This window comes from Burkholderia sp. E168m22 (assembly GCF_001319805.1).
Taxonomy (GTDB): domain Bacteria; phylum Pseudomonadota; class Gammaproteobacteria; order Burkholderiales; family Burkholderiaceae; genus Burkholderia; species Burkholderia orbicola.
The window spans coordinates 1-57,671 of record NZ_BBSK01000009.1 but is presented as its reverse complement, the minus strand read 5'-3'; the positions used below and the strand labels follow the sequence as shown (position 1 = coordinate 57,671).

The 57,671-nt window shown below is 68.0% G+C and carries 48 protein-coding genes and 1 pseudogene (1 of these 49 running past the window's edge); 27 read left to right on the top strand and 22 right to left on the bottom strand.

The genetic code is table 11. The annotated features are described in order from the left end of the window. Nucleotides 1-30, top strand: the 3' end of a protein-coding gene (gene panB, locus AP428_RS01070; protein ID WP_006476834.1) for a 3-methyl-2-oxobutanoate hydroxymethyltransferase. 786 nt of this gene lie to the left of the window's left edge; only the last 30 of its 816 coding nucleotides appear in the window; the start codon falls outside the window, past its left edge; it ends in the stop codon at nucleotides 28-30. A 122-nt stretch (nucleotides 31-152) separates the two neighbouring features. On the opposite strand, the gene AP428_RS01065 is transcribed toward panB, so the two are convergent. The 5 genes from AP428_RS01065 to grpE all read right to left on the bottom strand — a co-directional run bounded on the left by AP428_RS01065 (nucleotide 153) and on the right by grpE (nucleotide 6,562). Continuing rightward, a complete protein-coding gene (locus tag AP428_RS01065; protein ID WP_054927384.1) occupies nucleotides 153-2,066 on the bottom strand; it encodes a chorismate-binding protein in 1,914 nt (637 codons plus the stop codon). A 4-nt stretch (nucleotides 2,067-2,070) separates the two neighbouring features. Further along, nucleotides 2,071-3,207, bottom strand: a complete 1,137-nt coding sequence (gene dnaJ, locus AP428_RS01060) for a molecular chaperone DnaJ (protein ID WP_053524347.1) — start codon at nucleotides 3,205-3,207, stop codon at nucleotides 2,071-2,073. A gap of 254 nt (nucleotides 3,208-3,461) precedes the next feature. Further along, nucleotides 3,462-5,414, bottom strand: a complete 1,953-nt coding sequence (dnaK, locus tag AP428_RS01055) for a molecular chaperone DnaK (protein ID WP_006476838.1) — start codon at nucleotides 5,412-5,414, stop codon at nucleotides 3,462-3,464. A 148-nt stretch (nucleotides 5,415-5,562) separates the two neighbouring features. Then, a complete protein-coding gene (locus AP428_RS01050; RefSeq protein WP_054927383.1) occupies nucleotides 5,563-6,006 on the bottom strand; it encodes a thioredoxin family protein in 444 nt (147 codons plus the stop codon). Nucleotides 6,007-6,016: 10 nt separating this feature from the next. Continuing rightward, nucleotides 6,017-6,562 (bottom strand): nucleotide exchange factor GrpE, encoded by a 546-nt coding sequence (gene grpE / locus AP428_RS01045; RefSeq protein WP_054927382.1) that lies wholly within the window; start codon nucleotides 6,560-6,562, stop codon nucleotides 6,017-6,019. A 352-nt stretch (nucleotides 6,563-6,914) separates the two neighbouring features. On the opposite strand from grpE, the gene AP428_RS37075 reads away from it, so the two are divergent. Further along, nucleotides 6,915-7,076: a hypothetical protein gene (locus AP428_RS37075; protein ID WP_006476841.1), complete on the top strand. Its 162-nt coding sequence runs from the start codon at nucleotides 6,915-6,917 to the stop codon at nucleotides 7,074-7,076. On the opposite strand, the gene AP428_RS01040 is transcribed toward AP428_RS37075, so the two are convergent. The 3 genes from AP428_RS01040 to hrcA all read right to left on the bottom strand — a co-directional run bounded on the left by AP428_RS01040 (nucleotide 7,048) and on the right by hrcA (nucleotide 9,783). Continuing rightward, on the bottom strand, nucleotides 7,048-7,455 hold the full coding sequence (locus AP428_RS01040) for an RNA-binding S4 domain-containing protein (RefSeq protein WP_027807182.1): 408 nt from the start codon (nucleotides 7,453-7,455) through the stop codon (nucleotides 7,048-7,050). The genes AP428_RS37075 and AP428_RS01040 overlap by 29 nt on opposite strands. Nucleotides 7,456-7,539: 84 nt before the next feature. Beyond that, nucleotides 7,540-8,604 (bottom strand): ferrochelatase, encoded by a 1,065-nt coding sequence (gene hemH / locus AP428_RS01035; protein ID WP_027810726.1) that lies wholly within the window; start codon nucleotides 8,602-8,604, stop codon nucleotides 7,540-7,542. 156 nt (nucleotides 8,605-8,760) lie between these two features. Continuing rightward, nucleotides 8,761-9,783 (bottom strand): heat-inducible transcriptional repressor HrcA, encoded by a 1,023-nt coding sequence (hrcA, locus tag AP428_RS01030; protein WP_011544637.1) that lies wholly within the window; start codon nucleotides 9,781-9,783, stop codon nucleotides 8,761-8,763. A gap of 131 nt (nucleotides 9,784-9,914) precedes the next feature. Here hrcA and AP428_RS01025 point away from each other — a divergent pair, with 131 nt between their 5' ends. Together AP428_RS01025 and recN are read left to right on the top strand one after the other, a co-directional pair. Beyond that, the gene (locus AP428_RS01025; RefSeq protein ID WP_011544636.1) at nucleotides 9,915-10,817 is read left to right on the top strand and encodes an NAD kinase; all 903 of its coding nucleotides are present in this window, start codon (nucleotides 9,915-9,917) and stop codon (nucleotides 10,815-10,817) included. Between the two features lie 19 nt (nucleotides 10,818-10,836). Beyond that, nucleotides 10,837-12,486, top strand: a complete 1,650-nt coding sequence (gene recN / locus AP428_RS01020; protein WP_006476847.1) for a DNA repair protein RecN — start codon at nucleotides 10,837-10,839, stop codon at nucleotides 12,484-12,486. Nucleotides 12,487-12,630: 144 nt separating this feature from the next. On the opposite strand, the gene glnE is transcribed toward recN, so the two are convergent. After that, on the bottom strand, nucleotides 12,631-15,438 hold the full coding sequence (glnE, locus tag AP428_RS01015; protein WP_054927381.1) for a bifunctional [glutamate--ammonia ligase]-adenylyl-L-tyrosine phosphorylase/[glutamate--ammonia-ligase] adenylyltransferase: 2,808 nt from the start codon (nucleotides 15,436-15,438) through the stop codon (nucleotides 12,631-12,633). A gap of 233 nt (nucleotides 15,439-15,671) precedes the next feature. Between glnE and AP428_RS01010 the strand changes: the two are divergent. The 6 genes and pseudogenes from AP428_RS01010 to AP428_RS00985 all read left to right on the top strand — a co-directional run bounded on the left by AP428_RS01010 (nucleotide 15,672) and on the right by AP428_RS00985 (nucleotide 24,562). Further along, a pseudogene (locus AP428_RS01010) lies at nucleotides 15,672-19,870 on the top strand (YhdP family protein). 62 nt (nucleotides 19,871-19,932) lie between these two features. Further along, nucleotides 19,933-20,760: a carbon-nitrogen hydrolase family protein gene (locus AP428_RS01005; protein ID WP_012327936.1), complete on the top strand. Its 828-nt coding sequence runs from the start codon at nucleotides 19,933-19,935 to the stop codon at nucleotides 20,758-20,760. Between the two features lie 84 nt (nucleotides 20,761-20,844). Beyond that, the gene (gene tldD, locus AP428_RS01000) at nucleotides 20,845-22,311 is read left to right on the top strand and encodes a metalloprotease TldD (RefSeq protein ID WP_054927380.1); all 1,467 of its coding nucleotides are present in this window, start codon (nucleotides 20,845-20,847) and stop codon (nucleotides 22,309-22,311) included. A gap of 398 nt (nucleotides 22,312-22,709) precedes the next feature. Next, the gene (gene aroG, locus AP428_RS00995) at nucleotides 22,710-23,783 is read left to right on the top strand and encodes a 3-deoxy-7-phosphoheptulonate synthase AroG (protein ID WP_006476851.1); all 1,074 of its coding nucleotides are present in this window, start codon (nucleotides 22,710-22,712) and stop codon (nucleotides 23,781-23,783) included. 123 nt (nucleotides 23,784-23,906) lie between these two features. Beyond that, nucleotides 23,907-24,176, top strand: a complete 270-nt coding sequence (locus tag AP428_RS00990; RefSeq protein WP_012327935.1) for a type II toxin-antitoxin system Phd/YefM family antitoxin — start codon at nucleotides 23,907-23,909, stop codon at nucleotides 24,174-24,176. After that, nucleotides 24,173-24,562, top strand: a complete 390-nt coding sequence (locus AP428_RS00985) for a type II toxin-antitoxin system VapC family toxin (protein ID WP_006476852.1) — start codon at nucleotides 24,173-24,175, stop codon at nucleotides 24,560-24,562. The genes AP428_RS00990 and AP428_RS00985 overlap by 4 nt, the downstream gene beginning before the upstream one ends. A 92-nt stretch (nucleotides 24,563-24,654) precedes the next feature. Here the strand turns inward: AP428_RS00985 and hmpA are convergent, their stop codons facing one another. Continuing rightward, a complete protein-coding gene (gene hmpA / locus AP428_RS00980) occupies nucleotides 24,655-25,863 on the bottom strand; it encodes an NO-inducible flavohemoprotein (protein ID WP_054927379.1) in 1,209 nt (402 codons plus the stop codon). A 94-nt stretch (nucleotides 25,864-25,957) separates the two neighbouring features. After that, nucleotides 25,958-26,509, bottom strand: coding sequence for a cob(I)yrinic acid a,c-diamide adenosyltransferase (locus AP428_RS00975; protein ID WP_054927378.1), 552 nt, complete (start codon nucleotides 26,507-26,509; stop codon nucleotides 25,958-25,960). A gap of 136 nt (nucleotides 26,510-26,645) precedes the next feature. On the opposite strand from AP428_RS00975, the gene AP428_RS00970 reads away from it, so the two are divergent. The 6 genes from AP428_RS00970 to proC all read left to right on the top strand — a co-directional run bounded on the left by AP428_RS00970 (nucleotide 26,646) and on the right by proC (nucleotide 33,797). Further along, entirely contained in the window at nucleotides 26,646-28,055 is a 1,410-nt protein-coding gene (locus AP428_RS00970; protein WP_012327933.1) for an FAD-binding oxidoreductase, read from the top strand. 38 nt (nucleotides 28,056-28,093) lie between these two features. Next, nucleotides 28,094-29,587, top strand: coding sequence for an FAD-linked oxidase C-terminal domain-containing protein (locus tag AP428_RS00965; RefSeq protein ID WP_006497501.1), 1,494 nt, complete (start codon nucleotides 28,094-28,096; stop codon nucleotides 29,585-29,587). 183 nt (nucleotides 29,588-29,770) lie between these two features. Then, nucleotides 29,771-30,859 carry a glycolate oxidase subunit GlcE gene (gene glcE, locus AP428_RS00960; RefSeq protein WP_006476858.1) on the top strand — a complete coding sequence of 363 codons (1,089 nt, stop codon included), beginning with the start codon at nucleotides 29,771-29,773 and terminating at the stop codon, nucleotides 30,857-30,859. A gap of 7 nt (nucleotides 30,860-30,866) precedes the next feature. Then, on the top strand, nucleotides 30,867-32,093 hold the full coding sequence (gene glcF / locus AP428_RS00955; RefSeq protein WP_006476859.1) for a glycolate oxidase subunit GlcF: 1,227 nt from the start codon (nucleotides 30,867-30,869) through the stop codon (nucleotides 32,091-32,093). A gap of 139 nt (nucleotides 32,094-32,232) precedes the next feature. Continuing rightward, the gene (locus AP428_RS00950) at nucleotides 32,233-32,931 is read left to right on the top strand and encodes a YggS family pyridoxal phosphate-dependent enzyme (RefSeq protein WP_054927377.1); all 699 of its coding nucleotides are present in this window, start codon (nucleotides 32,233-32,235) and stop codon (nucleotides 32,929-32,931) included. A 53-nt stretch (nucleotides 32,932-32,984) separates the two neighbouring features. Next, nucleotides 32,985-33,797: a pyrroline-5-carboxylate reductase gene (gene proC, locus AP428_RS00945; protein ID WP_054927376.1), complete on the top strand. Its 813-nt coding sequence runs from the start codon at nucleotides 32,985-32,987 to the stop codon at nucleotides 33,795-33,797. Nucleotides 33,798-33,895: 98 nt separating this feature from the next. Here proC and ubiA read toward each other — a convergent pair whose 3' ends face one another. From ubiA to recG, 7 genes are all read right to left on the bottom strand, one after another. Further along, nucleotides 33,896-34,759, bottom strand: a complete 864-nt coding sequence (gene ubiA / locus AP428_RS00940) for a 4-hydroxybenzoate octaprenyltransferase (RefSeq protein WP_027812716.1) — start codon at nucleotides 34,757-34,759, stop codon at nucleotides 33,896-33,898. Between the two features lie 206 nt (nucleotides 34,760-34,965). Continuing rightward, complete coding sequence (gene dpsA, locus AP428_RS00935) at nucleotides 34,966-35,454, bottom strand: non-specific DNA-binding protein DpsA (protein WP_006476862.1); 489 nt, start codon at nucleotides 35,452-35,454, stop codon at nucleotides 34,966-34,968. Between the two features lie 119 nt (nucleotides 35,455-35,573). Next, nucleotides 35,574-35,720: a hypothetical protein gene (locus tag AP428_RS37070; protein ID WP_164728307.1), complete on the bottom strand. Its 147-nt coding sequence runs from the start codon at nucleotides 35,718-35,720 to the stop codon at nucleotides 35,574-35,576. Between the two features lie 102 nt (nucleotides 35,721-35,822). Beyond that, nucleotides 35,823-38,009, bottom strand: a complete 2,187-nt coding sequence (gene katG, locus AP428_RS00930) for a catalase/peroxidase HPI (protein WP_054927375.1) — start codon at nucleotides 38,007-38,009, stop codon at nucleotides 35,823-35,825. Nucleotides 38,010-38,109: 100 nt separating this feature from the next. Beyond that, nucleotides 38,110-38,235, bottom strand: coding sequence for a hypothetical protein (locus AP428_RS37640; RefSeq protein WP_256333940.1), 126 nt, complete (start codon nucleotides 38,233-38,235; stop codon nucleotides 38,110-38,112). Between the two features lie 405 nt (nucleotides 38,236-38,640). Beyond that, nucleotides 38,641-39,600, bottom strand: a complete 960-nt coding sequence (locus tag AP428_RS00925) for a LysR substrate-binding domain-containing protein (protein WP_006476864.1) — start codon at nucleotides 39,598-39,600, stop codon at nucleotides 38,641-38,643. Between the two features lie 147 nt (nucleotides 39,601-39,747). Further along, on the bottom strand, nucleotides 39,748-42,069 hold the full coding sequence (gene recG, locus AP428_RS00920; RefSeq protein ID WP_054927374.1) for an ATP-dependent DNA helicase RecG: 2,322 nt from the start codon (nucleotides 42,067-42,069) through the stop codon (nucleotides 39,748-39,750). Nucleotides 42,070-42,236: 167 nt separating this feature from the next. Here recG and queA point away from each other — a divergent pair, with 167 nt between their 5' ends. The 7 genes from queA to AP428_RS00885 all read left to right on the top strand — a co-directional run bounded on the left by queA (nucleotide 42,237) and on the right by AP428_RS00885 (nucleotide 50,671). Continuing rightward, entirely contained in the window at nucleotides 42,237-43,304 is a 1,068-nt protein-coding gene (gene queA / locus AP428_RS00915) for a tRNA preQ1(34) S-adenosylmethionine ribosyltransferase-isomerase QueA (protein WP_054927373.1), read from the top strand. Nucleotides 43,305-43,484: 180 nt separating this feature from the next. Further along, nucleotides 43,485-44,672: a tRNA guanosine(34) transglycosylase Tgt gene (tgt, locus tag AP428_RS00910; protein ID WP_011694154.1), complete on the top strand. Its 1,188-nt coding sequence runs from the start codon at nucleotides 43,485-43,487 to the stop codon at nucleotides 44,670-44,672. 237 nt (nucleotides 44,673-44,909) lie between these two features. Continuing rightward, nucleotides 44,910-45,233 carry a preprotein translocase subunit YajC gene (gene yajC, locus AP428_RS00905; RefSeq protein ID WP_006476868.1) on the top strand — a complete coding sequence of 108 codons (324 nt, stop codon included), beginning with the start codon at nucleotides 44,910-44,912 and terminating at the stop codon, nucleotides 45,231-45,233. Between the two features lie 106 nt (nucleotides 45,234-45,339). After that, nucleotides 45,340-47,361: a protein translocase subunit SecD gene (gene secD, locus AP428_RS00900; RefSeq protein ID WP_006476869.1), complete on the top strand. Its 2,022-nt coding sequence runs from the start codon at nucleotides 45,340-45,342 to the stop codon at nucleotides 47,359-47,361. An 18-nt stretch (nucleotides 47,362-47,379) separates the two neighbouring features. Further along, complete coding sequence (gene secF, locus AP428_RS00895) at nucleotides 47,380-48,330, top strand: protein translocase subunit SecF (protein WP_006476870.1); 951 nt, start codon at nucleotides 47,380-47,382, stop codon at nucleotides 48,328-48,330. 216 nt (nucleotides 48,331-48,546) lie between these two features. After that, nucleotides 48,547-50,091: a S41 family peptidase gene (locus tag AP428_RS00890; protein WP_231691670.1), complete on the top strand. Its 1,545-nt coding sequence runs from the start codon at nucleotides 48,547-48,549 to the stop codon at nucleotides 50,089-50,091. A gap of 124 nt (nucleotides 50,092-50,215) precedes the next feature. Next, the gene (locus AP428_RS00885; protein ID WP_156349287.1) at nucleotides 50,216-50,671 is read left to right on the top strand and encodes a hypothetical protein; all 456 of its coding nucleotides are present in this window, start codon (nucleotides 50,216-50,218) and stop codon (nucleotides 50,669-50,671) included. A gap of 26 nt (nucleotides 50,672-50,697) precedes the next feature. On the opposite strand, the gene AP428_RS00880 is transcribed toward AP428_RS00885, so the two are convergent. The 4 genes from AP428_RS00880 to AP428_RS00865 form a co-directional block, all read right to left on the bottom strand. Further along, entirely contained in the window at nucleotides 50,698-51,975 is a 1,278-nt protein-coding gene (locus AP428_RS00880; RefSeq protein ID WP_011544618.1) for an MFS transporter, read from the bottom strand. Between the two features lie 192 nt (nucleotides 51,976-52,167). Next, nucleotides 52,168-52,749, bottom strand: coding sequence for a YceI family protein (locus AP428_RS00875; RefSeq protein ID WP_006476873.1), 582 nt, complete (start codon nucleotides 52,747-52,749; stop codon nucleotides 52,168-52,170). Between the two features lie 65 nt (nucleotides 52,750-52,814). Further along, the gene (locus tag AP428_RS00870; protein WP_054927432.1) at nucleotides 52,815-53,375 is read right to left on the bottom strand and encodes a YceI family protein; all 561 of its coding nucleotides are present in this window, start codon (nucleotides 53,373-53,375) and stop codon (nucleotides 52,815-52,817) included. An 8-nt stretch (nucleotides 53,376-53,383) separates the two neighbouring features. Then, complete coding sequence (locus tag AP428_RS00865; protein ID WP_054927371.1) at nucleotides 53,384-53,944, bottom strand: cytochrome b; 561 nt, start codon at nucleotides 53,942-53,944, stop codon at nucleotides 53,384-53,386. A 259-nt stretch (nucleotides 53,945-54,203) separates the two neighbouring features. Between AP428_RS00865 and AP428_RS00860 the strand changes: the two genes are divergently transcribed. The 4 genes from AP428_RS00860 to AP428_RS00845 all read left to right on the top strand — a co-directional run. Next, nucleotides 54,204-54,869: a paraquat-inducible protein A gene (locus tag AP428_RS00860; RefSeq protein ID WP_011544616.1), complete on the top strand. Its 666-nt coding sequence runs from the start codon at nucleotides 54,204-54,206 to the stop codon at nucleotides 54,867-54,869. Continuing rightward, the gene (locus tag AP428_RS00855; protein WP_054927370.1) at nucleotides 54,866-55,501 is read left to right on the top strand and encodes a paraquat-inducible protein A; all 636 of its coding nucleotides are present in this window, start codon (nucleotides 54,866-54,868) and stop codon (nucleotides 55,499-55,501) included. Before AP428_RS00860 ends, AP428_RS00855 begins: the two co-directional genes overlap by 4 nt. Next, nucleotides 55,494-57,113 carry an intermembrane transport protein PqiB gene (locus tag AP428_RS00850; RefSeq protein WP_006476877.1) on the top strand — a complete coding sequence of 540 codons (1,620 nt, stop codon included), beginning with the start codon at nucleotides 55,494-55,496 and terminating at the stop codon, nucleotides 57,111-57,113. The genes AP428_RS00855 and AP428_RS00850 overlap by 8 nt, the downstream gene beginning before the upstream one ends. Then, a partial coding sequence (locus AP428_RS00845; protein WP_054927369.1) for a membrane integrity-associated transporter subunit PqiC occupies nucleotides 57,110-57,671 on the top strand: 562 nt, incomplete at its 3' end. The genes AP428_RS00850 and AP428_RS00845, both read left to right, overlap by 4 nt.

Genomic DNA, 57,671 nt, shown 5'->3' with positions numbered 1-57,671 from the left:
TCGTTCCCCGGCCCCGAACACTCGTTCTGACGTGGAAGACCGGATGTAAAAAAGCGCGGCGCCCTTTGCAGGGCGCCGCGCTTTTTCGTTTGTGCGCCGCGTGGATGAACGAGGCACCGGAGCAAGCATACGGCGCCCGCTCCGTCACCTCGTCACTTCAGCACCGCGTCGAGCGCACCGCGCAGTGCATTGGTCAGCAACAGCCCCTGCGCGCGTGCGAGATCGTCGCGCGTCACGACGCGCTCCACCGCTCCGAATGCGCGATCGTCGAGCAGCACCCCGCGCATCACGCCCGGCAGCACGCCGGACGCCAGCGGCGGCGTCACCCACTGGCCGTCGAGCTTCACGAACAAGTTCGAGCGGCCGCCTTCCGTCACCTCGCCGCGCTCGTTGACGAACAGCATGTCGAACCCGCCGAGCGCCTCCGCCGCCTGCCACGCGCGGTCGTATTCGGCCCGGCGCGTGGTCTTGTGCAGCAGCAGTGCATCGCTCGCGCGGGTCGGCGCGAAGCCGTGCGCCGACGCAAGCAGCACACCGACCGGCCCCGCCGGCAGCGGCTTGAGCGGCGCCGCGACGATCTCGATCGTGCCGTCTTTCGCCAGCGTGAGCTTCATCCGGTACGCGCCGTCGCCGTCGAGCGCCGCGCAGCGTGCATCGATCTCGCGACGCAATGCGTCGGCGTCGAAGCGAAAGCCGAATACATCGGCGCTGCGCTGCAGCCGCGCGAGATGACGACTGAGATGGCGGATGCCGTCCGCCCGCGTGGCGGCCGTCGTTTCGAACAACTGGAAGCCGGGGTCGGCGTCCGTCAGGAATCGCGCTTTCAATTCGCACTCCGCATATTCGTCGGCCGCGACGCTGTCGAGCACGATGCCCGCTCCGACGCCCATCGTGCCGCGCCGCCGGCCGACGGTGGCGGTGCCCGTGCCGTCCGTGTCGTTGCTGTCGACGTCGACCGCATCGAGCGTCAGCGTCCGGATCGCGACCGACAGGCAGAAATCACCGCAACCGGCCACGCCGCCGGACGCTGCAGCGCCTGCCTGCCCGGCCTCGTCCTTCGGCGCATCGAGCCAGCCGATCGCACCCGTATAGAGCCCGCGCGGCGTCGACTCGATCGCGTCGATCAATTCCATCGTCTTGTACTTCGGCGCACCGGTGATCGATCCGCACGGAAACAGCGCGCGCAGCATCTGCGCGAACGTCGTGCCGTCGCGCCAGCCGGCTTCGACCGTCGACGTCATCTGCCACACCGACGCATACGGCTCGACGGAGAACAGCGCCGGCACCTTGACGGTGCCCGTGCGCGCGATCCGCGACACGTCGTTGCGCAGCAGGTCGACGATCATCACGTTCTCCGCGCGATTCTTCGGATCGCTCGCGAGGAACGCAGCGGCCGCCGCGTCTTCACCCGGGTCGGCCGAACGCGGCGCGGTGCCCTTCATCGGCCGCGCGCGCAGCACGTCGCCCTGCTTCTCGACGAACAGCTCGGGCGAGCACGATACGACCCACGCGCCGCCGGGCTGCGCGATCAGCGCACCGTACCGCACCGGCTGCCGCTCGCGCAGCCGCCGGTACAGCGCGAGCGGCGTGCCGAACACGTCGAAATTCAGCCGGTACGTGTAGTTGACCTGATACGAATCGCCCGCGCGCAGCGCGTCGTGCACCGCGCCGATCGCCGCGTCGAACGCATCGCGCGACACGCTCTTCGCGACATGCGCGACACCCGCGATCGACGGCGTGCCGCCGCCGTCCTGCTGCGCGAGCCACGCGTCGACTTCGTCGCGCGACAGCCGCTCGCAGCGCGCATACAGCAAAAAGCGCAGCGGGGCATGGCCCGGCTGCGCCCGTTGCAGGTTGCGTCCGAATGCGTAATCGCCGACGACGACCGCATGCAGCCCGTCGCGCAGATCCTGCGCGAGCGCCGCATCGATGGCGTCGAGCTGCGCCGGGTCCGTGCACACGCGTTCGCGCACGAAGCCCGAATACAAACGACTCGACCGCGCGGACGCGGTCGAGTCGCAATCGTCCAAGAGCGCGAACGACGCGCTCTCGTTGCCTTCTGTCATGCCGTTACTCGAAGAAGCTCTTCACACGGTCGAACCAGCTCTTGCTCTGCGGGCTGTGACGCGCACCGCCTTCGGCCAGCGACTTCTCGAACTGCTTGAGCAGGTCGCGCTGCTGGTCGGTCAGCTTCACGGGCGTCTCGACCTGCACGTGCACGTACAGATCGCCCGCGATGCTCGAGCGCAGCCCCTTGATGCCCTTGCCGCGCAGACGGAACGTCTTGCCCGACTGCGTGCCTTCCGGCACCGGGAACGACGCACGGCCGGCCAGCGTCGGCACCTCGATCTCGCCGCCGAGTGCGGCGGTCGTGAACGGGATCGGCATCTGGCAGTGGAGATCGTCGCCGTCGCGCTCGAACACCGAGTGCGGCTTGATGTGGATCTCGACGTACAGGTCGCCCGGCGGCCCGCCGTTGATGCCCGGCTCGCCGTTGCCGGCCGAGCGAATGCGCATCCCGTCGTCGATCCCGGCCGGGATCTTCACTTCGAGCGTCTTGGTTTCCTTCACCTTGCCCGACCCGTGGCAATGCGCGCACGGCTCGGGGATATAGGTGCCCGTGCCGTGACACTTCGGGCAGGTCTGCTGGATGCTGAAGAAGCCCTGCGACATGCGCACCGTGCCCTGGCCATGACAGGTCGGGCAGGTTTCCGGCTTCGTGCCGGGCTTCGCGCCCGACCCGTGGCAGACTTCGCACGACACCCAGCTCGGAACGCGGATCTGCGTGTCGTAGCCGTGCGCGGCCTGCTCGAGCGTGATTTCCATGCTGTAGCGCAGGTCGGCGCCGCGGTACACCTGCGGGCCGCCGCGGCCGCCGCGCGCGGCGCCGCCCGCGGCCTGGCCGAAGATGTCGCCGAAAATGTCGCCGAATGCATCCGCGAAGCCGCCGAAACCCTGTGCGCCCGCACCGCCCATGTTCGGATCGACGCCCGCGTGGCCGTACTGGTCGTACGCGGCCCGCTTCTGACCATCCGAGAGCATTTCATAGGCTTCCTTCACCTCCTTGAAATGCTCTTCCGCATCCTTGCTGTCCGGATTGCGGTCAGGGTGATACTTCATCGCAAGCTTGCGATATGCCTTCTTGATTTCGTCGTCGCTCGCATTCTTCGCGACGCCCAGAACCTCGTAGTAATCCCGTTTCGCCATATCGATTCACTGTGCCGCCACGCATCGCGCACGCGGCGGCTCCTTTCGCCCGCAGTAAAGTCTCTCGACTCGTCTGGCGCTGCACCGTCCGCGGACGGCTCGCGCAGCACCCGCCAAAAAACAAATGTGCCCGGAGGGCCGCAAGGCCCGCCAGGCGTGGAGTCGATCCGGCCATCCGGAAGGAAAGACAGACCGCTTGTCAGCCGCGCCGCGCGCGTTTTCGCGCGCGGCGTACGGTGTCGTTGCAACCCGGCTTAGTCCTTCTTCACTTCCTTGAACTCGGCGTCGACGACGTCGTCGGCAGCCTGTTGCGCACCGCCCGCGTGGGCCGCGCCTTCCGCTGCACCGGCCGCGCCGGCAGCACCCGCCTGCTGGGCCTGCATGTCGGCGTACATCTTCTCGCCGAGCTTCTGCGAGACCTTGCCGAGCTCCTCGACCTTCGCGTCGATCGCCGCCTTGTCGGCCGACGTGTCCTTCAGCACTTCTTCAAGCGACTTCAGCGACGCTTCGATGGCTTCCTTCTCGCCCGCGTCCAGCTTGTCGCCGTACTCGGTCAGCGCCTTCTTCGTGCTGTGCACCAGCGCGTCGCCCTGGTTGCGCGAATCGGCCAGCTCGCGCAGCTTGTGGTCTTCCGCTGCGTTCGCTTCCGCGTCCTTGATCATCTGGTCGATTTCAGCCTCGGACAGGCCCGAGTTCGCCTTGATCGTGATCTTGTTTTCCTTGCCGGTCGCCTTGTCCTTCGCGCCGACGTGCAGGATGCCGTTCGCGTCGATGTCGAAGGTCACTTCGATCTGCGGCACGCCGCGCGGTGCCGGCGGGATGCCTTCGAGGTTGAACTCGCCGAGCAGCTTGTTGCCCGCTGCCATTTCGCGTTCGCCCTGGAACACCTTGATCGTCACGGCGCCCTGGTTGTCGTCCGCCGTCGAGTACACCTGGGCGTGCTTCGTCGGGATCGTCGTGTTCTTGTTGATCATCTTCGTCATCACGCCGCCGAGCGTCTCGATACCGAGCGACAGCGGGGTCACGTCGAGCAGCAGCACGTCCTTGCGGTCGCCCGACAGCACCTGGCCCTGGATCGCCGCACCGACCGCGACGGCTTCGTCCGGGTTCACGTCACGGCGCGGATCCTTGCCGAAGAACTCCTTCACCTTCTCCATGACCTTCGGCATGCGCGTCTGGCCGCCGACCAGGATCACGTCGTCGATGTCCGACACCTTGACGCCTGCGTCCTTGATCGCGATGCGGCACGGTTCGATCGTGCGCTCGACGAGGTCTTCCACCAGCGCTTCCAGCTTCGCGCGGGTGATCTTCAGGTTCAAGTGCTTCGGGCCCGACGCGTCCGCCGTGATGTACGGCAGGTTGATTTCGGTCTGCTGGCCCGACGACAGCTCGATCTTCGCCTTTTCAGCGGCTTCCTTCAGGCGCTGCAGCGCGAGCACGTCCTTCGACAGGTCGACGCCCTGCTCCTTCTTGAACTCGCCGATGATGTAATCGATGATGCGCTGGTCGAAGTCTTCGCCGCCGAGGAACGTGTCGCCGTTGGTCGACAGCACTTCGAACTGCATTTCGCCGTCGACGTCCGCGATCTCGATGATCGACACGTCGAACGTGCCGCCGCCGAGGTCATACACGGCGATCTTGCGGTCGCCCTTCTCGACCTTGTCGAGGCCGAACGCGAGCGCGGCTGCGGTCGGCTCGTTGATGATCCGCTTGACTTCGAGGCCCGCGATGCGGCCGGCGTCCTTGGTCGCCTGGCGCTGGCTGTCGTTGAAGTACGCCGGCACCGTGATCACGGCTTCCGTGACCGGCTCGCCGAGGTAGTCTTCGGCCGTCTTCTTCATCTTGCGCAGCACTTCAGCCGACACCTGCGGCGGCGCGAGCTTTTCGCCGTGCGCTTCGACCCATGCATCGCCGTTGTCGGCCTTGATGATCGAGTACGGCATCAGGCCGATGTCCTTCTGGACTTCCTTCTCTTCGAAACGGCGGCCGATCAGGCGCTTCACGGCGAACAGCGTGTTCTTCGGGTTGGTCACCGACTGGCGCTTGGCCGGCGCGCCGACGAGCACTTCGTTGTCGTCCATGTACGCGATGATCGACGGCGTGGTGCGCGTGCCTTCCGAGTTCTCGATGACCTTGACCTGGTTGCCTTCCATGATGGCGACGCACGAGTTCGTGGTGCCGAGGTCAATACCGATGATCTTTCCCATTTTTTCCTAATCTCCAGAAATGCTTGTTTGCTGCACGAAACGCCGCGTTTTTGGGCGGTTTCGCACGCCAGAATTCAACTCTGTTCCCGAAATGCGTCCGCCCGATCCGTTTTCAAGACCCGACGAGCGATGCGGATATTAAATTTTTTCAATCGCCGCCGGCTAGCGGATCGTGCGGGCCGCCGGTGCGTTCGCCGGCCGGTGCGGCGGCCGCCGCGGCGATCTTCCCGCGCGCCGCCGCGACGGCCGCCTGGAACTGCGCGAGGCCGTGCCAGCCGGTCGCGCGCCCCAGCCGCTTGCCGCGGTGGAAGAAGAACCACGTCGGCACGCCGTGCAGCCCGAAGCGGCGCCCCAGTTCATGGTGTTCGTACACGTTGCAATGGAACCACCTCAGGCCCAGCGCGCGGATGGCATCGGGCTGGGCGAGCATCGCCTTTTTCGCGATCTCGCAGTTGAAGCAGTCGACGCCCCAGAAGAACACCACGGCCAGCGCATCGCCCGCGCCGTCGATGGCCGCGTCGAACGTGCCGGCGTCGAGCGCCTGCATGTCGAACGCGTCGAACGCGGCCGGATCGACGCCGGCGGGCACCATGTCGGCCGCCTTACTTCGGCTGGGCGACGGTGACGAGCGCCGGGCGCAGCACGCGGTCGGCGATCGTATAGCCCTTTTGCAGCACCGAGACGACGGTGTTCGGCTCCTGCTCGGCCGGCACCATCGAAATGGCCTGGTGCTGGTGCGGATCGAACTTCTCGCCGATCGGGTTGATCGCGACGACGCGGCCCTTCTCGAGCGCGCTCGTCAGCTGGCGCAGCGTCAGCTCGACGCCTTCGCGCACCTTCGCGATATCGCCGGAGGTATCGTTGACGGCCGCTTCCAGGCTGTCCAGCACGGGCAGCAGGTGCTCCGCGAAGCTTTCGATCGCGAACTTGTGCGCCTTCGACACGTCGTCCTGCGCGCGGCGGCGCACGTTCTCGGTCTCGGCCTTCGCCCGCAAGAAGCTTTCCTGGAGCTCGGCGACCTTGGCTTGAGCCTCCGCGAGCGCCGCGTCGGCAGCTTCGGCAGCGGGTGCGGCGCCTTGCGCCGCCTGCTTCTCGCTGCCGACGTCTTCGGCCGATGGGGTAGTCGGGTTCTCTTGCGTGTTTTCCATGTCGCTGAAAGTCGATTAGAGGTTGAAGCCAAATCGGCAACCATCGGACGTATACCCGACGGCACCGCACATTACTGGTGCAAATAAGGGCGAAAACTGCAATTTCAAGAGGGTCTTTCGCCGGCATTCGCCAATGCCGTGAAACAACCGCGCACTTTCCGGTGCAGGCGTCGCATAGTCCGCCGGATCGGGCGAAACGGCCTGTAACAACGCTTACCGGGCAAGTACTAGCTCCGCACAGGCCGGCTGCACTACACTCCATTCAAGCGTCGGAAAGCGTGTTTACCCTGAGCTGACCGTCGCCTGACATCCACCTGGCGCCGTTTTCACCCTTGTTATCGAGGGGAGTACCGTGAAACTGACCTTTGCGATATCGGTGGTCGCGCTGGTACTCATTGCCGGCACCACCACCATCTGCCTGTCCGGAGCCGTCACCGACCGCACGACCGAATACGGAAGCGCGCGGGCGACGTTCGACCAGATGTTCAGCTCCCACCAGAAAATCTGTCGATGATGCGCCGGTCGCGCTTCGTCGGCCGGCCGTGCAGTTCGGCCGCCGGCTCGCGATACGTGCGGCGACGCTCCAGTTCGGCGAGCCGCGCGGCCCGCCCCGCTTCCGTTTCAGCGTAGAGCGTCTGCGCGACGCTCGCGGGCCCGCGCACGTCGCACACGCCCAGCACGGCAATGTGCCAGACGATGCCGTCGATCGCAATCTCCACCTCGTCGCCGACCCGCACGTCCTTCGACGGCTTGACCGCCGCGCCGCCGATCTTCACGTGCCCCTTGTCGACCGCATCGGTCGCGAGCGAGCGCGTCTTGAAGAACCGGGCCGCCCACAGCCATTTGTCGATGCGCAGCTTCGCGCCCGGCTCCGTGGAAATCTTGTAGTTCATGTCAGTCTCCGCCGGGCCGCCCTGCAAAGGCCGGCCGCGCCTTCGGGCGGCAGCGAGTGCAGTGGACGCGGCAGTCGTTTCATCTCAGTTGACCGGTTCGGGCTGCGCAGCCTTGACGGGCCAGCCCTGCAGATTCTCCGCGACGATCTCGCCGAGCGCGCCGATCCACGCGGACGCGCCGTTCAGGCACGGAATCCGGTGAAAAGTCTTGCCGCCGCCGGCGAGGAACTCGTCGCGCACCTCCATGCCGATTTCCTCGATCGTCTCCAGGCAATCGGCCGTGAAGCCGGGACAGAACACGTCGGCGCGCCGCACGCCGGCCTCGCCGAATTCGCGCAGCGTCGGCGCGGTGTACGGCTGAAGCCATTCGGCCTTGCCGAAGCGTGACTGGAACGTGACGCGGCATTCGGTGGTCGACAGCCCGAGCGCGGCCATCAGCAACGCGCCCGTCTGCTGACACTGGTCGTGATACGGGTCGCCGAGATCGAGCGTGCGCTTGGGCACGCCATGGAAACTCAGCACCAGCTTGTCGCCGGCCGCGAAATCGGGCCGGCCGTGCTGCGCCCAGTACTGGCGCACCTGCTCGGCCAGCGCATGGATATAGGCCGGATGGTCGGCGTAGTGCCGCACCGTGCGCACTTCCGGCTGATTGCGCATGCGCGCCAGCGCGTCGAACGCGGCATCGAAGGCGGTGGCCGTGGTCGACGCCGAGTATTGCGGATACATCGGCATCAGCAGCACGCGCTCGACGCCGGCACGCTTGAACTGCGCGAGCGCATGCGAAATGTTCGGGCTGCCGTAGCGCATCGCGTAGTCCACCATCACGTGATAGCCGTTCGACGTGAGCAGATGGCGCACGCTGTCGGTCTGGCGCTCGGTGTACACGCGCAGCGGCGAACCCTCGGGCATCCAGACGGCCGCGTATTTCTTCGCGGACGCGCGGCCGCGCAGCGGCAGGATCAGCGTGCGCAGCAGCACCTGCCAGACGGCCTGCGGGATTTCGACGACCCGCGGGTCCGACAGGAATTCGGCCAGGTAGCGCCGTACGGCGCGCGGCGTGGGCGCGTCGGGTGTGCCGAGATTGATCAGCAGCACACCGATGCGATGGGCGGCCGCGACGCTCGAAGGCGGCTCAAGATCGAAACGCATGGGCAAGAACGTGCTCGAGGCACGGGACCGGACGGTCCTCGATTATAGCGGGCCGCCCCGTGCCGTTCGGCCGACTGTCGCCGCGAGCGGCGGCGCGGCACGATAGCGGGGCGGGATCGGGCAGGCGATTGTCCGCCACCGCCGGCGGGTCACCGGTTATTGCTGGCTCAGCGTGAGCGACAGCAGGCGCGCGGTGATGTCGACGATCGGGATCACGCGGTTGTACGCCATCCGGGTCGGGCCGATCACGCCGAGCGTGCCGACGATCTGCCCGTTCACCTCGTACGGCGCGGTGACGACGCTCATTTCCTCGATCGGCACGAGCGTCGATTCGCCGCCGATGAAGATCTGCACGCCCTGGGCGTGGCTCGACACGTCGAGCAGTTGCAGGAGGCCCGTCTTTTGGTCGAATACGTCGAACAGCTTGCGCAGCCGCGCCATGTCGGAAGAAAGATCCGCCACTTCGAGCAGGTTGCGCTCGCCGGAAATCAGCACGGTGTCCTCGGTGTCGGGCACCTCGGTGCTGGCCGTCACGGCCGCGTGCATCAGCGTCGTCATGTCGCCGCGCAACTGGTCGATCTCGTCGCGCAGGCGGCGGCGCACCTCGTCGAACGACAGGCCGGCGAAATGCGCATTGATGTAGTTGGACGCCTCGGTCAGCTGCGACGGCGAATAGTCGCGCGGCGTCGCGAGCATGCGGTTCTGCACGTCGCCCTCGGGCGTGACGATGATCAGCAGGATGCGCTTGTCGGACAGGCGCATGAACTCGATCTGCTTGAACACGTGGCTGCGGCGCGGCGTCAGCACGACGCCCGCGAACTGCGACAGGTTCGACAGCACGCTCGCGGCGGCCGCGACCACCCGCTGCTGCGGCTCGCCGGCCTGCAGCGTGTTCTGCACCTGGCGCGCGACGGCCTCGGCGTCGATCGGCGCCTCGACCGTCAGCATCGTATCGACGAACAGCCGGTACCCGCGCGGCGTCGGCACGCGGCCGGCCGACGTGTGCGGGCTCGACACGAGGCCGAGCTCCTCCAGGTCGGACATCACGTTGCGGATCGTCGCCGGGCTCAGCTCGAGCCCGGAGTAACGGGACAACGTGCGCGAGCCGACCGGCTGACCGTCGGCGATATACCGTTCGATCAGGGTTTTCAGGAGGGTTCGTGCGCGAGGATCTAGCATGGTGGAAAATTTTAGCGCAACCGCGCGACTGCGGCGAGTACCGTCGGCCACCGTTGCGCGGGGCGGCCCGATCCGGCCCCGTCGGCGCACAGCCGGTTCTTTTCGTCAACGAGCTATGGTGTAATGCCGGCATGAAAACCGGTAATCAGTTCAAGACTGTCGCGCTCGTCGGCCGGAGCAACACGCCCGGCATCGCCGAACCGCTCGCCACGCTGGCGGACAGCATCGCCACGCTCGGCTTCGAGGTCGTCTTCGAAGGCGATACCGCGCGGGAAATCGGCATCGCCGGCTATCCGGCGCTCACCCCGGCCGAAATCGGGGCACGAGCGGACGTGGCGATCGTGCTCGGCGGCGACGGCACGATGCTCGGCATCGGCCGCCAGCTCGCGCCGTACCGGACCCCGCTGATCGGCATCAACCACGGGCGGCTCGGCTTCATCACCGACATCGCGGCGTCCGACATGCAGGCGCTCGTGCCGGTGATGCTGGCCGGCAAGTTCGAGCGCGAGGAGCGCTCGCTGCTCGAGGCGCGGATCGTGCGCGACGGCGAACCGATCTACCACGCGCTCGCGTTCAACGACGTCGTCGTGAACCGCAGCGGCTTCTCCGGGATGGTCGAGCTGCGCGCGTCGGTCGACGGCCGCTACATGTACAACCAGCGCTCGGACGGCCTGATCGTCGCGACGCCCACCGGCTCGACCGCGTACGCGCTGTCGTCGGCCGGCCCGATCCTCCATCCGCAGCTGGCGGGCGTCGTGCTCGTGCCGATCGCGCCGCACGCGCTGTCGAACCGGCCGATCGTGCTGCCCGACGATTCGAAGATCGCGATCCAGATCGTCGGCGGCCGCGACGTCAACGTGAACTTCGACATGCAGTCGTTCACGTCGCTCGAACTGAACGATACGATCGAGGTGCGCCGCTCGAAGCACACGGTGCCGTTCCTGCACCCGATCGGCTACAGCTACTACACGACGCTGCGCAAGAAGCTGCACTGGAACGAACACGCATCGAACGAAGACGACAAGGCGTCCTGACGCCGCCGCCCCCGACACCATGCTCCGCCACCTCTCGATCCGCGACTTCGTCATCGTCGCCGCGCTCGATCTCGAATTCGACAGCGGCTTTTCCGTCTTTTCCGGCGAAACCGGCGCCGGCAAATCGATCCTGATCGACGCCCTGGCCCTCGCGCTCGGCGAACGCGCCGACGCAAGCGTCGTGCGCACCGGCTGCGGTCGCGCCGACATCACGGCCGAATTCACGCCGCACGACCGCGTCGCGCGCTGGCTCGACGAACACGCGTTCGACGCCGAGGACAGCGTGATGCTGCGCCGCGTGATCGACGCGAACGGCCGCTCGCGCGCATTCATCAACGGCACCAGCGCGACGCTCGCGCAACTGCGCGAACTCGGCGAAATGCTCGTCGACATCCACGGCCAGCACGCGCACCAGTTGCTGATGCGGCCCGACGCGCAGCGCGAGCTGTTCGACACGCATGCGGGGCTCGTCGCCGATGCCGCGAACGTCGCGCGCGCGTGGCGCGTATGGCGCGACGCGACGCAGGCGATCGACGCCGCGAAGGCGCACGAGCGCGAACTGCAGCTCGAGCGCGAAAAGCTCGCGTGGCAGCTCGCCGAACTCGACAAGCTCGCGCCGCAAGCCGGCGAATGGGACGAAGTCAGCAACGAACACAAGCGCCTGTCGCATTCGGCGAACCTGATCGAAGGCGTGCGCGGCGCGCTCAACGCGCTGTCCGAGTCCGACGACGCGATGCTCGCGCAGCTCGGCGCGATCGTGTCGAAGCTGCGCAGCCTGGCCGACTACGACACCGCGCTCGGCGATGCGCTCGCGTCGCTGGAGCCGGCCGAGATCCAGTTGCAGGAAGCCGTCTACTCGCTGTCGCACTACGCGCAGCGCGTCGACCTCGACCCGGAGCGGCTCGCGCAGGTCGAAGCGCGTCTCGACGCGCTGCACTCGACCGCCCGCAAGTTCCGGCTGCCGCCCGACACGCTGCACGAAGAGCATGCGGCGCGCCGCGCGCAACTCGCCGCGCTCGACGCGGCCGCCGATCTCGGCGCGCTCGAAGCGGCGCAGGCCAAGGCGCGGGAAGCCTATCTCGCCGACGCCAAACGCCTGTCGAAAGCGCGCGCGCAGGCGGCCAAGGCGCTCGGCACGGCCGTCACGGCCGGCATGCAGGAATTGTCGATGGCGGGCGGGAGCTTCGAAGTCGCGCTCGTGCCGCTCGCCGACGGCGGCCCGCACGGGCTCGAACAGGTCGAGTTCCGCGTGGCCGGGCACCCGGGCGTGCCGCTGCGGCCGCTCGCGAAGGTCGCGTCGGGCGGCGAGCTCGCGCGGATCAGCCTCGCGCTCGCGGTGATCGCCAGCGCGGCGAGCCCGACGCCGACGCTGATCTTCGACGAAGTCGACACGGGGATCGGCGGCGGCGTCGCCGAAGTGGTCGGCCGCCTGCTGCACCAGCTCGGGCGCGACCGCCAGGTGTTGTGCGTGACGCACCTGCCGCAGGTCGCCGCGCGCGGCGACCATCATTTCCAGGTGGCGAAAGGCGCCGACGAGCGTGGCGGCACGGTGTCGTCGGTCGTCGCACTCGACAAGGCGAGCCGCGTCGAGGAAGTCGCGCGGATGCTCGGCGGGCTGGAAATCACGGCCACCACACGTAAGCACGCGAAGGAAATGCTGGCGGCCTGACGCTGGCACCGCATTGGCCGAATGCAGGAAGACCGGCGCATGCGCCGGTCTTTTTTCACGGACGGACGATCGGCTGCTCGATCGCATCCGCCTTGCGCCGCCGAATCGTCCGTGGAATTCGAACGCGCGCCTCAAACGCCCGTTTCAGCCGCCCTGAACATCAACGGCCCCGAACACGCGCTCCCACAGCGCCGTCACGGCCGCCCGCTCGTCCGCCACCACCGCCGGGTCGACGCGCGCCTTCTCCATCCCGTCGAGCCGCAGCTTGTGCTGGAGTTTCCGGTACTTGCGGTACGCCGCGCCGACGCGCTCGGCCTCGTCCTCGCCCATCAGCCCGAAACGCGCGACCTCGCGCAGCAGCGCGATGTTGCCGGTATTGCGGATCAGCTCCGCGTCGCTCGACGCATGCAGCAACACCCAGTACTGGACGATGAACTCGATGTCGACCATCCCGCCGCGATCGTGCTTCAGGTCGAACAGCTCGGTGTGGTTCGGATGGCCGGCGAACACCTTGCCGCGCATGTCGACGATCTCCTTGGCGAGCACGCCGCCATCGCGCGGCGTCGTCAGCACCTGCTGGCGGATCGCCTCGAAAGCCGCGCCGATCTGCGCGTCGCCCGCGCTGTAGCGGGCGCGCGTCAGCGCCTGGTGCTCCCACACCCACGCGGTGTTCGCCGCATCGCCCTCGCGCAACTGGTAGCGGCGGAACGCGTCGAGATCGGTGACGAGCAGCCCGGCCTCGCCGTTCGGCCGCAGCCGCAGGTCGATGTCGAACAGCGCGCCCGCGCCGGTCGCGGTCGTGAGCCACGTGATCAGGCGCCGCGTGAAGGTCGTGTAGACGTCCGCCGAGCGCTCGTCCGGGTCGTCGTACAGGAAGATCAGGTCGAGATCCGACGCGTAGCCGAGCTCCTTGCCGCCCAGCTTGCCGTACGCGATCACCGCGAACTTCGGCACGTCGCGGTGGCGCTTCGCGAGCTGCGACCAGACGACTTCGATCGTCACGTCGAGCACCGCGTCGGCCAGCTCGGACAGCCGGTCGCTCACATGCTCGACCGACAGTTGCCCGGCCAGGTCGATCAGCAGGATCCGGAACACCTCCGCGTGCTGCGCGTGGCGCAGCAGGTCCATCTGCTGCTCGGGGCCGTCCGCCGCCGCGAGCCGCGCGCGCAGCGCATCCTTGAACGCGGGCCAGTCGAACGGGCTCGCGATCGCCTCGTCGTCGAGCAATTCGTCGAGCAGCTGCGGGTGGCGGATCAGGTAGCCGCCGCCCCAGCGCGTCGCGCCGAGCACCGACAGCACACGGTCGAGCGCGGCCGGATATTCGGTCAGCAGCGCGAGATAGACGCCGCGCCGGCTCACCGTCTCGAGCAGATCGAACAGGCGCACGATCGTGTCGTCGCGGCGCGCGGCGTCGATCGTCGGCGCGGCGTCGAGCGCGCGCTGCGCGACGCTGTCGAAGCGCTGCCGGCTCTTTTCCGGCAGCCCCGTATAACGCGACGATTGCCAGATCGCGCGCAGCCGCGCGAGCACGGCGGCCGGATCGGCGAACCCGAGGCCGTCGAGGCGCGCGACCAGCGCGTCGTCCTCGCCGTCGTCGGCCAGCGCGCCGCTCCAGATCCACGCGGCCGCCGTATCGTCACCCGCCGTGCAAGGGCCGCCGCCCTTCACCTTGTCCGCGAAGATCTGGTCGAACTGCGCCTCGACGAAGTTCCGGTGTTCGTCCAGCACCGTCATCAGCGCCGCATAGTCGGCAAAACCGAGCGACGCGGCCAGCGCCGCGCGCTCGTCGGGCTCGACCGGCATCGCGTGCGTCTGCGCGTCGTTGCGGTACTGCAGCCGGTGCTCGAGCGTGCGCAGGAAATTGTAGGCGTCGGTCAGGCGCGCGCACACGTCGTCGCCGATCAGCCCGCGCGCCTGCGCATGCCGCAGCACCGCGAGCGTCGGCCGCACGCGGAATTCCGCATCCTGGCCGCCGCGGATCAGCTGGAACACCTGCGCGCTGAACTCGATCTCGCGGATCCCGCCGCGCCCGAGCTTGATGTCGTCGGCCTTGTCGGGCCGCATCGACGCGCGCCGCGCGGCTTCGTGCCGGATCTGCTGGTGCAGCGAACGGATCGCGCCGATCACGCCGAAATCGAGATAGCGACGGTAGACGAACGGCTTGACGATCGATTCCAGCTGCGCCGCCAGCCGCTGCGCCGCGTCGCTGTCGCCTTCCGACACGAGCCGCCCCTTGATCCACGCATAGCGCTCCCACTCGCGCCCCTGCACGTAGAAATATTCCTCGAGCATGCCGATGCTGCAGACGAGCGGCCCCGAATCGCCGTTCGGGCGCAGCCGCATATCGACGCGAAACACGTAGCCGTCGGCCGTGACCTCGGACAGCACGCCGATCAGGCGCCGGCCGAGCCGCGTGAAGTATTCCTGCGTGGACAGCGGCGACCGCGTGCCGCCGGTGGTTTCGCCGTCGTCCTCGTAGACGAAGATCAGGTCGATGTCCGACGACACGTTCAACTCGCGGCCGCCGAGCTTGCCCATCCCGACCACGCCGAGCACGACGCGCTGGCCGTCGGCGCCGCGCGGCTCGCCGTACAGCGCCTCGAGTTCGGCCGACAGCAGCGCGAGCGAGCGCTGCACGGCCACTTCGGCGAGATCGGTCATCGCGCCGGTGACCTCGGCGACGTCCGCCAGCCCGCGCAGGTCGCGTTCCGCGACCGCGCCGAACGCCTCGGCGCGCAACTGCCGCAGCGCGCGCTTCAGTTGCTCCTCGCCCGGCGCGGCCGTGCCGGCGGGCGTCGCGAGCAACTCGGTGAGGCGCGCGTCGAGCTGCGCGCGGCCGAGCGGCGCGGCCGCCCACGCGGCAATCTGTTCGGCCAGCGCGGGCCGCGCGGCAGCCGCGCGGGCAAGGTATCGGGAATAGGACGTGCTGATCAGGGCGGATGCGTCGGTCATCGAGAAGCGGGCCTGGCGGAAAAGGCCGGCCGGCTGCGGGCCGGCGCGTGCGCGCCCCGCGGCCGGCCAGCCCCATGGACTCGGCGCGGCCCCGCCGGACGCGCGTGCGCCCGTCGCGACACCGCGCGCCGGAAAGCCCGTGCCGTGCAGCCCCCAACGGCCGCCGGCACGAACCCCTGTGATACATTTCAACGTCAGTCTGCAAAACTACCATATCGCCGCCCGTCCGCCGCATGTCCGACCGTCAGGAATCCGCCGTAGCTGCGCCCGAAGCGGGACCTCCGAAGCACGATCATCCGGTCCTGCGTCGCGTGTTCAGGGTGACGCTGGCAGTCGGCATCGGCACCTACTTCATCGCGTCCGGCGCCTTCCTCGGGCTGCGCTACGTGGTGCTGCCCCGCATCGACGAATTCCGCCCGCGCATCGAGCGCGCCGTGTCCGACAAGCTCCACGCCCAGCTTTCGATCGGCAAGCTTTCCCCGAACTGGTCCGGCATGCAGCCGGGCGTCGAACTCACGAACCTGACGATCCGCGGCCGTGACGGCAAGGTCGCGCTGTCGGTGCCGCACGCGACGGCCGCGCTGTCGTGGATGTCGCTGCTGCGGCTGTCGCCCGCGCTGTCGAGCCTGATCGTCGACCAGCCCGATCTCGTGGTCGCGCGGGCGGCCGACGGCTCGCTGAGCGTCGCGGGCGTCGGCGTCGCCACCACCCACGGCGGCAACGACACGTTCGGCACCTGGCTGCTCAAACAGGAGGCGATCGTGCTGCGCGGCGGCACGCTGCGCTGGCGCGATGCGCAGCACGCCGCGCCGGAGCTCGTGCTGTCCGGCATCCGGATCGCGGTGCTCAACGACGGCCGCGTGCACAAGGCGGCGCTGCAGGCGCCGGCCAACGGCACGCTGCTGCTCGGCCCGCTCGATTTCCGCGCGCGCTTCAAGCACAAGCCGCTCGCGCCGATCGGCAAGCCCGCGAACTGGACCGGCGACGCGTACCTGTCGACCGGCCCCGTCGACCTGCAGACGCTCACGCGCTATCTCGACGTGCCGCTCACGATCCATGCGGGCCGGATCGACAACGCGATCTGGGCGACCTTCGGCGACGGCCACCTGCGCTCGGCGGGCGGCGACCTGCAAGGCGCCGACGTCGCGCTGCGCGTGCGCCCGACGCAGCCGCGGCTCGACGTGCCGACGGTCGGCTTCGGCTGGGACATGGTGCTCGATGCGGGCCACGACTACACGCTGCACCTGACCCGCTTCAATGCGGAGCTCGGCCAGCCGCCGCTGCCGGACGGCACGCCGCTCGCCCGCTCGCTCGCGCTGTCGACGCTGACGGCGCGCTACCGCGTGCCGACCGCGAACCAGGGGCAACTGCTCAGCGTGGTCGGCGACCGCGTCGATCTCGGCATCCTCAGCGAATTCATCCGCGGGCTGCCGCTGCCGGCGCGCCTGCGCAACGAGCTGATCAAGATCGACCCGCGCGGGATGGTGTCGAACTATCACATCGAGGTCGAGCGCGCGAAACCCGCGCATGCCGATCTCGCCGACGAGGAGCGGCGCATGGGCGCCGCGCCGATCGTCCGCTACCGCTTCCTCGGCGATCTGCAAGGCATCAGCTTCGCCGCGCAGGAGCCGCCGCCCGGGCTCTCGCCGCGCGGCCACCCGCGCGCCGGCTGGCCGGGGGTCGAGAACCTGTGGGGCCGCGTCGATGCCAACGAGACGGGCGGCTCCGCGCATATCGACACCGTCAAAGCGGCCGTCACCGTGCCCGGCGAATTCGACGAGCCGCGCCTGACGTTCGACCGGTTGCGCGGCAACGCCAAATGGACGATCACGCCCGCGCCCGGCGACAAGCATGCGCGCGTCGACGTGTCGCTGCCCGACCTGCTCGTGTCGAATCCCGATGCCGAAATCGCGGTGTCGGGCTCGTACACGAACCCGGGCCACGGCCGCGGCACGCTCGACCTGCGCGCCGATTTCGCCCGCGCGTCGGTCGCGCGCATTCCGCGCTACCTGCCGACCGGGATGTCCGAGCACCTGCGCGACTATCTCGGCCACGCATTGCAGGACGGCACCGTGAGCAAGGGCGCGTCGATCGTCGCGCGCGGCCCGCTCGAGAAATTCCCGTTCGAACACGAGCCGGACGCCGGCGTGTTCCATATCGTCGCGCCGTTCACCGGCGGCCGCTTCGAGCCGACGCCATACCCGCCGCGCAAGCTCGCGAACGGCACGCCGAGCGTCTGGCCGGCGCTCGACGGGATCGACGGCGTGTTCGAGCTCGCGCAGAACAAGCTGCGTTTCGACATCCAGCGCGCGCACTACAAGCGCGTCGCGCTGACGAAGGTCGCGGGCCGCATCGACGACCTCGGCAATCCGTCGCACTCGCCGCTGATCATCGACGGCCATGCGCAGGGCCCGCTCACCGACCTGATCGACTACGCGGACAACAGCTCGCTCGGCACGATGAGCAACCATATCGGCCAGCGGATCGACGCGCAGGGCCCCGCGTCGCTCGCGCTGAAGATCACGATTCCGCAACACGTCCCCCATCCGCACACGCACGTCGAAGGCGCGCTCGCGTTCAGCGGCAACACACTGTCGACGAGCGGCGTGCCGCCGCTGTCGGCCCTGCGCGGCAGCGTGCGCTTCACCGAGGCCGGCGCGTCGCTGCACGACCTGTCGGGGCGCTTCCTCGGCGGCCCGGTGCGCGCGAACGGCAGCTTCCGGTCGCACGGCCCGTACGCGGTGGACGTCGACGGCCGGCTCGCGCTCGACGCCGCCCGCGGCCTGAACCTGCACGGCGCGGCCGCCGCGCTGCTCGAGCACGTGGTCGGCGACGCACCGTACAAGGTCGCGGTGCGCGGCGCGCCGGGCCGCCTGCCGACGTGAGCGCGCAATCCGACCTGACGGGCGTCGCGCTGAACTTCCCGGCGCCGTTCGCGAAACCGGCCGGCACGCCGATGCCGTTTCGCTTCACGCTGCAGCCGGCGCCGCAGGTGGACGGCAAGCGCCTCGAACATGCCGACCTGACGCTCGGCCCGGTGACCGCGACCTACCTGCTCGACGCGACGCGCGGCCAGCCGCTGCGCGCGGTACGCGGCGCGATGGGCATCCACCGGATGCCCGACATGCCGCAGGACGGCGTGAGCGCGGCCGTCGACGTCGCCGAGCTGGACGCCGACGCGTGGCTCGCCCTCGCCCACACGCTGAAGCCCGACACGCCGCGCGCGCCGGAACCGCAGGCCGCACCGCGCGTCGATTTCGCGAGCTTCGCGCCGAAGCGCTTCGCGTTCCATTTCGGCACGCTGAAGCTGCTCAAGCGCAACTGGGAGAACGTGATCGTCGGCGCGTCGCACGTCGACGACCTCTGGCAGGCGAACATCGCGTCGAACCAGGTCTCGGGCTACCTGTCGTGGGCACCGGGCGGCGGTCACAACGGCGCGGGCGTGCTGAACGCGCGGCTCGCGAAGCTGGTCGTGCCGCAGAGTTCGCAGCACGACCTCGTCGGCCGCGCGATGAACCTGCCGACGCCGACCGACCGCCCGATGCCGTCGATCGACCTGATCGTCGACCAGGTCGTCGCGCGCGATCACGACATCGGCCGGCTCGTCGTCAACGCGCGCAACATCGACGAAGACGGCACGCCCGTGTGGCAACTCGACAAGCTGGAACTGGCGAACCCGGCCGCGAAGCTCACGGCGACCGGCAACTGGCGCACCTCGCGCCGCGCGCTGGCCCGCGGCGCCGACGAAAACGACGCGCCGCGCCGCACCGTGTTCGACTTCAAGCTCGACATCGACAACGCGGGCGCGCTGCTCGACCGCGTCGGCCTGCCGCGCACGCTCGCGGACGGTCACGGCTCGGTCACGGGCAAGGTCGGCTGGCGCGGCGGCCCGACCGCGGTCGACTTCCCGTCGCTCGGCGGCCAGGTCGCGCTCGATCTCGAACACGGGAAGATCCTGAAGGTCGACCCGGGCGCGGCGAAACTGCTCGGCGTGCTGAGCCTGCAGAGCCTCGCGCGCTTCCTGACGCTGAATTTCCGCGACGTGGTCGGCAAGGGGCTGCCGTTCGACAAGATCACCGGTACCGGCCGGATTTCGAACGGGATCGCGCGCACCGACGACTTCTCGATGATGACGGGCCCCGCGAACGTCACCGTGCGCGGGGCGGTCGATCTCGGCACCGAAACGCAGGACCTGCATGCGCACGTCGCGCCGAAGATCAGCGCGGGCGCCGCGGCGATCGGGGCGGCCATCATCAATCCGCTGCTCGGCGTCGGCGTGCTGGCCGCGAACTACGCGCTGTCCCAGACGCTGTCGCGCGCATTCGCGCTCGACTACGCGATCACCGGCTCGTGGGCGCACCCGCACATCGAGCGGGTGGGAAGCGATCAGGGTAAGATGAATCACGGTCCGGCCGATGCCTCGAGCCATTGAGCACGCATCGACCCACGCAGCGCGCCGGGCCGCACCCCATTTATGACGCAACCGATTCCGCGATGACCGACCCCGCCCGTTCCGCCACGCCCTTCCAGGTCGCCGCGCTGCAGATGGTGAGCACGCCGGACGTCACCCGCAATCTCGCCGAAGCGCGCCGCCTGATCGCGGAAGCCGCCGGTGAAGGCGCGCAGCTCGTGCTGCTGCCCGAGTATTTCTGCTTCATGGGCCACCGCGACACCGACAAGCTCGCGCTCGCCGAACCGTACCGGGACGGCCCGATCCAGCAGTTCCTCGCCGACGCCGCGCGCCGCCACGGCATCTGGGTGATCGGCGGCACGCTGCCGCTGAAGGCGCCGGAACCCGATCGCGTGCTGAACACGACGCTCGTGTTCGATCCGTCCGGCAACGAGGCCGCACGCTACGACAAGATCCACCTGTTCAACTTCGAGAAAGGCGACGAATCGTTCGACGAGGCGCGCACGATCCGCGCGGGCGATACGGTCGTCGCGTTCGACGCGCCGTTCGGGCAGGTCGGCCTGTCGGTCTGTTACGATCTCCGCTTTCCGGAGCTGTATCGCCGCATGGGCGACTGCGCGCTGATGGTCGTGCCGTCGGCGTTTACGTATACGACGGGCCGCGCGCACTGGGAAATGCTGCTGCGCGCGCGGGCCGTCGAGAACCAGTGCTACGTGCTCGCGGCCGCGCAGGGCGGCAAGCACGAGAACGGCCGGCGCACGTGGGGCCACAGCATGCTGATCGACCCGTGGGGCGAGATCGTCGCGGTGCGCGACGAGGGCGCCAGCGTCGTGCTCGGCACGCTCGATCCGCAACGCATCGCCGACGTACGCCAGAGCCTGCCCGCGTGGCGGCACCGCGTGCTGACCTGAATCCGCCGCACCGCTTGAAACGCCGCGCGGCCCACCCATCTGCCCGGCAGCACCCGACAACTTTTTGAGAATCCCGATATCCGCATGAACATCATCGAACCCGGCATCCGCAACCTCGCACTCGCGAAGGACATCCTGCTCACGCCGTACGGCCTCGACGAAAGCCTGCTCACGCGCACGATCGCCGACATCTTCACGCATCGTGTCGACTACGCGGACCTGTATTTCCAGGCGACCCGCAGCGAAGCGTGGAGCCTCGAGGAAGGCATCGTCAAATCGGGCAGCTTCAGCATCGACCAGGGCGTCGGCGTGCGCGCGGTCGCGGGCGACCGCACCGCGTTCGCGTACTCGGACGACCTGTCGCCCGAGGCCATCGCGCAAGCCGCCGCCGCCACCAAGGCGATCGCGGCGGCCGGCGGCGGCCGCCAGAAAATCAAGGCCGCCTCGTCGCTGAGGGGCATCTCGGGCCGCGACCTATACCTGCCGTCCGACCCGCTCGCGTCGCTCGACGCGACGGCCAAGGTCAAGTTGCTGGAGCGCATCGAGCAGATGGCGCGCGGGCGCGACCCGCGCATCACGCAGGTGATGGCCGGCCTCGCCGGCGAATACGACGTCGTGCTGGTCGCGCGCAGCGACGGCGCGCTCGCGGCCGACATCCGGCCGCTGGTGCGCGTGTCGGTGACGGTGATCGCCGAGCAGAACGGCCGCCGCGAGATCGGCTCGGGCGGCGGCGGCGGCCGCTTCGACTACGGCTACTTCACCGACGAAGTCCTGTCGCGCTACGTCGACGACGCCGTGCACGCGGCGCTCGTCAACCTCGACGCCCGCCCCGCGCCGGCCGGCGCGATGACGGTCGTGCTCGGGCCGGGCTGGCCGGGCGTGCTGCTGCACGAGGCGATCGGCCACGGCCTCGAAGGCGACTTCAACCGCAAGGGCTCGTCGGCATTCGCGGGCCGGATCGGCGAGCAGGTCGCCGCGAAGGGCGTGACGGTGGTCGACGACGGCACGCTGCCGAACCGCCGCGGCTCGCTGAACATCGACGACGAAGGCAACCCGACGCAGTGCACGACGCTGATCGAGGACGGCATCCTGAAGGGCTACATCCAGGACACGCTGAACGCACGCCTGATGAAGATGCCGGTCACGGGCAACGCGCGGCGCGAGTCGTACGCGGCGCTGCCGATGCCGCGCATGACGAACACGTACATGCTGAACGGCGACAAGGACCCGCAGGAAATCATCGCGTCGGTGAAGAACGGCCTGTACGCGGTGAACTTCGGCGGCGGCCAGGTCGACATCACGAACGGCAAGTTCGTGTTCTCGGCGTCCGAGGCGTACATGATCGAGAACGGCAAGATCACCTACCCGGTGAAGGGCGCGACGCTGATCGGCAGCGGCCCGGAATCGCTGAAGTACGTGAGCATGATCGGCAACGACATGTCGCTCGACACGGGCGTCGGCGTATGCGGCAAGGAAGGCCAGAGCGTGCCGGTCGGCGTCGGCCAGCCGACCCTGCGGATCGACAGGATGACGGTCGGCGGTACGGCATAACCGCATCGCGGCGCAGACAATCCGCGCATTTTGACGAAAACGCGCGGATTGTCCGCATTTTTGAACGTCCCCGGTTGCCAGCCGCGCGGGGACCGGGTATAAATTCCGAATCAACTTTTTTGACGAGCCGAATTTCCGTCATGTCCGCCAAGTTTTACTTTTACTTTTTTTGGTATCTCAGACCGCTGGCGGATCGAGAGGGTTGATGGCGCGTAAAGCGCAACCGAAATTCCCGAAAAAACCGCCGGCGAACCCGGCGGTTTTTTTTCGCCCTTCGCCAGCCGGTCGCCGCCGCAGCCGTTCAGCAGCCCCGACCGGCACCACTGAATCGCCCGAATTGATGAATCTGCCGCACGCGCACTGACCGAACGGCGCCCCGGAAAATTAGGAGAAACAGCATGCCCCCGCACAACACCGACGACGTCCGCATCCGCGAACTCAAGGAACTGACGCCGCCCGCCCACCTGATCCGCGAATTCGCGTGCTCCGAAGCCGCGTCCGAGCTGATCTACCACTCGCGCCAGTCGATGCACCGCATCCTGCACGGGATGGACGACCGGCTGATCGTGGTGATCGGGCCGTGCTCGATCCACGATACGAAGGCGGCGATCGAGTACGCGGGCCGGCTCGTGAAGGAACGCGAGCGCTTCAAGGGCGAACTGGAAATCGTGATGCGCGTCTATTTCGAGAAGCCGCGCACGACGGTCGGCTGGAAGGGGCTCATCAACGATCCGCACCTCGACAACAGCTTCAAGATCAACGAAGGGCTGCGCACCGCGCGCGAGCTGCTGCTGCAGATCAACGAAATGGGGCTGCCGGCCGCGACCGAATACCTCGACATGATCAGCCCGCAGTACATCGCCGACCTGATCTCGTGGGGCGCGATCGGTGCACGCACGACCGAGTCGCAGGTGCACCGCGAGCTCGCGTCGGGGCTGTCGTGCCCGGTCGGCTTCAAGAACGGCACCGACGGCAACGTGAAGATCGCCGTCGACGCGATCAAGGCCGCGTCGCAGCCGCACCATTTCCTGTCGGTGACCAAGGGCGGCCATTCGGCGATCGTGTCGACGGCCGGCAACGAGGACTGCCACGTGATCCTGCGCGGCGGCAAGGCGCCGAACTACGACGCGGACAGTGTGAACGCCGCGTGCGCGGACATCGGCAAGGCCGGCCTTGCCGCGCGCCTGATGATCGACGCGAGCCACGCGAACAGCTCGAAGAAGCACGAGAACCAGATCCCGGTGTGCGCCGACATCGGCCGCCAGATCGCGGCCGGCGACGAACGCATCGTCGGCGTGATGATCGAGTCGCACCTCGTCGAGGGCCGCCAGGACCTGAAGGAAGGCTGCGCGCTGACCTACGGCCAGAGCATCACCGACGCGTGCATCGCGTGGGACGACAGCGTGAAGGTGCTCGAAGGCCTCGCGGAATCGGTGAAGGCACGGCGCGTCGCGCGCGGTAGCGGGAACTGAAGAAACGCCGACAGGCTGATCGCATGGCCTGGCCTGGCGGCGAATGGCCATGCGGCCAGCCTGCGCCCGGCGTGTCGCTCTGCTAGACTAGCTAACATCATCTAGCTAACCAGAGGATCGACCATGCCGACCGTCAACATGCACGATGCCAAGTCGCGGCTTTCCAGCCTCGTCGAAGCGCTTGAATCGGGGCGCGAAGCCGAAGTCGTGATCGCCCGCAATGGTCATCCGGTCGCGCGGATCGTTCCTTACGCCGCGCCGAAGCGGATCGGCGCGGCCCGTCAGTTGCTTGCCGGATTGAACATCCCGGCAAGCGTCGAGGCATTCAATGCCGGCGATGAATCGATCGCCGCCGACTTCGATGCCAGCTCGGACCAAGGGCTTGCACCGTGAAGCTGCTGCTCGATACGCACATCGCGCTCTGGGCGGCTGAAGGTGCGCCGCAACTTTCGGCAACCGCCGCCGCATTGATCGAACATCCCCAAAACACGCTGTACGTCAGCGCTGCGTCGATTTGGGAAATCGCGATCAAGTACCGCAAAGGCAATCTGCCCGTCCATCCGCGAGATGCGCGTTCGGCATTTCGGCTTGCAGGTTTTGCGGAGTTGCCGATCAGCAGCGATCACGCCGAGGCAGTCGCCGCGTTGCCGGATTTCCCGGACCATGCCGATCCGTTCGACCGCATGATGGTCGCGCAGGCACTGCATGAAGGCATGCCGCTCGTCAGTGCCGATCCGAAGGTGTGGCGCTACCACGCAACGCTGATGTTGCGCGCCTGAAGTCGCCCGCACGGTGCCGCATGTAAAAAGCCCGGCTCGCGCCGGGCTTTTTCATTGCATTGTTGCGTTGGCCGAGACCGGCCGCCGGTACCTCACTCGAGCGCGCCCGACCCGAAGATCTCGGTGTTCACGCGTTCCGGTGCGACGCCGAGCGCGACGAGCGCGTCGCGCTGCGCCTTCATGAACGCGACCGGCCCGCAGATGTAGTAATCGGCATCCGGTACCAGCGCGTAGTGCTTCACGCGCTCCGGCGTGAGGCGCCCTTCGAGGTCGTGGTCGATGCCGGCGCGATCGTTCGGGCCGACCAGCTCGTACAGCACCGTGCGCTTGACGTTCGCGTGCTCGCCGACGGTGTCGTTCAACCAGTCGCGGAATGCGTGCACGGCACCCGAACGGCAGGCGTGAATGAACCGCACGTCGCGCGGGCTGCCCGCGGCGATCAGCGTCGACGCCATCGACATCATCGGCGTGATGCCGACGCCGCCCGAGATCAGCACGACCGGCGTATCCACGTTGCGCTTCAGCGAGAAGTCGCCCATCGGCGCGGTCACTTCGACGATCGCGCCCTCTTCGACGCCGTCATGCATCAGCGTCGACACCTTGCCGGCCGGGATCGCTTCCGGCTTGCCGGCCTCACGCTTCACCGAGATGCGCAGCCACTTGCCGTGCGGCGCATCCGAGAGACTGTACTGACGCGGCTGGTCGACGCCGAGATCGCCGACGAAACGCTTCACCGTGATGTACTGGCCCGGCTCGAACGTCGGCGCCGCGCCGCCGTCGGCCGGCGTCAGGTAGAACGACGTGATCTCGTCGCTTTCACGCACCTTGCGCGCGACCCTGAACGGGCGGAAGCCGCTCCACGCGGCGTTCGCGTACAGATCGGCCTCGGCGTCGATCAGGATCTGCGCGAGCTGGCCGTACGCGACGCGCCATGCCTCGAGCGTGTCGGCATCGACCGCGTCGCCGAGCACTTCGACGATCGATGCGAGCAGGTTCTCGCCGACGATCGGGTAATGCTCGGGGCGGATGTTCAGACTGGCGTGCTTGTGCGAGATGCGCGACACCGCGCCGCCAAGCGCCCCAAGGTTGTCGATGTTCGCCGCATACGCATAAACGGCCTTCGCGAGCGTCTCGGGCTGGCTGCCGGTCTTCTGGTGCGTCTGGTTGAACAGGTTCTTCAGTTCCGGATGACGCGCGAACATGCGCTGATAGAAATGCTTCGTGATCGTCGCGCCGTGCTCGGCGAGGACGGGGGCGGTGGCCTTCACACGGGCCATCTGGTCAGCGGTGAGGTGGGTCATGTTCGCTCTCCTTTAAACATGCACAAAGAATACATGTTTAAAGGAGAGCGCTCGCCGGGCAAATTGTCGCAGTGCGCAAAAATGTGACGGCAGGCTAACGGACGCGCCCGCGCTCCCATAACACGTCGGTTCCGCCGTCGGCGCGGTTCAGCACGCGCGCCAGCACGAACAGCAGGTCGGACAGCCGGTTCACGTACCGCCGCGGTGCATCATTGAGCGTGTCGCCGCGCCCGAGCGCGACGATCGAGCGCTCCGCGCGGCGGCACACGGTTCGGCAGACGTGCGCGAGCGACGCCGCGCGCGAGCCGGCCGGCAGGATGAACTCCTTCAGCGGCGGCAGCGTCGAGTTGTAGTCGGCAAGCCACCGGTCGAGGCGGGCGAGATGCGTGTCGTCGAGCACCGCGTGGCCAGGAATGCACAGCTCGCCGCCGAGATCGAACAGGTCGTGCTGAATCGTGACGAGCGCCGTGCGCACGTCGTCCGGCAGGGTCTCGGCCAGCAGCACGCCGAGATTCGAGTTCAGTTCGTCGACGTCGCCGATCGCGGCAATCCGCGCGTCGTCCTTGCCGATGCGCCGTCCGTCGCCAAGGCCGGTGGTGCCGTCGTCGCCCGTGCGCGTCGCGATCTTGCTCAAGCGGTTGCCCATGCGAATGTCCTCTCGTGCGCGGCCGCCATGCGGCCCGGTTGGCTGGAACGCGATTATCGCAGCCCGCGGCGGGAGGCGCAGCGGACGTTACAGCGTAGAATGGGCCGACAGTTCGACAAGCAGTCAGGAGACATTCGTGAATCACCCTGCCCCGCCGGCCGCCACGCGCCGCCCGCTGCCTCCCGCCATGCTCGATGCGCTGCGCGCCGCCTTCGGCGAGCGCGTGTCGACCGCCGACGCGGTCCGCGCCCATCACGGCCGCGACGAATCCCCGTTCGATCCGCAACTGCCCGACGCCGTCGTGTTCGCGCGCAGCACCGACGACGTGCGCGAAGTCGTGTCGCTGTGTTCGCTCTACAGCGTGCCGCTGATCCCGTACGGCGCCGGTTCGTCGCTCGAAGGCCACCTGCTGGCGGTGCGCGGCGGCGTGTCGCTCGATTTGTCGGAAATGAACCGCGTGCTGTCGATCAACGCCGAGGACCTGACCGTGACGGTCGAGCCCGGCATCACGCGCAAGGCGCTCAACGAGGCGCTGCGCGATACCGGCCTGTTCTTCCCGATCGATCCGGGCGCCGACGCCAGCATCGGCGGGATGACCGCGACCCGTGCATCGGGCACCAACGCCGTCCGCTACGGCACGATGCGCGAGAACGTGCTCGGCCTGACCGCGGTGCTCGCGGACGGCCGCGTGGTCAAAACCGGTTCCCGCGCACGCAAGTCGTCGGCCGGCTACGACCTCACGCGCCTGTTCGTCGGGTCCGAAGGCACGCTCGGCGTGATCACCGAAATCACGCTGCGCCTGCACCCGCTGCCCGAAGCCGTGTCGGCCGCGATCTGCACGTTCCCGACGATGGGCGACGCGGTGCGCACGGTGATCGAGACGATCCAGATCGGCGTGCCGATCGCGCGCGTCGAATTCGTCGATGCGCTCGCGGTACGCTCGATCAACCGCCACTCGAACCTGACGCTGACCGAAGCGCCGACGCTGTTCTTCGAATTCCACGGCACCGAGGCCGGCGTGAAGGAACAGGCCGAACTCGTGCAGGCGCTCGCCGGGCAGAACGCCGGCCAGGGCTTCGAATGGGCGACCCGCCCCGAGGATCGCACGCGGCTCTGGTCCGCGCGTCACAACGCGTACTTCGCGATGCTGCAGCTGAAGCCCGGCTGCCGCGCGGTGACGACCGACGTGTGCGTGCCGATCTCGCAGCTCGCCGCGTGCGTCGAGGAAACCGAGGTCGACCTGCGCGCGTCGTCACTGCCCTGCCCGATCGTGGGCCACGTCGGCGACGGCAATTTCCACGTCGCGATCCTGATCGATCCCGACAAGCCCGAGGAACTCGCCGAAGCCGAACACATCAACGACCGGATCGTCGAGCGCGCGTTGCGGCTGGGCGGCACCTGCACGGGCGAGCACGGCGTCGGGCTGCACAAGATGCGCTTCCTGCCGAAGGAGCACGGCGACAACGCGATCGACACGATGCGCGCGATCAAGCTCGCGCTCGATCCGCGCAACCTGATGAATCCAGGCAAGATTTTCACGTGCTGACCCGGCGGCGCGAGCTCGCGCCGCACGCAGGAGACCTCATGAACGCTCCCGTCGAACTGTCGAGCGCCGCACGCGCGCAGCGTCAGCGCGAAGTCGTGCAGGCGCTGATGGCCGTGCTGCCGACGCACTGCCTGCTGTACCGCGACGAGGACACCGCGCCGTACGAATGCGACGGCCTGTCCGCGTACCGCCGGCTGCCGCTCGCGGTCGCGCTGCCCGAGACGGAATCGCAGGTGCAGCGGATCGTGCAGATCTGCCGCCGCATGGAAGTGCCGATCGTGCCGCGCGGCGCCGGCACGAGCCTGTCGGGCGGCGCGCTGCCGATCGCGCTCGGCGTCGTGCTGTCGCTCGCACGCTTCACGCGCATCGTCGAAGTCGATCCGTACGCGCGCACGGCAACCGTGCAGCCCGGCGTGCGCAACCTCGCGATCTCGGAGGCGGCCGCGCCGTACGGCCTGTATTACGCACCCGATCCGTCGTCGCAGATCGCCTGCACGATCGGCGGCAACGTCGCGGAAAATTCCGGCGGCGTCCACTGCCTGAAATACGGTCTGACCGTGCACAACGTGATGCGCGTGCGCGCGGTGACGATCGACGGCGAGGTGGTCGAATTCGGCTCGCTCGCGCTCGACATGCCGGGCCTCGACCTGCTCGCCGTGATGATCGGCAGCGAAGGGATGTTCGCGATCGTCACCGAGGTCACGGTACGGCTGATTCCGAAGCCGCAGACCGCGCAACTCGTGATGGCGAGCTTCGACGACGTCGTCAAGGGCGGCGAGGCGGTGGCGGCGATCATCGCGTCGGGCATCATCCCGGCCGGGCTCGAGATGATGGACAAGCCCGCCACGCAAGCGGTCGAGGCGTTCACGCACGCGGGCTACGACCTCGACGCGAAGGCGATCCTGCTGTGCGAATCGGACGGCACGCCGGAAGAAGTCGCCGAGGAAATCGTCCGGATGACGGCCGTGCTGCGCGAACACGGCGCGACGCGCATCCAGGTGTCGCGCAACGAACACGAGCGGCTGCGCTTCTGGTCCGGCCGCAAGAACGCGTTTCCGGCCGCCGGGCGCATTTCCGCCGATTACTACTGCATGGACGGCACCGTGCCGCGCCGCGCGATCGGCCCGCTGCTCGCGCGCATCGAGCAGCTCGAAACGCGCTACGGGCTGCGCTGCATCAACGTGTTCCATGCGGGCGACGGCAACATGCACCCGCTGATCCTGTACAACGCGAACGATCCCGACGAGCTGCACCGCGCCGAGCAGTTCGGCGCGGAAATCCTCGAATGCTGCGTGGAATTCGGCGGCAGCGTGACCGGCGAGCATGGTGTCGGCATCGAAAAACTCAATTCGATGTGCGTGCAGTTCTCGCCGCAGGAGCGCGATGCGTTCTTCGCGGTCAAGCGCGCCTTCGATCCGGCCGGGCTGCTGAATCCGGACAAGGGCATCCCGACCCGCGCGCGCTGCGCCGAATACGGTCGCCAGCACGTGCGCGGCGGGCTGTTGCCGCACCCCGACCTGCCGCGCTTCTGAGCGGCGCGCGGGTCGCGCCCCGCACCGGCGGCCGTGGTGCGGGGGTCTGCCGCGCCCGCGCGGCGCGTTCGGGCGCCGGCGCCGGCAGGCCGCATCCGATACGGGGCTTAGGGATAGTCGCGATGTGGAATCGCGCCACCCCGGTACAATCGACCGAACAACGAGACGAGAAAGCAACAGGACATGGAAGAGGACGACATCGTCGCCGGATGGGCCGAGCGCATCCGCGCCGCCAGTGCCGACGGCCGGCCGCTGCGGATTCGCGGCGGCGGCACCAAGGACTGGTACGGCCAGGCGCTCGAGGGCGAAATACTCGACACGCGTGCGTTTCAGGGCATCGTGTCGTACGATCCGGCCGAACTCGTCGTCACGGTCCGCGCGGGCACGCCGCTCGCGCAACTGGAAACCGCCCTCGCCGAGTGCGGCCAGATGCTGCCGTTCGAGCCGCCGCACTTCGGCCGCACGGCCACCGTCGGCGGCTGCGTCGCGGCCGGCCTCGCGGGCCCGCGCCGCGCCACCTGCGGCGCCCCGCGCGATTTCGTGCTCGGCACCACGCTGATGAACGGCCGCGGCGAAATGCTGCGCTTCGGCGGGCAGGTCGTGAAGAACGTCGCCGGCTACGACGTGTCGCGCCTGATGGCCGGCGCGCTCGGCACGCTCGGGCTGATGCTCGACCTGTCGATCAAGGTGCTGCCGATGCCCGTCGCCGAGGTCACGCTGAAGTTCGAGATGACCGCGACCGACGCGGTGCGCAAGCTCAACGAATGGGGCGGCCATCCGCTGCCGGTCAGCGCGAGCGCGTGGCGCAACGGCACGCTCGTGCTGCGCCTGTCGGGCGCGGAAGCCGCCGTGAAATCCGCGAAGACGCTGCTCGGCGGCGAAGTCGTCGACGCGGTCGAGGCCGAGCGCTTCTGGTCCGGCCTGCGCGAGCACACCGACCCGTTCTTCAACGGCATCCCGCCCGGCTATGCGCTGTGGCGCCTGTCGCTGCCGTCGATCACCGAACCGATGCACCTGCCCGGCACCCAGTTGATGGAATGGGGCGGCGCGCAGCGCTGGTGGATCACCGACGCCGACGCGCAAACCGTGCGCATGAGCGCGAAGCAGGCCGGCGGCCATGCGACGCTGTTCCGCGCGGGCGACACCTACGACCGCAGCGCGGGCGTGTTCACGCCGCTGCCCGCGCCGATGATGAAAATCCACCGCGGGCTGAAGAGCGCGTTCGATCCTGCGCGCATCTTCAATCGCGGCCGGCTTTACCCTGAGCTCTGAGGGCTGGATGCAAACGAATCTCGCCGATTTCATCCGCAATACGCCCGACGGCGACGAGGCCGACGCGATCCTGCGCAAGTGCGTGCACTGCGGGTTCTGCACCGCGACCTGCCCGACCTACCAACTGCTCGGCGACGAACTCGACGGCCCGCGCGGCCGCATCTACCTGATCAAGCAGATGGTCGAAGGCGCACCCGTCACGCGCAGCACGCAACAGCATCTCGACCGTTGCCTCACGTGCCGCAGTTGCGAGACGACCTGCCCGTCCGGCGTCCAGTACGGCCGGCTCGTCGAGATCGGGCGCAAGCACGTCGAGGCGCAGGTGGAGCGCCCCGCCCAGCAGCGGCTGATGCGCCGCGTGCTCGCGAGCGTCGTGCCGAACGCCGCGCTGTTCTCGCCGATGATGCGGCTCGGCCAGCACGTGCGGCCGCTGCTGCCGAAGCGGCTGCGCGACAAGGTGCCGCCGCGCACGCGGCTGCTCGAATGGCCGCACCGCACGCATCCGCGCAAGATGCTGATGCTCGGCGGCTGCGTGCAGCCGTCGATGCTGCCGAACATCAATATCGCGACCGCGCGCGTGCTCGACGCGCTCGGCATCGAGACGGTCGTCGCGCCCGACGCGGGCTGCTGCGGCGCGATCCGCCTGCACCTGAACTATCACGACGAAGCGCTCGACGACGCGCGCCGCAACATCGACGCGTGGTGGCCCCACGTCGAACAGGGCGTCGAGGCGATCGTGATGAACGCGTCGGGCTGCGGCGCGACGGTGCTCGAATACGCGCACCTGCTGCGCGACGATCCGGCCTACGCGGAGAAGGCGCAGCGCATCGTGTCGCTGACGCGCGACGTCTCCGACGTGCTGCTCGCGTTCGAGGCCGAACTCGCGACGATCGCGCGGCGCCGCGCGATCCATACGGTCGCCTATCACCCGCCGTGCACGCTGCAGCACGGCCAGCAATCGCGCGGCAAGGTCGAGCGCCTGCTGGAGACGCTCGGCATCGACGTGCGGCTGCCGGCCGACAGCCACCTGTGCTGCGGCTCGGCCGGCACCTACTCGCTGACGCAGCCGTCGCTGTCGTACCGGTTGCGCAAGCAGAAGCTGCTGAAGCTGCAGGCGCTCGAGCCGCAGATGATCGTGTCCGGCAACATCGGCTGCATCGCGCACCTGCAGAGCGGCACGCAGGTGCCGGTCGCCCACTGGGTCCAGCTCGTCGAGCATTTGTTGTACGGCTAGGCCTCGTCCCGGCACGCAACGGGTGGACGGGCGCACGCGCGGCGTCCGTATAATGAGCGGATCGATACGCCGCGTGTCGCGGCGCATCGGCTTCATGCCCGCTTCCCGTGCTGCTTCCGTGCCTGCTTTCGTGCCCGTCATGTCCGATCTCGCCGCCCGCCTCGCCTCCGTTCACCGCCGCATCGCCGACGCTGCCCGCGCGGCCGGCCGCGATCCCGCCACCGTCTCGCTGCTCGCCGTGTCGAAGACGTTCCCGGCCGACGACGTGCGCGCCGCGCATGCGGCCGGGCAGCGCGCGTTCGGCGAGAACTACGTGCAGGAGTCGATCGACAAGATCGACGCGCTCACCGACCTGCGCGCGAGCCTCGAATGGCATTTCATCGGCCCGCTGCAATCGAACAAGACGCGCCCCGTCGCCGAGCGCTTCGACTGGGTCCATTCGGTCGACCGGCTGAAGATCGCGCAGCGCCTGTCGGAACAGCGCCCCGCGCACCTGCCGCCGCTGAACGTGTGCGTGCAGGTGAACATCAGCGGCGAGGCGTCGAAGAGCGGCGTCGCGCCGGCTGAGGTGGCCGAGGTCGCGCGGGCGGTCGCCGCGCTGCCGTCGCTGCGGCTGCGCGGCCTGATGGCGATTCCCGAGCCGGCCGACGACACCGACGCGCAACGCGCGCCGCATCGCGCACTGCGCGCGTTGTTCGACACGTTGCGCGCCGACGGCCTGCCGCTCGACACGCTGTCGATGGGCATGTCCGCCGATCTCGACGCGGCCGTGCTCGAAGGCGCGACGATCGTGCGCGTCGGCACCGCGATCTTCGGCGCGCGCGATTACGCGCACTGAATGCCGCGCCCTTTTCCGCCTTTCCGTTCACTCACTCGCTCATTCCCGACATCATGAAAATCGCATTCATCGGCGGCGGCAACATGGCCGCGGCCCTGATCGGCGGCCTGATCAAGCGCGGCGTCGCCGCGGACGGCCTGTACGCCATCGACGTCAACGAAGACGTCCGCGCGCGCGCCGCGCAGCAGTTCGGCATCCGCACCGGCGCGGCCATCGACGCGACGCTCGTCGATTACGACGCGATCGTGCTCGCGGTGAAGCCGCAGGTGCTGAACGACGTCGCGCAAGCGCTCGCGCCGCACCTGAAGTCGCAACTCGTGATCAGCATCGCGGCCGGCATCCGCGGCACGGATCTCGCCCGCTGGCTCGGCGGCTACGCGCGCGTCGTGCGCACGATGCCGAACACGCCCGCGCTGGTCGGCATGGGCGTGACGGGCCTGGCCGCGCTGCCGGGTGTCGATGCGGCGGGCCGCGAACTCGCGTCGAGCGTGCTCGGCGCGGTCGGCGAAATCGTGTGGTTCGACGACGAAGCGCAGCTCGACGCGGTCACCGCGATTTCGGGCAGCGGCCCCGCGTACGTGTTCTATTTCATCGAAGCGCTGCAGGAAGCCGCGCGCCGCCTCGGCATGAACGACGAGCAGGGCCGCGCGCTCGCCGTCGCGACGTTCACCGGCGCCGCGCAACTCGCCGCGCAATCGGGCGAGCCGGCGAGCGTGCTGCGCGAACGCGTGACGTCGAAGGGCGGCACGACGGCCGCCGCGCTCGCGGCGTTCGACGCGCAGGGCGTGAAGGAAGCGATCGTGCGCGGCGCCCTCGCGGCCGAAGCGCGCGCGAAGGAAATGGGCGACGAGCTCGGCCGCGCGTAAGCGCGACGGCGGCACCGGTCGTGCCGGCGCGAGAAAAAAAAGCGACCGTCAGGTCGCTTTTTCGTTGGCGCCGCGCGCAAGTACGCGCGGTGTGCCGTTCAGTTGCCCGCCAGCAGGTAATGCGCGGCGATGCCCGCGAACAGCACGCCACCCAGCCAGTTGTTGTGGCGAAACGCCGCGAAGCACGGCATCCGTTCGCGATCCTTGATCAGCGTGTAGTGATAGAGCGCGCAGCCGACCGCCGCCGCCCAGCCCACCCAGTACGCGAGGCCGAAGCCGAGCGTCACGCCGATCCACACGTAGATGCCGAGCGTCGCCGCGTAGCACGCCATCACGGCCGCGACGTCGAAACGGCCGAACGTCAGCGCGGACGTGCGGATGCCGATCTTGATGTCGTCGTCGCGATCGACCATCGCATATTCGGTGTCGTACGCGACCGACCAGAAGATGTTCGCGACCAGCATCACCCACGCCAGCACCGGCACCGTGTCCTGCACGGCCGCGAACGCCATCGGGATGCCGAAGCCGAACGCGATGCCCAGATACGCCTGCGGAATCGCGAAGAAGCGCTTCATGAACGGGTAGGAGCCGGCGACGAACAGCGCGACGACCGACAACTCTTTCGTCAGCGTATTGAGCGGCAGGATCAGCAGGAACGCGATGAACGACAGCCCGACCGCGATCGCGACGGCTTCCCATGCGCGGATCTTGCCCGACGTCAGCGGCCGGTCGGCCGTGCGCTTCACGTGGCGGTCGAAATCGCGGTCGGCGTAGTCGTTCATCGCGCAGCCGGCCGAGCGCATCAGCAGCGTGCCGAGCGTGAAGATCACGAGCAGCGGCCAGCGCGGGCGGCCGTCCGACGCGATCCACAGCGCGTTGAGCGTCGGCCACAGCAGCAGCAGGCTGCCGATCGGCTTGTCCATCCGGACGAGCCGCAGATACAGGGGAAAGCGGGCAAGCATGGCGAAGCACCGGGAAGAGAATCCCGGCATTTTAGAGCCGAGCGGTGCTTCGCGTCATGTCGGCGCGACCCTCAGCCGGTAGCCGCGGCGAGCCGGCGGGCCGCCGTAGCCCGCTATGCGCGGCCGGCAGCGGCATACGTTAATCAGGGGACAGATTCAGTGCCACCACCAATCGGGCCGGCCTGCCGTCTCCGGCCGCACCGGGCTTAGGCGAGCAGCGACCGCAGCATCCATGCGGTCTTTTCATGCGTCTGCAGGCGCTGCGTCAGCAGGTCGGCGGTCGGCTCGTCGCTCGCCGCGTCGGCGATCGGGAAGATTTCGCGCGCGGTGCGCACGACCGTCTCGTGCCCTTCGACGAGCTGGCGAATCATCTCCTCGGCGGCCGGCACGCCCTTCGCTTCCGGCACCGACGACAGTTTCGCGAACTCGCCGAACGTGCCGGGGGCGACCACGCCCAGCGTGCGAATGCGCTCGGCGACGGAATCGACCGCGAGCCACAGTTCGTTGTACTGCTCCTCGAACATCAGGTGCAGCGTGTTGAACATCGGTCCGGTCACGTTCCAGTGGAAATTGTGGGTCTTCAGGTACAGCGAAAAGGTATCGGCGAGCAGGCGCGACAGGCCGTCCGCAATGTTCTTGCGGTCCTTGTCGCTGATACCGATGTTGATCTGCGTGGCGTTGCCTTTCTTGGCCATCTTCGGGACTCCTCATTCGAAATGTTGAACCGGCGAAAATGCGTCGAGCAATCCGCATGCCGCGTCGCGCGGCATCCGTTCGCGACTCGCCAGTCTAGCGTCGCGAATCCATCGTCGCACTACGCGAGCGCGTGCAGCGCCTGCGAGACCAGCTCCACCGCCCCGCCGACGACGATCGCGAAGCCGACGACGTAGCGCGCCAGCTCGCCCGGCGATCGCAGAATGGGCGATGCGGCGGCACGCATGTCGAGCATCATTTGCGTCATGGTCGTCACTCCTTTGACAAGACATCGTTCAGAGAAGAAACGGCCGGTCGCTGGACCGGCCGTTTCACGTTACTGCATCACCGCATCAGGATGCGGCCAGGTTCATGCGAGGTCGAAGCGGTCGAGGTTCATCACCTTGTTCCAGGCGGCGACGAAGTCGCGCACGAACTTCTCCTGCGCATCCGCGCTGCCGTACACCTCGGCCAGCGCGCGCAGCTGCGAGTGCGAGCCGAAGATCAGGTCAACGCGCGTGCCGGTCCACTTGACTGCGCCCGTCGCGCGATCACGCCCTTCGAACACGTCGTTCGCGGCCGACACCGGCTTCCACTCCGTGCCCATGTCGAGCAGGTTCGCGAAGAAGTCGTTCGACAGCGTGCCCGGACGATCGGTGAACACCCCGTGCTTCGAGTCGCCGACGTTCGCGCCGAGCACGCGCAAGCCGCCGACCAGCACGGTCATCTCCGGCGCCGTCAACGTCAGCAGTTGCGCCTTGTCGACCAGCAGCGCCTCGGCCGGCGTCTTGTACGCGCTCTTCAGGTAGTTGCGGAACCCGTCGGCGAGCGGCTCGAGCACGGCCATCGCGTCGACGTCGGTTTCTTCCTGCGACGCATCCATCCGGCCCGGCGCGAACGGCACCGAGATCGAGATACCCGCGTTCTTCGCCGCCTGCTCGACGCCGGCCGCACCGGCCAGCACGATCAGGTCGGCCAGCGACACCTTCTTGCCGTCCGTCTGCGCATCGTTGAACGCCTTCTGCACGCCTTCGAGCGTTTCGAGCACCGCCGCCAGCGCCACCGGCTGGTTCACTTCCCAGTCCTTCTGCGGCGCGAGGCGGATACGCGCACCGTTCGCGCCGCCGCGCTTGTCCGAACCGCGGAACGTGGCCGCCGACGCCCATGCGGTCGACACGAGCTGCGACACCGACAGGCCCGTGGCCAGCACCTTCGCCTTCAGCGCGGCGACGTCGGCGGCGTCGATCAGCGGGTGATCGACGGCCGGAATCGGGTCTTGCCACAGCAGGTGTTCCGACGGCACGTCCGGGCCGAGATAGCGGGCTCGCGGGCCCATGTCGCGGTGCGTGAGCTTGAACCACGCGCGAGCGAACGCGTCGGCGAATTCGGCCGGGTTCTCGTAGAAGCGGCGCGAGATCTTTTCGTAGGCCGGGTCGAAGCGCAGCGACAGGTCGGTCGTCAGCATCGTCGGACGATGCTTCTTCGACGCGTCGTACGCATCGGGAATCACTTCGCCGGCGTCCTTCGCGACCCACTGGTGCGCGCCGGCCGGGCTCTTCGTGAGCTCCCACTCGTAGCTGAACAGGTGCTTGAAGAAGTCGTTGCTCCACTTCGTCGGCGTCGAGGTCCACGTGACTTCGAGGCCGCTCGTGATCGTGTCCTTGCCCTTGCCCGTACCGAACGTGCTCTTCCAGCCGAGGCCCTGCTGCTCGATGCCCGCGGCTTCCGGCTCGGGGCCGACGTTCGAGGCCGGGCCGGCGCCGTGCGTCTTGCCGAACGTGTGGCCGCCCGCGATCAGCGCGACCGTTTCCTCGTCGTTCATCGCCATCCGCGCGAACGTCTCGCGGATGTCGTGCGCGGCAGCGACCGGGTCGGGGTTGCCGTCCGGGCCTTCCGGGTTCACGTAGATGAGGCCCATCTGCACCGCGGCGAGCGGGCTTTCGAGCTCGCGCTTGCCCGTGTAGCGGCTGTTCGGGCCGCCGCTCAGTTCCAGCCAGATCTTTTCCGAGCCCCAGTAGACGTCGTCCGGTTCCCACGTGTCGGCACGGCCGCCGGCATAGCCGAACGTCTTGAAGCCCATCGATTCGAGCGCGACGTTGCCGGTCAGGATCAGCAGGTCGGCCCACGAGATGTTGCGGCCGTACTTCTGCTTGATCGGCCACAGCAGGCGACGCGCCTTGTCGAGGCTGACGTTGTCCGGCCAGCTGTTGAGCGGCGCGAAGCGCTGCTGCCCGCCGCCCGCGCCGCCGCGGCCGTCGGCCGTGCGATACGTGCCGGCGCTATGCCATGCCATGCGCACGAACAGGCCGCCGTAGTGGCCGAAGTCGGCCGGCCACCAGTCCTGCGACGTCGTCATCAGCGCGTGCAGGTCCTGCTTCACCGCGGCGAGATCCAGCTTCTTGAACGCCTCGGCGTAGTCGAAATCCGGGTCCATCGGATCGGACAGCGCCGAATGCCGATGCAGGACGTTGAGGTTCAGCTGATTCGGCCACCAATCCTTGTTCGTCGTGCCGCTGCCTGCGGTGTGGTTGAACGGGCACTTCGTTTCGTTCGACATGCTTTTTCTCCTTGTCTTGCTCGTAGGCCCCCACGTGCCGGGCGCGGTTCGTGGAGCATTGCGGGGGGATGAAACGGAACAGGCGGTTCCTCCGGTCGTACTACGGGACGTCGTGCGCGGCCTGCGACCCGCGTTCCCGCTGCGACGCGCCGCAGGGGCGCTCGGGGAAGCGGCTGCCGGCGGTCGTCGTGCCGGCGAGGCGGGTGGTTCTGCGTGTATCGGACATGCAATGCTCCCTCATGGCTCGACGGCAGTTAATCGGGGGAACACACGACCGGTGCAGCGGCACTCATCCGCCATACACACGGTCCGCCAGGTACGCGAACGCAATCGGACGCAGGCCGCGAACCGCCGCCCTGGCGCGATGTACGACCATGTCACGCGACGGGACGTTCCGCTGCGCGTGCTGCAATACCGACCGCATCATGACATCCTCCTTTGACGCTTGCATTCATCGTGCATCCCGCACCGACCGCACGTCGACTTGACGCCGATCCATGTAGAGGATTCTATCTATATCTATCAATTATTTGAATTTGATAAATTTCATCTATGCGATAGGAAAAAATAAACGGGGTCGTAAGACCCCGTTCATCACGCTGCCATGTGTACATGCGCAGCTGCGTCAGTGTCAGTTCATCGTGGCCGGCATGTCGAGCTTCGCGACGCCCGGCAGCTCGCACGCGGCAATCGCGTCGCTGATCGCATCGATCGCCGGCATCCGCGTGAAGCTCTTGCGCCATACGAGCACCACGCGGCGATCGGGCACGGGCTCGTTGAACGGCACGTACGACAGCAGCTCGGCATCCGGGCCGTTCGCGCGCGGGCCAACCTCGGCGACCGACATCCGCGGCAGCACGGTGATGCCGACGCCGCTCGCGACCATGTGACGGATGGTTTCGAGCGACGAGCCCTCGAAGGTCTTCTGGATGCCGTCGGCCGTCTGCGAGAAGCGCATCAGTTCCGGACACACGCCCAGCACGTGATCGCGGAAGCAGTGGCCGTTGCCGAGCAGCAGCATGGTTTCCTGCTTCAGGTCCTCGGCGTCGATTTCGTCGCGCTTCTCCCACGGATGGCCGGCCGGCAGCGCTACGACGAACGGCTCGTCGTACAGCGGCCGCACCATCAGGCCGGTTTCGGGGAACGGCAGCGCCATGATCGCGGCGTCGATCTCGCCCTGCTTCAGCAGTTCGAGCAGCTTCAGCGTGTAGTTCTCCTGCAGCATCAGCGGCATCTGCGGGACACGCTGGATCATCTGCTTGACGAGCGTCGGCAGCAGGTACGGCCCGATCGTGTAGATCACGCCGAGGCGGAACGGGCCGACCAGCGGGTCCTTGCCCTGCTTCGCGATCTCCTTGATCGCGAAGGTCTGCTCGAGTACGCGCTGCGCCTGGGTCACGATCTGGTCGCCGATCGGCGTCACGCTCACTTCGCTCGCGCCGCGCTCGAAAATCTGCACGTTGAGCTCGTCTTCGAGCTTCTTGATCGCCACCGACAGCGTCGGCTGGCTCACGAAGCATGCTTCGGCCGCGCGGCCGAAATGCCGCTCGCGCGCAACCGCGACGATGTATTTCAATTCAGTCAGCGTCATTGTGGGTCAATCAGAGATATACAGGCGATAGGTTTAATTTATACACCTGTTGGCACCGATTCGCCAAGTTTCTCTGCATCGCGATGCGTCGATCGGCGTCGAATTGGCGTCGATTGGCGGCTTTCGATCCGGCCCCGAGCCGGTCGATCAGGCCTTCAGATACTGTTCGCGCGCACCGAGCCAGCGCGCGAGATGCTGCGTGACGACCTCGGGGTACGCGGCAATCAGCCGCGCCGCGGCCTCGCGGGCCGGGTCGATCAGCCAGCCGTCGGTCTCGAGGTTCGCAAAGCGCAGCATCGCCGCGCCCGACTGGCGCGCACCGAGGAATTCGCCGGGCCCGCGGATTTCGAGGTCGCGCCGCGCGATCTCGAAGCCGTCGGTCGTCTCGCGCATCGTCTTCAGCCGCTCGCGGCCGGTGAGCGACAGCGGCCCGGTGTACAGCAGCACGCACACCGACGCCGCGGTGCCGCGCCCGACCCGGCCGCGCAACTGGTGCAGCTGCGCGAGGCCGAAGCGCTCCGCGTGCTCGATCACCATCAGCGACGCGTTCGGCACGTCGACGCCGACCTCGATCACCGTCGTCGCGACCAGCAGCTGCACTTCGTTGCGCGTGAACGCCTCCATCACGGCCGCCTTGTCGGCCGGCGACAGCCGGCCGTGCACGAGCCCGACCTTCAGTTCGGGCAGCGCCGCGGCGAGCGTCTCGTAGGTCTCGACGGCCGTCTGCAGCTGCAGCGTCTCGCTCTCCTCGATCAGCGGGCATACCCAGTACACCTGGCGCCCGGTCAGCGCGGCCTCGCGCACGCGGGCGATCACTTCTTCGCGCCGCGCGTCGCCCACCAGCCGCGTCAGCACCGGCGTGCGGCCCGGCGGCAACTCGTCGATCGTCGACACCTCGAGATCGGCGTAGTACGTCATCGCGAGCGTGCGCGGGATCGGCGTGGCCGACATCATCAGCTGGTGCGGCTGAAAGTCGCGTGCGCCGTTGGCGGCGTTCGCGGCCTTCGCGCGCAGCGCGAGACGCTGCTCGACGCCGAAGCGGTGCTGCTCGTCGACGATCACGAGGCCCAGCCGCGCGAATTCGACCGTGTCCTGGATGATCGCGTGCGTACCGATCACGAGCTGCGCGGTGCCGAGCGCGGCCGCCTCGATCGCCGCGCGCTTTTCCTTCGCCTTCAGGCTGCCCGCGAGCCACGCGACCGTGACCCCGAGCGGCTCGAGCCACGCGCGCAGCTTGCGCGCGTGCTGTTCCGCGAGGATTTCGGTGGGCGCCATCAGCGCGGCCTGATAGCCGGCGTCGATCGCCTGCGTGGCGGCCAGCGCCGCGACGACCGTCTTGCCGCTACCGACGTCGCCCTGCAGCAGCCGCTGCATCGGGTGCGCGAGCGTGAGGTCGTGCGCGATCTCGTCGACGACGCGCGCCTGCGCACCCGTCAGCGTGAACGGCAGCGCCGCGTACAGGCGCGTGGTCAGCGCATCGGTATCGGTCGCGGCGCGACGCGGCATCGCGGGCGCGGCGCGCGTGCGGCGCTCCTCGTGCGCGCGCTTCAGCGACAACTGCTGCGCGAGCAGTTCCTCGAACTTGATGCGCGTCCACGCCGGATGCGACCCGTCCATCAGCGCGGCTTCGTCGGAATCGACGCGCGGGTGATGCAGGATGCGCACCGCCTGCTCGAGCGTCGGCACGTCGAGCGGCTTCAGGTAATCGCGCTGGATCTCGGGCGGCAGCAGTTCGGGCAGCGGCGTGCGCTCGACCGCGTTCTCGATCGCCTTGCGCAGATACGCCTGCGACACGCCGGCCGTGCTCGGGTAGACGGGCGTGAGCACCTGCGGCAGCGGCGCATCGGCTTCGACGACGCGCACGGCCGGATGCACCATCTCCATCCCGAAAAAGCCGCCGCGCACGTCGCCGCGCACGCGCAGCCGCTGGCCGACGGCCATCTGCTTGACCTGCGACCCGTAGAAGTTCAGGAAGCGCAGCACGAGCTGCTCGCCGTCGTCGTCCTGGATCTTCACGACGAGCTGGCGACGCGGCCGGTACGCGACCTCGTTGTCGAACACGACGCCTTCGGTCTGCGCGATGCCGCCCGGCAGCAACTCGCCGATCGGCGTGAGCGTGGTCTCGTCCTCGTAGCGCATCGGCAGATGCAGCACGAGATCGATCGAACGCGTGAGGCCGAGCTTCGCGAGCTTGTCGGCGGTTTTCACGGGCTTGTCGGCGGCCGGCTTCTTCTTGCGCTTCGCGCCGGATGCGCCGGGCGCATCCGCTTCGTCGCCGCCCGCGCCCGGTTCGGCGTCGGGCGCGACGGCCGCGGGCTGCGCGAGCCGGCCGTCGGCGCCGCGCTTCGGGCCGGCGCGGCGGGCGCCGGGGCCTGATGCGGACGGCGCGGGCGACGCGGCATCGTCCGCGTCGAACGGATCGGCGGAATCGGCAACGGCAGCGGGGGAACGGCGTGGTGACACAGGCATCGGATCGTCTGGGTGCTTCGCAAGGCAAGTACAATAGCGGCTTTCACGTCGTCCGAACGAACGACGCCGGCCAGGCCGCGCATCCCGTCATCATAGCGGCTCGCGCGCCCCGATTACGCGTTTCCGCCCTGCCGGCGACGCCCGCCGGCCGCTTCGAACCAGCCCGCATGTTCACGCTTTCCGATTTCGATTTCAATCTGCCGCCCGAGCTGATTGCCCAAACCGCGCTGCCCGATCGCACCGCGAGCCGCCTGCTCGAGGTCGACGGCAGCGTCGCGCCCGCGCGCCTCGTCGACCGCCATTTCGCCGAGCTGCCGTCGTGCATCGCGCCGGGCGACCTGCTCGTGTTCAACGATACCAAGGTGCTGAAGGCGCGTTTCTTCGGCCAGAAGGCCAGCGGCGGCAAGATCGAGGTGCTGATCGAGCGCGTGACCGGCACGCACACGGCGCTCGCGCAGATCCGCGCGAGCAAGTCGCCGGGCACCGGCACGACGCTGCGCCTGGCCGACGCGTTCGACGTGACGGTCGGCGAGCGCGTCGAGCCGTTCTTCACGCTGCACTTCCCCGCGCCGTGCCTCGACCTGATCGAGCAGCACGGCCGGCTGCCGCTGCCGCCGTATATCGAGCACGACGCCGATGCGACCGACGAGACGCGCTACCAGACCGTCTATGCGAGCAACCCGGGCGCGGTCGCCGCGCCCACGGCCGGGCTTCATTTCGACCAGCCGCTGCTGGAGAAGCTCGACGCGATGGCCGTCGAGCGCGCGACGCTGACGCTGCACGTCGGCGCCGGCACGTTCCAGCCGGTGCGCGTCGAGAACATCGCCGAGCACAAGATGCACAGCGAGTGGTACGACCTGCCGCAGTCGCTCGTCGACAAGATCGCCGCGACCCGCGCGCGCGGCGGCAACGTGATCGCGGTCGGCACGACGTCGATGCGCGCGCTCGAAGCCGCGGCGCGCAGCGCCGACGAGGCCGGCCGCCCGCTCGCGGCGACGCAGGCCGAGACCGACATCTTCATCACGCCCGGCTACCGTTTCCGCGTGGTCGACCGGCTCGTCACGAACTTCCACCTGCCGAAGTCGACGCTACTGATGCTGGTGTCCGCGTTCGCGGGCGTCGAGACGATCCGCGCCGCGTACCGGCACGCGATCGAAGAACGCTACCGCTTCTTCAGCTACGGCGACGCGATGCTGCTCACGCGGCGCGACACGCCGGAGGCGTCGGGCGCGTAAGCGCAGTCGACAGCATCGGCTCGATGCGCACGATGGCCGGCGCGTCGCACTGCCGCCGTGCCGTTTTTTTACGTTGTGCGCGCTACGCTGGCGCGCACCCGCTTTTCCCCGCCGCCGATTTCCCGGGCGGCGTTTCCAACATGCGCCGGACTGTTTTCCGGTAGCAAGGAGCACGACACGATGACCGAAGGTTCATCCCACGATACGCACGCCCCCGTGCAGGACCGCCCGGCCAACGGGCTCGAATTCGAATTGCTGACGACCGACGGCCACGCGCGCCGCGGCCGCGTGAAGCTCAATCACGGCACGGTCGAGACGCCGATCTTCATGCCGGTCGGCACGTACGGCACCGTGAAGGCGATCCAGCCGCGCGAGCTGCACGAGATCAAGGCCCAGATCATCCTCGGCAACACGTTCCACCTGTGGCTGCGCCCGGGCCTCGACACAATCGACGCGCACGGCGGCCTGCACGGCTTCATGGGCTGGAACAAGCCGATCCTGACCGATTCGGGCGGCTTCCAGGTGTTCTCGCTCGGCGACCTGCGCAAGATCACCGAGGACGGCGTCACGTTCGCGTCGCCGATCAACGGCGACAAGCTGTTCCTGTCGCCGGAAGTGTCGATGCAGATCCAGAAGGTGCTGAACTCCGACGTCGTGATGCAGTTCGACGAGTGCACGCCGTACGCGACCAACGGCGTGCCGACCACGCACCAGGAAGCAGCCGACTCGATGCGCATGTCGCTGCGCTGGGCGAAGCGCTCGCTCGACGAGTTCCACCGGCTCGGCAACCCGAATGCGCTGTTCGGGATCGTCCAGGGCGGAATGTTCGAGGACCTGCGCGACGAATCGCTCGCGGGCCTCGCGGAACTCGGCTTCCACGGCCTCGCGATCGGCGGGCTGTCGGTGGGCGAGCCGAAGGAAGACATGATGCGCGTGCTGCAGCACGTGGGCCCGAAGCTGCCGGCCAACAAGCCGCACTACCTGATGGGCGTGGGCACGCCGGAGGATCTGGTCGAGGGCGTCGCGAACGGCATCGACATGTTCGACTGCGTGATGCCGACCCGCAACGCGCGCAACGGCTGGCTCTTCACGCGCTTCGGCGACGTGAAGATCCGCAACGCGACGCACAAGAACTCGTTGAAGCCGCTCGATTCGACCTGCACCTGCTACACGTGCCAGAACTTCTCGCGCGGCTATCTGCATCACCTGCACCGGGTCGGCGAAATCCTCGGCGCGCAGCTGAACACGATCCACAACCTGCACTACTACCTGCAGCTGATGAGCGAGATCCGCGACGCGATCGAAACGCATACGTTCGACGCATTCCGGCAGCGCTTCGCGGAGGATCGCGCGAGAGGGGTCGACTGACGGGCCGGCCGGCGGCTCGCACCGCGGCCAGTCACATAGGACGCGTACTAATTGGTGCACTCAAATCGCCAGTCGCGACCGCCAAACATTACAATTACCTTTCCAAACAAGTCGCAACGGTATCGGTTCGTGCTTTAACAGCTTGATCCGAAAGCGCATTTGCCGATCCGTTCGCGCATGGGGCCGGTGGTAGAATAACCGGCTTATTTTTCGATCTTCCCCTACGGAGAGACCAACGTGCCGTTCATTTCCAATGCCTTCGCGCAAGGCGCCGGTGGCGCCGAATCGAGCCTGATGAGCTTCCTGCCGCTCATCCTGATGTTCGCGGTGCTGTACTTCATCATGATCCGTCCGCAGATGAAGCGTCAGAAGGAACACCGCAACATGCTCGCGGCCATGGCGAAGGGCGACGAAGTCGTCACGAGCGGCGGCCTCGTCGGCAAGGTGACGAAGGTCACCGAAGGCTACATCGGCGTCGAAATCGCCGAAGGCACCGAAATCACCGTGCAGAAGGCTGCCGTCACGACCATTCTGCCGAAGGGCACGATCAAGTCGCTGTAAGGCTTTCACCGAGCGTCCGGCTCCCCGCGCCGTGCCCGCCTGAGAGAGCGGGCCGCCGCGGCGCCGGACGCGACGCTTTCACGCCAACCACCCGTTCGGCCCCCTCATGAATCGTTATCCACTCTGGAAATATGTCGTGATGGTCGTGGCGCTCGCCATCGGCCTTCTGTACACATTGCCCAACTTCTTCGGCGAAGCGCCGGCGGTGCAGGTATCGAGCGGCAAGGCCACGGTCAAGCTCGACTCGACCACGCTGACCCAGGTCGAATCGGCACTCGCGTCCGCGCAGATCAAGCCGGACGACGTCACCTTCGAGAACACGGCGACCAGCGCGAACATCCGCGTGCGCCTGAAGGACACCGATACGCAGCTGCGCGTCAAGGACCTGCTGCAGAAGTCGCTGAACGCCGACCCGAACGATCCGCAGTACGTCGTCGCACTGAACCTGCAGAGCGCGTCGCCGCGCTGGCTGACCGCCCTGCACGCGCTGCCGATGTATCTCGGCCTCGACCTGCGCGGTGGGGTGCACTTCCTGCTCCAGGTCGACATGACGGGCGCGCTCACGAAGAAGCTCGACTCCGACGCGTCCGACGCGCGCTCGCTGCTGCGCGACAAGAACATCCGCGACGGCGGCGTGAGCCGCGTCGAGCAGTCCGTGGTCGTCAACTTCAGCGATGCGCAGACGGCGGAAGACGCCCGCAAGGTGCTCGCCGCGTCGATCACCGAGCTGCAATGGGCGACCCAGCCCGGTGGCGGCGGCACGCAAGTCGTCGGCACCTTCACGCCGGCCGTGCAGAAGTCGGTCGAGGACGCCGCGCTCAAGCAGAACCTGACGACGCTCCACAACCGCGTGAACGAGCTCGGCGTGTCCGAGCCGATCCTGCAGCAGCAAGGCAGCGACCGCATCGTCGTCGAACTGCCGGGCGTGCAGGACACCGCGAAGGCGAAGGACATCATCGGCCGCACCGCGACGCTCGAGGCGCGCCTGGCCGACCCGATCAACACGCACCCGAACCCGAACGACCCCGTGCCGCCGGGCGAGGAGCTGTTCACGCAAGGCAACCAGGCGCCGGTGCTGCTGAAGAAGGACGTGATCTTCACCGGCGACCGCATCATCGATGCATCGGCCGGCTTCGACGAACACCAGCGTCCGTCGGTCAACATCCGCCTCGATTCGGCGGGCGGCCGCGCGGTGCGCACCGTATCGCGCGACAACATCGGCAAGCCGATGGCGATGGTGCTGTTCGAGAAGGGCAAGGGCGAAGTGCTGACGGTCGCGACGATCCAGTCGGAACTCGGCGACCGCTTCCAGATCACGGGCCAGCCGACGCCGCAGGCCGCGGCCGACCTCGCGCTGCTGCTGCGCGCCGGTTCGCTCGCCGCACCGATGGACATCATCGAGGAACGCACGATCGGCCCGAGCCTCGGCGCCGACAACATCAAGATGGGCGTGCACTCGGTGATCTGGGGCTTCTGCGCGATCGCCGTGTTCATGATCGCGTACTACATGCTGTTCGGCGTGGTGTCGGTGATCGGCCTGTCGGTGAACCTGCTGCTGCTCGTCGCCGTGCTGTCGCTGATGCAGGCGACGCTGACGCTGCCCGGTATCGCGGCCATCGCGCTCGCGCTCGGTATGGCAATCGACTCGAACGTGCTGATCAACGAGCGCGTGCGTGAAGAACTGCGCGCCGGCCAGCCGCCGCAGCTCGCGATCCAGGCCGGCTACGCGCATGCGTGGGCGACGATTCTCGACTCGAACGTCACGACGCTGATCGCCGGCCTCGCGCTGCTTGCGTTCGGTTCGGGCCCGGTTCGCGCGTTCGCGATCGTGCACTGCCTCGGCATCCTGACGTCGATGTTCTCCGCGGTGTTCTTCTCGCGCGGGCTCGTCAACCTCTGGTACGGCGGCCGCAAGAAGCTGAAGTCGCTCGCGATCGGCCAGGTGTGGAAGCCGGAAGGCGCCGCTGCCGCCGCGTCGTTCACCGACGAGGACGAATCGACCGACACCGCGCGCGCCGCGAAGCTCGCCGCCCCGGCGAAGGGCAACGCGCCGCGCGCCGGCAAGCCGCAGTTGCGCAACCGCGCGCAGCAAGGCGTGTCGCCGAAGAAACCGGGCTCGACCCAATAAGGCCCCGGAGACGAAGCCATGGAATTTTTCCGCATCCGTAAAGACATTCCGTTCATGCGGCACGCGCTGGTGTTCAACGTGATCTCGCTGGTCACGTTCCTCGCCGCCGTGTTCTTCCTGTTCCACCGCGGGCTGCACCTGTCCGTCGAATTCACCGGCGGTACGGTGATCGAGGTGCAGTACCAGCAGGCCGCGGAGCTCGAACCCGTGCGCGCGACGCTCGGCAAGCTCGGCTACGCCGACGCGCAGGTGCAGAACTTCGGCACGTCGCGCAACGTGCTGATCCGCCTGCAGTTGAAGGAAGGCCTCACGTCCGCGCAGCAGAGCGACCAGGTGATGGGCGCGCTGAAGGCGCAGAGCCCGGACGTCACGCTGCAGCGCGTCGAGTTCGTCGGCCCGCAGGTCGGCCGTGAACTTGCGACCGACGGTCTGCTCGCGCTCGCGTGCGTCGTGATCGGCATCGTGATCTACCTGTCGTTCCGCTTCGAATGGAAGTACGCGGTGGCGGGCATCATCGCCAACCTGCACGACGTCGTGATCATTCTCGGCTTCTTCGCGTTCTTCCAGTGGGAGTTCTCGCTGGCGGTGCTCGCGGCGATCCTCGCGGTGCTCGGCTACTCGGTCAACGAGTCGGTCGTCATCTTCGACCGGATCCGCGAGACGTTCCGCCGCGAACGCAAGATGAGCGTGCAGGAAGTGATCAACCACGCGATCACGACCACGATGTCGCGCACGATCATCACGCACACGTCGACGGAAATGATGGTGCTGTCGATGTTCTTCTTCGGCGGCCCGACGCTGCACTACTTCGCGCTCGCGCTGACGGTCGGCATCATGTTCGGCATCTACTCGTCGGTGTTCGTCGCGGGCTCGCTCGCGATGTGGCTCGGCATCAAGCGCGAAGACCTGGTCAAGGAAAAGAAGACCGCGCACGATCCGGACGATCCGAACGCGGGCGCGCAGGTTTAAGCGCCACGCCGTTTCGGTATCGAAGCAAAGCCGGCCCGTCTGGGTCGGCTTTTTTTATGCGCGGCTCACCGTGGTACGGCACGCGGATGACTCGGCCGAGCCGCCGCGGGTGTCGGCTACAATCGTCACCGCCCTGCGCCGTCACATGCCGGCCGCGCGCCGGCCGGGCAAACCCCTCGCCATCCATCCGAACGTGCGGTCCCGATGATGCTTCCCATGCGTGTCGTTCGTCGCCTCACCGCCTGCGCAGCCGTCGCAGCCGCGTTCCCGTATGCGTCGCTCGTCGGTGCGCAACCGGCATCCGCGCCGCCCGCCGCTTCGCTGCCTGCCGTTGTACCCGCCGCCGCTTCGGTGCCCGCCACCCAACCGCCGTCGCCCTGCCCGCCCGACTGGGAACCGCAGCTCTGCGAACTCAAAGCGGCCGTCGAAGTGCTGAAGCGGCAACACCTGACCGACGTCGACATCGGCGCGCTGCTCGACGCCGCGACCCACGAAGGCATCAAGACGCTGCCGTATGCGCGCTTCTTCAACGCGAAGGAAGAGCAGGAACGGCGCGACGACGAGCGGCGCGCGCGCGACGGCACGCCGGGCATCGGCATCGTGTTCGAGACGCGGCCCGACGGGCTGCACATCATCGACGTGACTCCCGATGCGCCGGCCGAAAAGGCCGGTGTGCGGCCCGACGATCTCGTCGTCGCGATGAACGACAGGAGCGTCGTCGGCATCGACGGCGGCGAGTTGATGAAGCTCGCGAAGGGCGACGCGGGCGTGCCGCTGAAGCTCACGGTGCAGCGCGGCCCGCAGCATGCGGTGCTGACATTCGCGCCCGTGCGCGCGATCGTCAAGCCGCATCCGGCGACCGCGAAGCGGCTCGACGGCGACATCCTGTACACGCGGCTGTCGAGCTTTCCGGAGTCGGCGGTCGGCGACTATATCGACGCGGTGCAGGCCGCGCGCCGCGCGGGCCCGCCGGTGAAGCAGATGATCCTCGACCTGCGCATCAACGGCGGCGGCGCGCTCAATGCGGCGATCGGCATCACCGCGCTGTTCGCCGGACGCGACCGCACCGCGATGGTGACGGTCGAGCGCGACGGCACGCACCGCCACCGCTACACGACCAACTGGCCCGACTACGAACTGCCCGTCATGCACGGCCAGGACCCGCTCGCGCCGCTACAGGCCGACGACTGGTGGCGTACCGTACCGCTCGTGGTGCTGGTCGACGGCCAGAGCGCGTCGGCCGCCGAAGCGACCGCGGCGGCGCTGAAGGATCTCGGCCGCGCGACACTGCTCGGCATGCCGACCTACGGGAAAGGACTCGCGCAGACGGGCGTCGACCTGCCCGACGGCACGCGCCTGAATTTCACGTTCGCGCGCAACCTGCGGCCGAACGGCTGCCCGATGGATGGTTACGGCGTCGTGCCGGACCGGCTCGTGCCGCCGCGCCGCGACGCGGACGTCGACGGCGTGCTGCTGTGGTACCGGGAAGTCGATCTCGCCCGCGCGCCCTATGCGGACCGGCAGGCGCCCGACCCGTTCGCGCAGGTGCGCAAGGCCCGCCAGAAGCTGCGCGAAGCGCGCGTGCGCGCGAAGGTCGATACGGCGAGGAGCGCGGCGCTGCCGCAGCGCGCATTCGGCACGGCGGCCGACTGGCAGCTCCGTCAGGCGCTCAATGCCCTCGCCGGCCGCCCGGTGCAGACCATCGCCGCGCCCGCGCAACTGATGCCGGCGCAACCGGTCTGCGAGCGCGGCGGCAACTGACGCGCCGCCGCGCCGGACCGGGCGCCACGATGATAAATTGAATGCTCCAATCACTTCATCCGGACCCAGCCCGATAATGCGTACTCAGCCAGGCGGAGCCCTCCGGGGGTTCAAGTATTCACTCGTGACGACCATCATGGGCGCGCTTATCGGCAGCTTCGGCACCTGGATGGTCGACCGCAACATGGTCAGCGCAGCACGCGAGACGGCCCGTCTCGCAGAGCAACGCACGGCGTTCGTCGAAGTATGGGGGCAAGCCGAGCTATTCGCCTTGAAGCAAGCGCGATATGACGACTTCTCGTCGCTCGACGATTTGGCGGCGAAAATGCCGCAAAACCCGGTGTCAGCAATTTTCCGGAACAACTATCGTGTGCTCGGAGCTGAAGCGAATCGCGCCCAAGATGAAGCGCGTAACTCGCTCGCGGCCAAGCGCCTGCTCCTGTCGGAGTCGCAATACGCCACGGCCCGCCGCTTCATCGACGCCACATCCGCGGAGAACCGAACCGGAAAGCGCGTCACGGCGGCCAATCTCGAAGCGCTACGCGCGACTGCGAAGACGCTTCTCGCTAGCGACGGCTGAATCGCAGCCATCACTAGCTGCACGAGTCACCGAAACCCGAACCGCCGCCGCAGCACGACCAGCGCCGCGAGGCTCAGCACGGCCGCGAACATCAGATAGAAGCTCGGCGCGGTCTTCATCCCGGTCTCGCGGATCAGCCACGCGATGATGAACGGCCCGAAGCCGCCGAAGATCGTCACCGCGACGTTATAGGCGAGCGACATCCCGGTCGTGCGCGTCTGCACCGGAAACACCTCGGACAACAGGCCCGGCAGCGCCGCGAAGTAGCCGGTCATCAGGAACGCGAGCAGCACCTGCAGCGCGATCAGCGTGCCGAAGCCCGGATGCGCGACGAGATACGCGAACGCCGGATAGATCAGCACGAGGATGCCGACGGCCGGCGCGATCATCACGCGCACGCGGCCGTAGCGATCCGACCAGTGGCCGACGAGCGGCGCGAACGCCATCTGGATCACGCCGACCACGAGAATCGCGGCAAACGCGGCCGACGGCGCGAGGCCCAGCTGCTTCACGCCGTAGGTCGGCATGAACAGCACGAGATAGGTGGCGACGGTGCCGAGCACGACCACGCCCATCGCCGCGACGAGGCGCGCCTTGTGCGACGCGAACGTATCGCGCAGCGGGTTCGCGGTGCCTTCGGCCGCGAGGAATTCGGGCGTCTCGTCGACCTTGGTGCGGATGTAGTACGCGACGGGCCCGAGCAGCAACCCGAAGAAGAACGGCACGCGCCAGCCCCACGACGCCATCTGGTCGGCCGTGAGCTGCGCGTTCAGCACGGTGCCGAAGCCCGCGGCGAGCAGCGTCGTGAGCCCCTGGCTCGCGACCTGCCAGCTCGCGAAGAAGCCGCGCCGGCCCGGCACGTGCTCGGCGAGGAACGCGGTCGCGCTGCCGAACTCGCCGCCGGCCGAGAAGCCCTGCATCAGCCGCGCGGCGACGAGGATCACCGGCGCGGCGACGCCGATCGTCCCGTAGGTCGGCAGCACCGCGATGATCAGCGTGCCGGCCATCATCAGCAGGATCGACAGCGTGAGCGCGGCCTTGCGACCCGCGCGGTCGGCATACGCGCCGAGCACGATCGCGCCGAGCGGGCGCATGAAGAACGACACGCCGAACGTGCCGAGCGTGAGCAGCAGCGACACGGTGTCGTTGCCGGCCGGGAAGAACAGCTTCGAGATCGTCACCGCGAAAAAGCCGTAGACGACGAGATCGAACCACTCGAGCGCGTTGCCGATCGACGCGGCGACCACCGCGCGCCACACGCGCGGCGACGAGGCAATGGAGCTGGACTGCGTGACGGCATGCATCGGCGATCTCCTTGTCGTTGTACGTTCTGTTCGAGGCGGCCGCCGTCGCGCCGTCGGCCTGCCCGGCGCCGCATGGCCACATGCGGCGCTCGGGCGATTATAGGCGCGCAAAAAAAACCGCCGCGCTCCGGTAGCGGGAGCGCGGCGGTTTGCCCGCGGGGCCGGCGCGACGGCCGGCCCCGCCGGGGAGTCTTACTGCTGCTTGACCGCTTCGGCCGTGATCAGCAGCTTCGTCTTCATCTTGAAGCCGTACTGCTTGCCGTAGTCGAGGCCGAAATCGTCGCGGCTGAATTCGCCGACCGCGTCGACGCCGCACACTTCACGCTTGAGCATCGGGTGCGGCATGCACTTGAACGAATCGATCTTCAGCGTGAGCGGCTTCGTGACGCCGTGCAGCGTCAGGTTGCCGACCACCGACACCGGCTTGTCGCCGTCGAACTTGATCGTGCCCTTGTAGTTCGCCTGCGGGAACTTCGCCGCATCGAAGAACTCGGCCGTCTGCAGGTGCTCGTCGAGCTTCGCGCTGCCCGTGTGGATCGACGCGATGTCGGTCGTCACGTCGACCGTGCCGGTCTTCGCCGCGCGGTCGAGCGTCACGGTGCCGCTCGATTTGTCGAACTTGCCGCGCCAGACCGACAGGCCGCCGAAGTGGTCGGCCTCGAAGCTCGGGTACGTGTGGCTCGGATCGAACTGGTAGGTTGCGCTTTCGGCGAAGGCCGAGAACGACAGGGAAGCGGCCAGCGCGCCGGCAGCGATGATCAGATGCTTTTTCAAACTTTTTCTCCTGGAAACGGCGCCGCGCCCTCGCGCGGCATTCAGTTGAGGCGGCAACCTGCCGCTTACTTCGTGGCGACGAGATGGAACTTGATCTGCACTTCGTCCGCGACGATCGACGTGTCCTTCCACTCGCCGGTGCCGACGTTGAAGGTCGAACGCTTGATCGGCAGCACGCCGTCGAACGTCTGCGTCGCGCCGTTTTGCGCGACCGTGACGGGCACCGTGACGGTCTCGGCCTTGCCCTTGATCGTCAGCTTGCCGGTCACGTTGTACTTGTTGCCGCCGGCCGGCGCGATCGCCGACGACACGAAGGTCGCCTGCGGATAGGTCTTCGCGTCGAACCAGTCCTTGCCGGCGACCTGGTCGTTGTACATCTTGTCGCCGAGGTCGAAGCTCGCGACGTCGATCGTCATTTGCGCGCTGCCCTGCGCGGCTTTCGCCGGGTCGAACTTCACCTGCGCGGAAAACTTCTTGAACGCGCCTTCGGTCGGCACGTTCATCTGCTTCGACACGGCGGACACCTTGCTCTTCGCGAGATCGACGTCGGCATGCGCCGCGCCCGACGCGACAAGCACCGCCGCGGCGAACGCGGTCAGCATGGAACGGGAGAAAGACACTTTCATGGGATCCTTCATTTGGCAAAGGGAAGCATGCGCGACAGCAGGCCGTCGCGGTCCAACAACTGGTGCTTGAGCGCCGCGAGCACGTGCATCGCAACGAGCGAAAGCAGAATGTAATTCAAAGACACATGCAGCGTCTTGAAGGTTTCCTTGAGCGCCGGATCGGGGTCGATCAGGCGCGGCAGCGGCACGATGCCGAGATAGACGACCGGAATGTTCGACGCCGAGCTGTACAGGTAGCCCGTCACCGGGATCACGATCATCAGCACGTACAGCAGCATGTGCACGCCGTGCGACGCCGCGCGCTGCCACGCCGGCGTGTCGCCCGGCAGCGGCGGCGGGACGTGGGTCGCACGCCAGAGCACGCGCACGACGGCCAGCGCGAACACCGTCACGCCGATCCACTTGTGCCACGAGAAGTACTTCAGCTTGGTCGGCGTGAAGCCGGGAATGTCCGTCATCACCCAGCCGAGCGCGAAGCCGCAGATGATCAGCAGCGCGATCAGCCAGTGCAAGGCGATCGCGGTGTGCGCGTAGCGTGCCGGCACGGCCGGCGGCGATTTCGATGCCATCTTGGATTCCTCAGTTCAGCGAACGGCCGCGCCGGTAAATTCGTCCGACGCATGTCAAGGGCGCCATGCTACCGCAACCTTTTGACGTGCGCGGACTCTGAGGACAGGCGCGCCAGCCGGCTGACGGCTTCCCGCCATGTTACCGACCGGTCACGAAACTCACGATCCTTGACGCATCGAAAAAGCCCTTTTGGTAAGATTGGCGCGGGTTCCGGCCCCGTCGACGTGTTCCCCCAGCCGTCGCAACACCGCCTTTTCCATGCAACGATACGACCTGATTGCCTGCCACGAATGCGACGCACTGTTGCATAAACCGCGCCTGAGCGGCCGCCAGATCGCGCGCTGTCCGCGCTGCGACGCGCTGCTCTATCGCAACAGCACCACGCAGATCGAGCGCATCACCGCGCTCGCGGTCGCCGCGCTCGTCACGTTCATCATCGCGCAGACGTTCCCGATCCTCGAAATGGACCTGAACGGCACGCGCGTGCAGACGACCCTGATCGGCGCGATCGACACGCTGTGGCATCAGGACATGGAGATCGTCGGCGTGATGGTGTTCTGCTCGACCGTGCTGTTCCCGCTCGTCGAGATGGCCGCGCTGCTTTACGTCCTGCTGCCGATCCGCCGCGGCGTCGTGCCGCCCGGCCTCAACCTCGTGCTGCGCACGATCCAGCTCGTGCGGCCGTGGGGGATGATCGAGGTGTTCATGCTCGGCATCCTGGTCACGATCGTGAAGATGGTCAGCCTCGCGCGCGTCGTGCCCGACGCGGCGCTGTTCGCGTTCGGCGCGCTCACGCTGATGACCGCCGTCGTGCTGATGTTCGACCCGCGCACGGTGTGGGACATCGCCGACGACCTGCGTGCCGGCCGCGCGCCGGCGCGGCCCGACCCCGCCGCGCCGCTGCCGGACGCGCCCCGCCGATGACGAGCCCCACGCCGACCGCCGCCCGCGAGGGCTATGCCAGCTGCCACGCGTGCGGGCTCGTGCAGACGATCGACCAGCCGCACGCGCATTGCGCGCGCTGCGGCAGCGCGCTGCACATGCGCACCCCAAACAGCATCATGCGCACGTGGGCGCTGCTGCTCGCGGCCGCGATCCTCTACATTCCGGCGAACCTGCTGCCGATCATGCGCACCTCGTCGATCGTCGGCTCGCAGCAGGACACGATCATGAGCGGCGTCATCTATTTCTGGACGTCCGGCGACTGGCCGCTCGCCGTGGTCGTGTTCGTCGCCAGCATTCTCGTGCCGATGCTCAAGCTCGGCGTGCTGACGATCCTCGTCACCAGCGCGCAGCGCCGCGCCGCCTGGCGGCCGCTGCAGCGCACGCGCCTCTACCGGATCGTCGAGCGTATCGGCCGCTGGTCGATGCTCGACATCTTCGTCGTGACGCTGACCGTCGCGCTCGTCCATTTCCGTTCGCTCGCCGTCATCACGGCCGGCCCCGGCGCACTCGCGTTCGGCTCGGTCGTGATCCTGACGATGCTCGCGTCGATGCAGTTCGATCCCCGCCTGATCTGGGATCCAGTCGAAACCTCAGGGAATCACCATGAATAGTCCACAAGGCCCGCAGCACGACGCGCCCCGGCCACCCGATCCGGCGATCTCGACGAAAAGCGGCTGGCTGCCGTCGCTCGTCTGGCTCGTGCCGCTGATCGCCGCGCTGATCGGCATCGGCCTCGTGATCAAGTCCGTGCGCGAGCGCGGCCCGGAAATCACGATCAGCTTCCACAGCGCCGAAGGGCTCGAGCCGGGCAAGACCCAGGTCAAGTACAAGGACGTCGAGATCGGCACGGTCAAGACGATCAAGCTGTCGAAGGACCTGTCGCGCGTGCTGGTCCAGGTGCAGCTCAAGAAGGAAGCGGAAGACTTCGCGGTCCAGGGCTCGCGCTTCTGGATCGTGCGGCCGCGCGTCGGCGCGACCGGCGTATCGGGGCTCGGCACGCTGCTGTCCGGCGCGTACATCGGCGTCGACGCCGGCCACGGCCAGGACACGCTGACCGACTTCACGGGCCTCGAAACGCCGCCCGCCGTCACGGGCGACCAGAAAGGCACGCAATACGTGCTGCGCGGCGATTCGCTCGGCTCGGTGGACATCGGCTCGCCGGTCTACTACCGCCGCGTCCAGGTCGGCCAGGTGGTCGGCTTTTCGCTCGACAAGGACGGCACGGGCGTCACGTTCAACGTGTTCGTCAATGCGCCGTACGACCAGTACGTCGGCATGAATACGCGCTGGTGGCAGGCGAGCGGCGTCGATCTGCGGCTCGATTCGAGCGGCCTGAAGCTGAACACGCAGTCGCTCGCGACCGTGATCCTCGGCGGCATCGCGTTCCAGACGCCGCCGAACCAGGGCAGCGGCACGACCGCGCCGAACAACACGACGTTCCGCCTCGGCTCCGACGAGGGCGACGCGATGCGCGACCCGGACGGCCAACCGCTGCAGGTCGTGATGAACTTCAACCAGTCGCTGCGCGGGCTCGCCGTCGGCGCGCCGGTCGATTTCCGCGGCATCGTGCTCGGCGAAGTGACGAACATCGGCATCGACTTCGATCCGAAGACGAAGAACTTCCTGATGCCGGTGACGATCAACGTATATCCGGAACGCCTCGGCCGCCGCTTCCGCGAGACGATCGAAAGCAAGGGCGAACCGGCGCGCCGCGAGATCGTGGAGCGGCTCGTCCAGCACGGGCTGCGCGGCCAACTGCGCACCGGCAACCTGCTGACGAGCCAGCTGTACGTCGCGCTCGACTTCTTCCCGAAGGCGCCGCCCGTGAAGATCGATACCGCCCACCTGCCGTTCGAGCTGCCGACCGTGCCGAACACGCTCGACGAGCTGCAGCTGCAGGTCGCCGACATCGCGAAGAAGCTCGACAAGGTGCCGTTCGACCAGATCGGCGCGAACCTGAACAGCGCGCTCGCGAACGCCGACAAGCTGTTCAAGCAGCTCGACACGCAGGTCGCGCCGGAAGCGCGCGACACGCTGTCGGCCGCGAAGCAGACCTTCTCGACCGCCGAGGCGACGCTGCAGCAGGATTCGCCGCTGCAGTCCGACGTGCGCGGCGCGCTGAAGGAGCTCACGCGCACGCTGCAATCGCTGAACGCGCTCGCCGACTATCTGGAGCGCCACCCCGAATCGCTGCTCAAGGGCAAGCCAGGAGATAAACAATGACGACACGCGTGAACGGTTTCGCGAGCGGCGCGGCGGCGGCGCTCGCCGCACTCGCGCTCGCCGCATGCAGCTCGCCGCCCGCACGGTTCTACACGCTCAGCCCGGCCGACGCCGCGGCGCCGCTGCGCACCGCGCCGGCCAACCCGGCGTTCCTGATCGAGGTGCCGTCGGTCGGCGTGCCCGAGCAGGTCGCGAAGAGCCAGCTGGTCGTGCAGAAGAACGCCGCGCAGGTCGACGTGCTCGAGCAGGAACGCTGGGCGTCGCCGCCCGCCGACGAGATCCGCCGCGCGCTGTCGGACGATCTGGCCGCGCAGCTCGGCACGATCGACGTCGCGAATTCCGCGTATCCGGCCGGCGTGCCCGTGTACCGCATCAGCGTGAACGTGCAGCGCTTCGAATCGTGGCCGGGCAAGCGCGCGGCGGTCGACGCCGTCTGGAGCGTGCGCTCGCTCGCCACGCAGGCCGTGATGACCTGCCGCACGAGCGTCGCGGAACCGGTCGCCGACGGCTACGACGCGCTCGTCGCCGGCCACCGGCGCGCGCTCGACGTGATTGCCA

Coding starts and splice junctions, on each gene's coding strand:
- AP428_RS00950 (WP_054927377.1), top strand. CDS start 32,233: ATGTCCGATCTCGCCGCCCGCCTCGCCTCCGTTCACCGCCGCATCGCC.
- dnaJ (WP_053524347.1), bottom strand. CDS start 3,207: ATGGCGAAACGGGATTACTACGAGGTTCTGGGCGTCGCGAAGAATGCG.
- AP428_RS00860 (WP_011544616.1), top strand. CDS start 54,204: ATGCAACGATACGACCTGATTGCCTGCCACGAATGCGACGCACTGTTG.
- glcF (WP_006476859.1), top strand. CDS start 30,867: ATGCAAACGAATCTCGCCGATTTCATCCGCAATACGCCCGACGGCGAC.
- tgt (WP_011694154.1), top strand. CDS start 43,485: ATGACCGAAGGTTCATCCCACGATACGCACGCCCCCGTGCAGGACCGC.
- recG (WP_054927374.1), bottom strand. CDS start 42,069: ATGCCTGTGTCACCACGCCGTTCCCCCGCTGCCGTTGCCGATTCCGCC.
- dpsA (WP_006476862.1), bottom strand. CDS start 35,454: ATGGCCAAGAAAGGCAACGCCACGCAGATCAACATCGGTATCAGCGAC.
- AP428_RS00925 (WP_006476864.1), bottom strand. CDS start 39,600: ATGACGCTGACTGAATTGAAATACATCGTCGCGGTTGCGCGCGAGCGG.
- AP428_RS00990 (WP_012327935.1), top strand. CDS start 23,907: ATGCCGACCGTCAACATGCACGATGCCAAGTCGCGGCTTTCCAGCCTC.
- AP428_RS00870 (WP_054927432.1), bottom strand. CDS start 53,375: ATGAAAGTGTCTTTCTCCCGTTCCATGCTGACCGCGTTCGCCGCGGCG.
- recN (WP_006476847.1), top strand. CDS start 10,837: ATGCTCCGCCACCTCTCGATCCGCGACTTCGTCATCGTCGCCGCGCTC.
- ubiA (WP_027812716.1), bottom strand. CDS start 34,759: ATGCTTGCCCGCTTTCCCCTGTATCTGCGGCTCGTCCGGATGGACAAG.
- proC (WP_054927376.1), top strand. CDS start 32,985: ATGAAAATCGCATTCATCGGCGGCGGCAACATGGCCGCGGCCCTGATC.
- AP428_RS37070 (WP_164728307.1), bottom strand. CDS start 35,720: ATGACGCAAATGATGCTCGACATGCGTGCCGCCGCATCGCCCATTCTG.
- AP428_RS01025 (WP_011544636.1), top strand. CDS start 9,915: ATGAAAACCGGTAATCAGTTCAAGACTGTCGCGCTCGTCGGCCGGAGC.
- AP428_RS00855 (WP_054927370.1), top strand. CDS start 54,866: ATGACGAGCCCCACGCCGACCGCCGCCCGCGAGGGCTATGCCAGCTGC.
- AP428_RS00965 (WP_006497501.1), top strand. CDS start 28,094: ATGAACGCTCCCGTCGAACTGTCGAGCGCCGCACGCGCGCAGCGTCAG.
- queA (WP_054927373.1), top strand. CDS start 42,237: ATGTTCACGCTTTCCGATTTCGATTTCAATCTGCCGCCCGAGCTGATT.
- AP428_RS01005 (WP_012327936.1), top strand. CDS start 19,933: ATGACCGACCCCGCCCGTTCCGCCACGCCCTTCCAGGTCGCCGCGCTG.
- tldD (WP_054927380.1), top strand. CDS start 20,845: ATGAACATCATCGAACCCGGCATCCGCAACCTCGCACTCGCGAAGGAC.
- AP428_RS01050 (WP_054927383.1), bottom strand. CDS start 6,006: ATGGTGCCCGCCGGCGTCGATCCGGCCGCGTTCGACGCGTTCGACATG.
- AP428_RS00880 (WP_011544618.1), bottom strand. CDS start 51,975: ATGCATGCCGTCACGCAGTCCAGCTCCATTGCCTCGTCGCCGCGCGTG.
- hmpA (WP_054927379.1), bottom strand. CDS start 25,863: ATGACCCACCTCACCGCTGACCAGATGGCCCGTGTGAAGGCCACCGCC.
- AP428_RS37640 (WP_256333940.1), bottom strand. CDS start 38,235: ATGTCCGATACACGCAGAACCACCCGCCTCGCCGGCACGACGACCGCC.
- secF (WP_006476870.1), top strand. CDS start 47,380: ATGGAATTTTTCCGCATCCGTAAAGACATTCCGTTCATGCGGCACGCG.
- glnE (WP_054927381.1), bottom strand. CDS start 15,438: ATGACCGACGCATCCGCCCTGATCAGCACGTCCTATTCCCGATACCTT.
- hemH (WP_027810726.1), bottom strand. CDS start 8,604: ATGCGTTTCGATCTTGAGCCGCCTTCGAGCGTCGCGGCCGCCCATCGC.
- grpE (WP_054927382.1), bottom strand. CDS start 6,562: ATGGAAAACACGCAAGAGAACCCGACTACCCCATCGGCCGAAGACGTC.
- AP428_RS00865 (WP_054927371.1), bottom strand. CDS start 53,944: ATGGCATCGAAATCGCCGCCGGCCGTGCCGGCACGCTACGCGCACACC.
- dnaK (WP_006476838.1), bottom strand. CDS start 5,414: ATGGGAAAGATCATCGGTATTGACCTCGGCACCACGAACTCGTGCGTC.
- secD (WP_006476869.1), top strand. CDS start 45,340: ATGAATCGTTATCCACTCTGGAAATATGTCGTGATGGTCGTGGCGCTC.
- katG (WP_054927375.1), bottom strand. CDS start 38,009: ATGTCGAACGAAACGAAGTGCCCGTTCAACCACACCGCAGGCAGCGGC.
- aroG (WP_006476851.1), top strand. CDS start 22,710: ATGCCCCCGCACAACACCGACGACGTCCGCATCCGCGAACTCAAGGAA.
- AP428_RS00850 (WP_006476877.1), top strand. CDS start 55,494: ATGAATAGTCCACAAGGCCCGCAGCACGACGCGCCCCGGCCACCCGAT.
- AP428_RS00975 (WP_054927378.1), bottom strand. CDS start 26,509: ATGGGCAACCGCTTGAGCAAGATCGCGACGCGCACGGGCGACGACGGC.
- glcE (WP_006476858.1), top strand. CDS start 29,771: ATGGAAGAGGACGACATCGTCGCCGGATGGGCCGAGCGCATCCGCGCC.
- AP428_RS01040 (WP_027807182.1), bottom strand. CDS start 7,455: ATGAACTACAAGATTTCCACGGAGCCGGGCGCGAAGCTGCGCATCGAC.
- hrcA (WP_011544637.1), bottom strand. CDS start 9,783: ATGCTAGATCCTCGCGCACGAACCCTCCTGAAAACCCTGATCGAACGG.
- AP428_RS00890 (WP_231691670.1), top strand. CDS start 48,547: ATGCGTGTCGTTCGTCGCCTCACCGCCTGCGCAGCCGTCGCAGCCGCG.
- AP428_RS01065 (WP_054927384.1), bottom strand. CDS start 2,066: ATGACAGAAGGCAACGAGAGCGCGTCGTTCGCGCTCTTGGACGATTGC.